General features: G+C 63.1%; 42 protein-coding genes and 2 pseudogenes. 26 read left to right on the top strand and 18 right to left on the bottom strand.

All coding sequences use genetic code 11. From position 1 onward, the window contains the following. Positions 1 to 838 (bottom strand): annotated as a pseudogene (locus R6U53_RS10200) (hypothetical protein); the annotation flags it as partial. A gap of 2 nt (positions 839 to 840) precedes the next feature. Further along, positions 841 to 1,212 (bottom strand): response regulator transcription factor, encoded by a 372-nt coding sequence (locus R6U53_RS10195; protein ID WP_410322254.1) that lies wholly within the window; start codon positions 1,210 to 1,212, stop codon positions 841 to 843. A 259-nt stretch (positions 1,213 to 1,471) separates the two neighbouring features. On the opposite strand from R6U53_RS10195, the gene R6U53_RS10190 reads away from it, so the two are divergent. The 8 genes from R6U53_RS10190 to R6U53_RS10155 all read left to right on the top strand — a co-directional run bounded on the left by R6U53_RS10190 (position 1,472) and on the right by R6U53_RS10155 (position 9,613). Continuing rightward, complete coding sequence (locus R6U53_RS10190; RefSeq protein WP_410322256.1) at positions 1,472 to 2,650, top strand: LeuA family protein; 1,179 nt, start codon at positions 1,472 to 1,474, stop codon at positions 2,648 to 2,650. Positions 2,651 to 2,960: 310 nt separating this feature from the next. Then, entirely contained in the window at positions 2,961 to 4,697 is a 1,737-nt protein-coding gene (ilvB, locus tag R6U53_RS10185) for a biosynthetic-type acetolactate synthase large subunit (RefSeq protein WP_410322253.1), read from the top strand. Beyond that, positions 4,694 to 5,326, top strand: coding sequence for an acetolactate synthase small subunit (gene ilvN, locus R6U53_RS10180; protein ID WP_410322252.1), 633 nt, complete (start codon positions 4,694 to 4,696; stop codon positions 5,324 to 5,326). Before ilvB ends, ilvN begins: the two co-directional genes overlap by 4 nt. A gap of 6 nt (positions 5,327 to 5,332) precedes the next feature. Beyond that, positions 5,333 to 6,331: a ketol-acid reductoisomerase gene (gene ilvC / locus R6U53_RS10175; protein ID WP_410322251.1), complete on the top strand. Its 999-nt coding sequence runs from the start codon at positions 5,333 to 5,335 to the stop codon at positions 6,329 to 6,331. Between the two features lie 7 nt (positions 6,332 to 6,338). After that, positions 6,339 to 6,563, top strand: a complete 225-nt coding sequence (locus R6U53_RS10170; RefSeq protein ID WP_410322250.1) for a hypothetical protein — start codon at positions 6,339 to 6,341, stop codon at positions 6,561 to 6,563. Beyond that, the gene (leuC, locus tag R6U53_RS10165; RefSeq protein ID WP_410322249.1) at positions 6,560 to 7,984 is read left to right on the top strand and encodes a 3-isopropylmalate dehydratase large subunit; all 1,425 of its coding nucleotides are present in this window, start codon (positions 6,560 to 6,562) and stop codon (positions 7,982 to 7,984) included. The genes R6U53_RS10170 and leuC overlap by 4 nt, the downstream gene beginning before the upstream one ends. After that, positions 7,981 to 8,640: a 3-isopropylmalate dehydratase small subunit gene (gene leuD / locus R6U53_RS10160; RefSeq protein WP_410322248.1), complete on the top strand. Its 660-nt coding sequence runs from the start codon at positions 7,981 to 7,983 to the stop codon at positions 8,638 to 8,640. The genes leuC and leuD overlap by 4 nt, the downstream gene beginning before the upstream one ends. Next, entirely contained in the window at positions 8,633 to 9,613 is a 981-nt protein-coding gene (locus R6U53_RS10155; protein ID WP_410322247.1) for an isocitrate/isopropylmalate family dehydrogenase, read from the top strand. The genes leuD and R6U53_RS10155 overlap by 8 nt, the downstream gene beginning before the upstream one ends. A 29-nt stretch (positions 9,614 to 9,642) precedes the next feature. On the opposite strand, the gene R6U53_RS10150 is transcribed toward R6U53_RS10155, so the two are convergent. The 3 genes from R6U53_RS10150 to R6U53_RS10140 all read right to left on the bottom strand — a co-directional run bounded on the left by R6U53_RS10150 (position 9,643) and on the right by R6U53_RS10140 (position 11,538). Then, entirely contained in the window at positions 9,643 to 10,095 is a 453-nt protein-coding gene (locus tag R6U53_RS10150; protein ID WP_410322246.1) for a DUF5799 family protein, read from the bottom strand. 223 nt (positions 10,096 to 10,318) lie between these two features. Next, positions 10,319 to 10,717: an OsmC family protein gene (locus R6U53_RS10145; protein ID WP_410322245.1), complete on the bottom strand. Its 399-nt coding sequence runs from the start codon at positions 10,715 to 10,717 to the stop codon at positions 10,319 to 10,321. 95 nt (positions 10,718 to 10,812) lie between these two features. Next, positions 10,813 to 11,538, bottom strand: a complete 726-nt coding sequence (locus tag R6U53_RS10140) for a metal-dependent hydrolase (protein WP_410322244.1) — start codon at positions 11,536 to 11,538, stop codon at positions 10,813 to 10,815. A 104-nt stretch (positions 11,539 to 11,642) separates the two neighbouring features. On the opposite strand from R6U53_RS10140, the gene R6U53_RS10135 reads away from it, so the two are divergent. Then, positions 11,643 to 12,083, top strand: coding sequence for a GNAT family N-acetyltransferase (locus tag R6U53_RS10135; RefSeq protein WP_410322243.1), 441 nt, complete (start codon positions 11,643 to 11,645; stop codon positions 12,081 to 12,083). Between the two features lie 52 nt (positions 12,084 to 12,135). Beyond that, on the top strand, positions 12,136 to 12,900 hold the full coding sequence (locus R6U53_RS10130) for a fumarylacetoacetate hydrolase family protein (protein WP_410322242.1): 765 nt from the start codon (positions 12,136 to 12,138) through the stop codon (positions 12,898 to 12,900). Positions 12,901 to 12,911: 11 nt separating this feature from the next. Here the strand turns inward: R6U53_RS10130 and R6U53_RS10125 are convergent, their stop codons facing one another. Then, positions 12,912 to 13,370, bottom strand: a complete 459-nt coding sequence (locus R6U53_RS10125) for a transporter (protein WP_410322241.1) — start codon at positions 13,368 to 13,370, stop codon at positions 12,912 to 12,914. Positions 13,371 to 13,457: 87 nt separating this feature from the next. On the opposite strand from R6U53_RS10125, the gene yqeC reads away from it, so the two are divergent. Further along, positions 13,458 to 14,186 carry a selenium cofactor biosynthesis protein YqeC gene (yqeC, locus tag R6U53_RS10120; RefSeq protein WP_410322240.1) on the top strand — a complete coding sequence of 243 codons (729 nt, stop codon included), beginning with the start codon at positions 13,458 to 13,460 and terminating at the stop codon, positions 14,184 to 14,186. 8 nt (positions 14,187 to 14,194) lie between these two features. Here the strand turns inward: yqeC and R6U53_RS10115 are convergent, their stop codons facing one another. From R6U53_RS10115 to R6U53_RS10105, 3 genes are read right to left on the bottom strand one after another with little or no spacing between them, the layout of a single operon-like run. Next, complete coding sequence (locus R6U53_RS10115; protein WP_410322239.1) at positions 14,195 to 14,809, bottom strand: molybdenum cofactor guanylyltransferase; 615 nt, start codon at positions 14,807 to 14,809, stop codon at positions 14,195 to 14,197. Continuing rightward, positions 14,810 to 18,004, bottom strand: coding sequence for a formate dehydrogenase subunit alpha (fdhF, locus tag R6U53_RS10110; RefSeq protein WP_410322238.1), 3,195 nt, complete (start codon positions 18,002 to 18,004; stop codon positions 14,810 to 14,812). Continuing rightward, positions 18,001 to 19,458 carry an NADH-ubiquinone oxidoreductase-F iron-sulfur binding region domain-containing protein gene (locus tag R6U53_RS10105; RefSeq protein WP_410322237.1) on the bottom strand — a complete coding sequence of 486 codons (1,458 nt, stop codon included), beginning with the start codon at positions 19,456 to 19,458 and terminating at the stop codon, positions 18,001 to 18,003. Before R6U53_RS10105 ends, fdhF begins: the two co-directional genes overlap by 4 nt. Before the next feature lie 101 nt (positions 19,459 to 19,559). Between R6U53_RS10105 and hisC the strand changes: the two genes are divergently transcribed. Genes hisC through R6U53_RS10085 form a run of 4 tightly spaced genes read left to right on the top strand, consistent with a single transcriptional unit; the run spans position 19,560 to position 22,362 of the window. Then, positions 19,560 to 20,627: a histidinol-phosphate transaminase gene (gene hisC / locus R6U53_RS10100; protein WP_410322236.1), complete on the top strand. Its 1,068-nt coding sequence runs from the start codon at positions 19,560 to 19,562 to the stop codon at positions 20,625 to 20,627. After that, positions 20,624 to 21,130 (top strand): adenylate kinase family protein, encoded by a 507-nt coding sequence (locus R6U53_RS10095; protein ID WP_410322235.1) that lies wholly within the window; start codon positions 20,624 to 20,626, stop codon positions 21,128 to 21,130. The genes hisC and R6U53_RS10095 overlap by 4 nt, the downstream gene beginning before the upstream one ends. Then, on the top strand, positions 21,127 to 21,756 hold the full coding sequence (locus R6U53_RS10090; RefSeq protein WP_410322234.1) for a CDP-alcohol phosphatidyltransferase family protein: 630 nt from the start codon (positions 21,127 to 21,129) through the stop codon (positions 21,754 to 21,756). The genes R6U53_RS10095 and R6U53_RS10090 overlap by 4 nt, the downstream gene beginning before the upstream one ends. 60 nt (positions 21,757 to 21,816) lie before the next feature. After that, positions 21,817 to 22,362 carry a multiprotein bridging factor aMBF1 gene (locus tag R6U53_RS10085; RefSeq protein ID WP_410322233.1) on the top strand — a complete coding sequence of 182 codons (546 nt, stop codon included), beginning with the start codon at positions 21,817 to 21,819 and terminating at the stop codon, positions 22,360 to 22,362. Positions 22,363 to 22,373: 11 nt separating this feature from the next. Here the strand turns inward: R6U53_RS10085 and R6U53_RS10080 are convergent, their stop codons facing one another. Next, positions 22,374 to 22,559: a hypothetical protein gene (locus R6U53_RS10080; RefSeq protein ID WP_410322232.1), complete on the bottom strand. Its 186-nt coding sequence runs from the start codon at positions 22,557 to 22,559 to the stop codon at positions 22,374 to 22,376. Positions 22,560 to 22,693: 134 nt separating this feature from the next. Here R6U53_RS10080 and R6U53_RS10075 point away from each other — a divergent pair, with 134 nt between their 5' ends. From R6U53_RS10075 to R6U53_RS10040, 8 genes are all read left to right on the top strand, one after another. Further along, entirely contained in the window at positions 22,694 to 23,548 is an 855-nt protein-coding gene (locus R6U53_RS10075) for a hypothetical protein (RefSeq protein WP_410322231.1), read from the top strand. A gap of 441 nt (positions 23,549 to 23,989) precedes the next feature. Beyond that, entirely contained in the window at positions 23,990 to 25,297 is a 1,308-nt protein-coding gene (locus tag R6U53_RS10070) for a FlaD/FlaE family flagellar protein (protein WP_410322230.1), read from the top strand. Between the two features lie 9 nt (positions 25,298 to 25,306). Then, positions 25,307 to 26,062 (top strand): ATPase domain-containing protein, encoded by a 756-nt coding sequence (locus R6U53_RS10065; RefSeq protein ID WP_410322229.1) that lies wholly within the window; start codon positions 25,307 to 25,309, stop codon positions 26,060 to 26,062. Positions 26,063 to 26,064: 2 nt separating this feature from the next. Beyond that, positions 26,065 to 27,738, top strand: a complete 1,674-nt coding sequence (locus R6U53_RS10060; RefSeq protein WP_410322228.1) for a type II/IV secretion system ATPase subunit — start codon at positions 26,065 to 26,067, stop codon at positions 27,736 to 27,738. Between the two features lie 3 nt (positions 27,739 to 27,741). Continuing rightward, positions 27,742 to 29,472, top strand: coding sequence for an archaellar assembly protein FlaJ (gene flaJ / locus R6U53_RS10055; protein WP_410322227.1), 1,731 nt, complete (start codon positions 27,742 to 27,744; stop codon positions 29,470 to 29,472). Positions 29,473 to 29,793: 321 nt separating this feature from the next. Beyond that, positions 29,794 to 31,251 (top strand): RtcB family protein, encoded by a 1,458-nt coding sequence (locus tag R6U53_RS10050; protein WP_410322226.1) that lies wholly within the window; start codon positions 29,794 to 29,796, stop codon positions 31,249 to 31,251. A 12-nt stretch (positions 31,252 to 31,263) separates the two neighbouring features. Next, complete coding sequence (locus tag R6U53_RS10045) at positions 31,264 to 32,481, top strand: lactate racemase domain-containing protein (protein ID WP_410322255.1); 1,218 nt, start codon at positions 31,264 to 31,266, stop codon at positions 32,479 to 32,481. Continuing rightward, on the top strand, positions 32,481 to 32,681 hold the full coding sequence (locus tag R6U53_RS10040) for a hypothetical protein (RefSeq protein WP_410322225.1): 201 nt from the start codon (positions 32,481 to 32,483) through the stop codon (positions 32,679 to 32,681). Before R6U53_RS10045 ends, R6U53_RS10040 begins: the two co-directional genes overlap by 1 nt. Before the next feature lie 4 nt (positions 32,682 to 32,685). Here the strand turns inward: R6U53_RS10040 and R6U53_RS10035 are convergent, their stop codons facing one another. Further along, on the bottom strand, positions 32,686 to 35,502 hold the full coding sequence (locus tag R6U53_RS10035; protein WP_410322224.1) for an ATP-dependent helicase: 2,817 nt from the start codon (positions 35,500 to 35,502) through the stop codon (positions 32,686 to 32,688). 98 nt (positions 35,503 to 35,600) lie between these two features. Between R6U53_RS10035 and R6U53_RS10030 the strand changes: the two genes are divergently transcribed. Further along, complete coding sequence (locus R6U53_RS10030) at positions 35,601 to 36,362, top strand: MBL fold metallo-hydrolase (RefSeq protein ID WP_410322223.1); 762 nt, start codon at positions 35,601 to 35,603, stop codon at positions 36,360 to 36,362. Between the two features lie 26 nt (positions 36,363 to 36,388). Here R6U53_RS10030 and R6U53_RS10025 read toward each other — a convergent pair whose 3' ends face one another. Beyond that, a complete protein-coding gene (locus R6U53_RS10025; protein WP_410322222.1) occupies positions 36,389 to 36,622 on the bottom strand; it encodes a hypothetical protein in 234 nt (77 codons plus the stop codon). Between R6U53_RS10025 and R6U53_RS10020 the strand changes: the two genes are divergently transcribed. Beyond that, positions 36,611 to 36,877 (top strand): hypothetical protein, encoded by a 267-nt coding sequence (locus R6U53_RS10020; protein ID WP_410322221.1) that lies wholly within the window; start codon positions 36,611 to 36,613, stop codon positions 36,875 to 36,877. The genes R6U53_RS10025 and R6U53_RS10020 overlap by 12 nt on opposite strands. 9 nt (positions 36,878 to 36,886) lie before the next feature. On the opposite strand, the gene R6U53_RS10015 is transcribed toward R6U53_RS10020, so the two are convergent. Further along, positions 36,887 to 37,954: an mRNA surveillance protein pelota gene (locus R6U53_RS10015; protein ID WP_410322220.1), complete on the bottom strand. Its 1,068-nt coding sequence runs from the start codon at positions 37,952 to 37,954 to the stop codon at positions 36,887 to 36,889. A 106-nt stretch (positions 37,955 to 38,060) separates the two neighbouring features. Here R6U53_RS10015 and R6U53_RS10010 point away from each other — a divergent pair, with 106 nt between their 5' ends. Then, a complete protein-coding gene (locus R6U53_RS10010) occupies positions 38,061 to 39,122 on the top strand; it encodes a zinc-dependent alcohol dehydrogenase family protein (RefSeq protein WP_410322219.1) in 1,062 nt (353 codons plus the stop codon). 15 nt (positions 39,123 to 39,137) lie between these two features. On the opposite strand, the gene R6U53_RS10005 is transcribed toward R6U53_RS10010, so the two are convergent. The 5 genes and pseudogenes from R6U53_RS10005 to R6U53_RS09985 form a co-directional block, all read right to left on the bottom strand. Beyond that, entirely contained in the window at positions 39,138 to 40,049 is a 912-nt protein-coding gene (locus tag R6U53_RS10005; protein WP_410322218.1) for a DUF4013 domain-containing protein, read from the bottom strand. Positions 40,050 to 40,136: 87 nt separating this feature from the next. Next, positions 40,137 to 42,245 carry a ribosome rescue protein RqcH gene (gene rqcH, locus R6U53_RS10000; protein ID WP_410322217.1) on the bottom strand — a complete coding sequence of 703 codons (2,109 nt, stop codon included), beginning with the start codon at positions 42,243 to 42,245 and terminating at the stop codon, positions 40,137 to 40,139. A 54-nt stretch (positions 42,246 to 42,299) separates the two neighbouring features. Next, positions 42,300 to 43,679 (bottom strand): zinc ribbon domain-containing protein, encoded by a 1,380-nt coding sequence (locus tag R6U53_RS09995; RefSeq protein ID WP_410322216.1) that lies wholly within the window; start codon positions 43,677 to 43,679, stop codon positions 42,300 to 42,302. Continuing rightward, positions 43,676 to 44,857: a thiolase domain-containing protein gene (locus tag R6U53_RS09990; protein ID WP_410322215.1), complete on the bottom strand. Its 1,182-nt coding sequence runs from the start codon at positions 44,855 to 44,857 to the stop codon at positions 43,676 to 43,678. The genes R6U53_RS09995 and R6U53_RS09990 overlap by 4 nt, the downstream gene beginning before the upstream one ends. Positions 44,858 to 44,969: 112 nt before the next feature. After that, positions 44,970 to 45,278: pseudogene (locus R6U53_RS09985) on the bottom strand (helix-turn-helix domain-containing protein); the annotation flags it as partial.

Here is a 45,278-nt window from a genome sequence, read left to right as displayed (position 1 = left end):
GATCGATCGGGGCTGCGCTTCGGACGTCATCGTGGTGGCCGTACTGGGAGAGCGCGGCGGCAGCAGCCGTCCGGACTTCTCGGTACGGACTCTCGACGAGTTCGTAGATCCACGAGAGGGAGACGCCGCTGTGAGCGGGAGTCACGTGTCTGATGACGGTCAACACTTGGATCACGAAAGCGGGGCGCCACCCGTCGTGTCGGCGCCCGGCTTGCCTGACGAGCCGCGTCCCGTCGCCCTGGTGGAGTCGATACAGCGTATCCTCCCCGAACACCGTGAGGGTCTGGTCCGCATCGCTGAACAGCAGTTCCGTGCCCTCGCGCTTGGCGTCGGGGTGTCCGCACGCGTACAGAAGTCGAGCCCCGCCCGCGAGTGCGTCGTCGCTGCGACAGTGCCGATGGAGCACCGTCGGCGGAAGCGACTCTTCGAGCAACACCAACCATCCGAGCGCTTGGCGCTTCTCGCGCGGCGATCCCTTCCGGAGGCGTTTTCGAGCCTCTTCGTTGATGTCGAGCGCCTGCGCAGCAGCCTGTAGTTCCCGTCGCTCCCTGCCACGAAGTGTCCGCAACAGTGAGTCGAGGACCTCCCGAATCACCGGTCCGTCGCGCTTCGAAAGCGAATCGACGAACTCGTCCCACTTCGGGTCCGGCTGCACCGATCGCGTGTAGGCATCGATGTATAGCTCCGGATACCGGCGGCGTTCGTAGCGGCGCGGACGAACGGCGGCGACGGATCGGCCGATGGTAAGCGTCGCGACGGCCGCGAGGAGTATGAGCAACCCCACCCCGAAATAAACGAGGGCAGCTTCGGCCAGTCCCGTCGCAGTTTCTACGGGCACGGTCACAAGAGGCGGGCGACGCGGGCTCGAAGTACACCCGGGCTAAACGGTTTCGTGATGTAATCGTCGACATCGGCTTCGAAGCCCGCGACGATGTCGGACTCCCGCCCGCGTCCGCTGAGGAAGACGACCGGGAGCCCCTCGAGTCTCGCGTTGTCGCGGATCTCCTCTAACACATCGATGCCGTCCATGCCCGGCATCATGATGTCGAGCATGACGAGGTCGGGCAATGAACCGGTCTGGAGCCGTTCCAAGCACTCGTCGCCGGCTCCGAAGGCTTCGACGACGTACCCCGCGGACTCGAGTGTGTAGACGAGGAGGTTCCTGAGGTCGGAGTCGTCTTCGGCGATTACGATGGTCGGTTCCGCTCCCATTTCTCGACTCGTCGGCCCGCAAGGTATAGTAAGCTTTGCCTACTTCATTTATTGTCAAAGCGTTTCTTTCGAGCCGCCGATTCGAGAGGCGGGTACGGCCGCATATGGTGGGTATGGTCGGCTTACACTCTCCAACCGTCCGAAACTGGGATCCGGATCCGTCGGGTATCGAACACTCGACAGGCAAGTTTAAATAGCTCGAAGACGCTTGGACGAATTGCAATGACACAGCACGAGGGTTCGTCGGCTTCGCCGGCGGATCGAGTTCTTCCAGGGCACGCTAGATAGTACCTCAGAGATCAGTGAGGCCCGACTTTTCGACACGACGTTGCGCGACGGCGAACAATCCCCCCGGACCTCGTTCTCCTACGAGGACAAAAGGGAGATCGCGTCCATCCTCGATGACATGGGTACCCACGTCATCGAGGCCGGCTTCCCGGTGAACTCCGACGCGGAGTTCGAAGCCGTCCGAGACATCGCCGACGCGACGTCCACCACGGTCTGCGGGCTCGCCCGCGTCGTGGACAAAGACATCGACGCCGCCCTCGATTCAGGCGTCGAGATGGTGCACGTGTTCGCTTCCACCAGCGACGTACAGCTAGAGGATTCGATGCACGCTACCCGCCAGGAGGCGCTCGAACGGTCGGTCGCGGCCGTCGAGCGCGTCGAGGAGGCCGGTGCGACCTGCATGTACTCGCCGATGGACGTCACGCGTACCGAGGAATCGTTTGTAATCGAGGTTATTGAGGCCGTCTCCGAGGCCGGAGCGGACTGGATCAACCTACCGGACACCGTCGGTGTCGCGACGCCGAGGCGGTTCTACGACATGGTCGAGAACGTCGTCGCCCACACCGATGCCCGGGTCGACGTCCACACCCACGACGACTTCGGGCTGGCGTCCGCGAACGCCCTCTCGGGGTACGAAGCGGGGGCATCGCAGGCGCAGGTGTCGGTCAACGGGATCGGCGAACGCGCCGGTAACGCGGCCTACGAAGAGGTCGTGATGGCGCTCGAATCGCTGTACGACGTCGACACCGGGATCGACACCAGACGCATCACCGAACTGTCCAGAGTCGTCGAGGAGAAAAGCGACATGCCCATCCCGGCGAACAAGCCGATCGTTGGGTCCAACGCGTTCTCACACGAATCCGGCATTCACGCCGCGGGCGTGATCGAAAACTCGGACACGTTCGAGCCGGGCGTCATGACGCCCGAGATGGTGGGTGCGACCCGCCAACTGGTACTCGGCAAACACACCGGCACCCACTCGGTTCGAGAACGGCTCGAAGACGCTGGATTCGAACCGACTGACGCGGAGGTTCGCGAGGTGACGCGACTGGTCAAAGACCACGGTGCTCAAAAGGAGCAAGTCACCTTCGAACGACTCAAGGAGTTCGCCCGAGAGGTCGGCGTCCGACGCGAGGAGGTTCGGATCTAAGGATGCCCACCTCGGCCGCTCGCACTCGCCCACAGCCACCGGTGGTCGAAAGCGTTGCGACGGCCGGCGCAACCGCGACGCGGAACGTTTATAAATATCCGCGACACAACGGTCATAGTGATGACGGGCGCGACGGTACGAACGGCCACACTCACGGACGCCGTCAGCCTCGCGACCATTATTGTAGGGGCCGCCTAGCCCCTACACCACACTTCTCACGATCGCAGTTCGCATCGGATATAGACTACTCCACAGCCGGAACAATGTACACACGAGACACCAATCGACGGTATCGAACGAGGACGCAACGATGAGCGGAGAACAGGCACAATCACCCCCGAACACGGAGGCGAACTCCAAGGAGATCGAGACGGGCGCGGACGCGGTCGTTCGATCGCTCGAAAACGCCGGCGTTGAACACGTTTTCGGCGTCCAAGGGGGGGCGATCATGCCCGTCTACGACGCCTTGTACCACTCGGATATGGCGCACATCACGATGGCGCACGAACAGGGCGCAGTCCACGCCGCGGACGCGTACGGCACGGTCACCGGTAATCCGGGTGTCTGTATGGCGACTTCGGGTCCCGGCGCGACGAACCTCGTGACTGGGATCGCCGACGCCAACATGGACTCGGACCCGCTGGTCGCGTTGACCGGACAGGTCCCGACGGAGTTCGTCGGGAACGACGCCTTTCAGGAGACCGATACGATCGGCGTCACGAGTCCGGTGACGAAGGCGAACTTCTTCGCCGACGATGCGGGCACGGTCGGGACGGATGTCGGGACGGCGTTCGCGCTGGCAAAGCGCGGGCGGCAGGGACCGACCCTCGTCGACCTCCCGAAGGACGTGACCAACGGTGCAACGACCGAAGACCCCGGCACTCCGGAGCTACCGGACACGTACGTTCCGCCGGAGAAGGCCGATCCCGATGCGGTTTTCGAGGCGGCTGGCGCGCTCGCGCGCTCGGAGAAACCGGTCATCCTCGCGGGCGGCGGCGTGATCAAAGCCGAAGCCACGGACGAACTGCGCGCTTTCGCCATGGAGCACGAGATCCCGGTCATCACGACGATGCCAGGAACTGGTGCCTTCCCTGAGGACCACGAACTCTCGCTCGAAATCGCCGGGATGCACGGGACCGGATACGCCAACATGGCCATCACGGTGACCGACTGCATGCTCGCCGTCGGAACGCGGTTCGACGACCGACTCACGGGCGGCGTCGAGACGTTCGCCCCCGACGCCGAGGTGATTCACATCGACATCGATCCGGCCGAGATCTCGAAGAACATCGAAGCCGATCATCCGCTCATCGGCGACGCGAAGGTCGTGTTGGATCAACTGGCCGATTCAATGGTCAGTTCGCCCGCGACGGAGTCGTGGGTCGAGCAGTGTCTGACGTGGAAATCGGAGTACCCGATGGACTATGCGGCTCCCGACGACGAACCGGTCAAACCGCAGTACATCGTCGAACGGTTCGACGAGATGACGGACGACGATACGATCGTCACGACCGGCGTCGGCCAACACCAGATGTGGGCCTGGCAGTACTGGACGTGGACGACCCCCCGAACGTGGGTCACGTCTCACGGTCTCGGGACCATGGGCTACGGACTGCCCGCGGCGATCGGCGCGAAGCTCGCGGCTCCCGAGCGGGACGTCGTCTGTTTCGACGGAGACGGCTCGTTCCTCATGACGTGTCAGGAGCTGTCGGTCGCGGTTCGGGAGAACCTCGACATCACGGTTGTCGTGCTCAACAACAGCGCAATCGGGATGGTTCGCCAGTGGCAGGACGCCTTCTTCGGCGAGCGCCACATGGCCTCGGAGTACCCGTGGATCCCAGACTTCGACACGCTGGCCGAGGCGTTCGGCGCGCGCGGCTTCCGGATCGACACTTACGACGAGGCGGAGGAAGTCATGCAGACGGCCCTCGATTACGACGGACCGAGCGTCATCGACGTTCACATCGATCCGGAGGAGAACGTGTACCCGATGGTCCCGAGCGGCGGGGACAACGGGCTGTTCGCTCTGACGGAGGGGCAACTATGAGCCGCCGACAGGACGTCCAACGAACCGGACTCGAGGGGCCGCCACCCGAGGAGCGGATCCGGCCCGTCGGTCGACGGAACTCACAGGGGATTCGAATCGATCCCGAGATCCAAGCTGAACACGAACCGCGTCGCACGACGATCTCAGCGTACGTGAAAAACGAGCCTGGCGTGCTCGCGAGAGTGTCCGGGCTGTTCCATCGCCGACAGTTCAACATCGAATCGTTGACCGTGGGTCCGACGCAAAACGAGGGGTACTCACGGATCACGCTCGTGGTCGAAGAGCCAGATCCAGGGATCGACCAGATCAAAAAGCAGTTGAGCAAGATCATCCCCGTCGTTCACGTCCGGGAACTGGACTCGAATCCGGTCGCGTCGGAACTGGTGTTGCTCAAAGTCGACGGCGACGAACCGGATAAGGTTCAAGCCATCACCGAGATGTACGACGGCCAAACGCTCGACGCCGGGCCCAGAACGATCACCGTTCAGATCACCGGCGAGGAGAGTAAGATCGACGACGCGATCGACGCGTACAAACAGTTCGGCATCCGCGAGATCGCGCGAACCGGACAGGCCGCGTTGGCGCGCGGCGAAGAGGAAACGGCGAGAGTCGAGGAAAGACACACATAACACACGATGACAGACGACACACAGATTTATTACGACGACGACGCGGATAGCACAGTACTCGACGACAGAACGGTCGCGATCCTCGGCTACGGGAGTCAGGGTCACGCCCACGCACAGAACCTCGACGACTCCGGCGTCGACGTGGTCGTCGGTCTTCGGGAGGACTCTTCGTCCAGAGCGGCCGCCGAATCGGACGGCCTCGAGGTGACGACGCCGCGAAATGCCGCCGAACAGGCAGATATCGTGAGCGTCCTGGTCCCCGATACCGTCCAGCCGGCGCTCTACGAGGAGATCCGAGATGTGGTCACCGAGGGAGACACTCTGCAGTTCGCCCACGGGTTCAACATCCACTACGGCCAGATCGACCCCGACGAGGGGATCAACGTCACGATGGTCGCACCCAAATCGCCCGGACACCTCGTCCGGCGGAACTACGAGAATGACGAGGGGACGCCCGGCCTGCTCGCGATCTACCGCGACGCCACGGGCGACGCCCACGGCATCGGATTGGCCTACTCGAAAGCGATCGGCTGTACACGCGCGGGCGTCATCGAGACGACGTTCCGCGAGGAGACCGAATCCGACCTCTTCGGCGAGCAGGCGGTGCTGTGCGGCGGCGTCACTTCGCTCGTCAAGACGGGCTACGAGACGCTGGTCGACGCCGGGTACAGCCGCGAGATGGCGTACTTCGAGTGTCTCAACGAGCTCAAACTGATCGTCGATTTGATGTACGAGGGCGGTAACATAGGGATGTGGAATTCGGTCTCCGACACAGCCGAGTACGGCGGATTGACCCGCGGCGACCGCGTCGTCGACGATCACGCCCGGGAGAAGATGGAGGAGATCCTCGAGGAGGTCCAGAACGGAACCTTCGCGCGCGAGTGGATCACCGAGAATCAGGCCGGCCGGCCGAGCTACAAACAGCTCCGAGAGGCCGAGAAGAACCACGACATCGAGGATGTCGGCGAAGACCTGCGCGAGCTGTTCGCGTGGGGCGGAAAGTAACCAAGCGATGACAGACGATTCACACACACTGGGAGAGATCAGCCACACCAACCCCTATACGGGACAGGTGTTCGGCTCGACGCAGACGTACGGACGCGGCAAAGTCGTCGCCGCTGACGGCGGCGAAGCCGAAGCAACGGACGACGAAAACACGCTGGCCGACGTATCGCACACGACGACGGACGACACCGACGGCGTACAGCGCACGTTCGATCGTGGTGAGACCGAATGAGTGAGGGAACGCTGTACGACAAGGTCTGGGAGAACCACAGGGTCACGACGCTCCCGAACGGGCAGGATCAATTGTTCGTCGGCTTGCACCTCATCCACGAGGTGACGAGTCCGCAGGCGTTCGGCATGCTTCGCGAACGCGACATCGAAGTTGCCCGACCCGATCTGACGCACGCGACGGTCGATCACATCGTACCGACGAGCGATCAAGACCGGCCGTTCGAGAACGATGCGGCCGAAGAGATGATGGCCGAACTCGAGGAGAACGTCCGCGCTGCGGGCATCGAGTTCGACGACCCCACGACCGGCAATCAGGGGATCGTTCACGTTATCGGCCCGGAGCAGGGGATCACCCAGCCTGGTATGACGATCGTCTGTGGTGACAGCCACACCGCGACGCACGGTGCCTTCGGCGCACTGGCCTTCGGGATCGGGACCTCCCAGATCCGGGACGTGTTGGCGACCCAAACCATCGCGATGGACAAAAAGAAGGTCAGAAAGATCGAGGTCACGGGTGAACTCGGCGACTGTGTCACCGCCAAAGACGTCGTCCTGACTATCATCCGCCGTCTCGGCACGGACGGCGGTGTCGGCTACGTCTACGAGTACACCGGCGAAGCTATCGAGACCCTCGACATGGAGGGTCGGATGTCGATCTGTAACATGTCGATCGAAGGCGGCGCTCGCGCGGGATACGTCAACCCCGACGAGACGACCTACGAGTGGCTCGCGGAGACCGACGAGTTCGACGACGACCCCGAACGGTTCGAGGAGTTGAAAACCTACTGGGAGTCCGTCGCCTCGGACGACGACGCCGAGTACGACGACGTGGTCACGATCGACGGCTCGGAGATCGAACCCATGGTCACGTGGGGAACGACGCCCGGACAGGGAATCGGGATCTCCGAACCGATCCCCGAACCCGAATCCCTGTCGGCCGATAAACAGGAGACTGCACGCCGTGCACAAGAGCACATGCGGGTCGAACCCGGCGACACGATGAACGGATACGACATCGACGTTGCGTTCCTCGGCTCGTGTACGAACGCTCGATTGCCCGACCTCAGAGCGGCCGCGGAGATCCTCGAGGGACGGCAGGTCCACGAGTCGGTTCGGGCGATGGTCGTTCCGGGCAGCCAGCGCGTCAAAGCGGCTGCCGAACGGGAGGGCCTCGACGACGTGTTCACCGAGGCCGGATTCGATTGGCGCGGTGCTGGCTGTTCGATGTGTCTCGGGATGAACGACGATCAACTGGTCGGCGACGAGGCCTCCGCGTCCTCTTCAAACCGGAACTTCGTCGGACGGCAGGGCTCGAAGGACGGCCGAACCGTCCTGATGAGCCCCGTTATGGTCGCCGCCGCGGCGATCGAGGGTGAGGTCACGGACGTTCGCGAACTGCCGAAGGCGGAGATAAAAGCATGACAGACGAAGCGAACCGCGAGGCCGAGGAGATCCCCAGCGTCGAGTACGTCGAGGGAAGCGGGATTCCCATCCGCGGAAACGACATCGATACCGACCAGATCATCCCCGCGCGGTTCATGAAGGTCGTTACGTTCGACGGCCTCGGGGAGTTCACCTTCTTCGATCAGCGGTTCGACGACGAGGACAACCAGAAGGATCATCCGTTTAACGAGGAACGGTATCAGGACGCGAACGTCTTGATCGTCAACGCCAACTTCGGCTGCGGCTCCTCGCGCGAGCACGCTCCACAAGCGCTCGTCCGGTGGGGTATCGACGCCATCATCGGCGAATCGTTCGCAGAGATATTTGCTGGTAACTGCCTCGCGCTCGGCGTTCCGACGGTAACGGCCGATGAAGCGACCGTCGAAGCGCTCCAGGAGTGGGTCGAGGCGAATCCGGACGGAAACATCGAGATCGATGTTGCGGACGAGACTGTCACCTACGGCGGAAAGACGATCGACGTGACCGTCAACGAGGCACAGCGGAAAGCGCTCGTCGACGGAATCTGGGATACGACCGCGTTGATGAAATCCAACACGGAGGCGATCGAAAAGACCGCGGCCTCGCTCCCGTACATCGACGATCCCGAAGCTCGGACGGGGTCTGCCGATGACTGAGCGAATAGCAGTGATTCCCGGCGATGGGATCGGTCAGGAGGTCATCCCGGCCGCTGTCGAGGTGCTCGAAGCGACCGACGTCGAGTTCGAGTTCCTCGAGGGCGACGCCGGCGACGAGGTGCTCGAAGCCCGCGACGAGGCGCTTCCAGAGGAGACCTACGAACTCGCGGCGAACGCCGATGCGACGCTGTTCGGCGCGGCGGGCGAGACTGCGGCGGACGTCATTTTGCCGCTTCGCGAGGCGGTCGATTCCTTCGCGAACGTCCGGCCGGCCCGGGCGTATCCGGGCGTCGATTCGCTTCGTCCGGAGACGGATCTCGTCTTCGTTCGAGAGAACACCGAAGGCGTCTACAGCGGCATCGAAAGCGAGATCGCAGAGGGTGTGACGACGCTGACCCGCGTCATCACCGATGACGCGTCCCGCAAGATTGCAGAGTTCGGGTTCGAATACGCCGAATCGAACGGGTTCGAGGACGTGACGGTCGCACACAAAGCCAACGTGATGCGGACGACGGATGGGCAGTTCCTCAAGAGCGCGGTGGCCGTCGCCGAAGAGAACGGATACGAGTACGACGACGCGCTCATGGACGCGCTCGCGATGCACCTCCTCCTCCGACCGGAGGAGTACGGGGTCGTGATCTGTCCCAACCTCGCCGGTGACGTGCTTTCGGATCTCGCGGCGGGGCTCGTCGGCGGGCTCGGCTTGCTGCCGAGCGCGAACGTCGGCGAGGAGAACGCGCTTTTCGAGCCGGTTCACGGCTCGGCGCCGGATATCGTCGGACAGGGGGTCGCGAACCCCGCCGCTACGGTGCTCTCGGCGGCGATGATGCTCGAGCACCTCGGATACGGCGATGAGGCCGACCGGGTCAGCGACGCGATCGAGGGCGTCCTATCCGACGGGCCTCGAACGCCGGACCTCGGTGGCGACGCGTCGACGACCGAGGTAACGGCAGCGATCGTCGATCGTCTGTAATCGCCGTTCGGCCGCCGTCGGTTCTACGTTTACTCGTCGTTTTCAGCCGCTGCGGCCCTAATCTCGTCCCAACGCCCCTGTGATTCGAGGTGTGCTTGCAACGCTTCGGCGTACTCGGAGACGAGTCGCTTTGCGGCCCCTAACCTGTCCTCGTCGACCCCGTCGGGGCCGCCGCTGTCGCCGAGTCCCAGTATGTCACGGATCGAGCCGAATATGCCACCCGAATCGGACTCCGATTGGGGCGTCCCCATCGGTGTCATGTCCGAAACCTTCTCGATTTCGGGCATCATCCCGCGGAGTTGGTCGGTTCGGGCGACGATCTTCGCGGCCTCTTCATCTGTCGGATTCTCGATTTCGAACGTCGTTGCGGTCATGATGAGTCCCCACTCCTGTCGAGTGAACGGTGAACTCTCGACTCTCGATGCGAACTCGCCGTCGACGGTCATCCGGTCGCCGACGACCATGTCCTGCCAATCGGTCATACGCCGGCATAGTTCCCCCGTGGTCTTATAGTCGGGCGCTCTCCGATGCGGGCCGGTTCGAATGTCGGGCAAACGGGTGGCGCTGGTACTGTCCGACGGCCACGCTATTTTCGAAGTCGGACAGCAGTTCAGTCGGGCATATCGGCTCTAGTCGCGTTTTGGTATCAAAACGATCGCTCGCAGGGGATGCGAGCAGCGTGGTTCGACCGCGGCCACCCGAGGATCAGAACGCGTTCGGCGTGATCTCGATGTCCGCATAGAGTGACTCCTTCATCGCGGCGTGAACGTGGCAGATCTCCTCGCCCAGTTGGATCAGGTCGCTGACCTCCTCGTCGGTGAGGTCGGCCTCGACGTAGAGATGAAACCGAATCCCGGTGAGGTCGTCGCTGTCGTCGAGATCTGCCTCCGCAGTCGTCTCGACTTTTCCGAGGTCGATCTCGAGTCGACGGCTCGCTCCCGCCCGACACGCGAAACTGAAACAGGAGGCGTAGTCGGCGACGAGAACCTCGTTCGGGGTCGGCCCATCCGTGCCGGTGGCGTCGATACTGAGTTCGAAGTCACCCGATCGGCTCAGTGCGTGATACTTTTCTTCGTTAACCGTAGTCGTCTCGATATCGGCCATGACACGAAGATATGGGCAGCGTACACATAAAAAGATACGGCGGAATAACGTGCGGTAGTCGAACACTCACCGCTCGTCGAATCGTGTCTGGTGGGTCACTCGAGCGTGAACGATTCGTCGCCGTCTAGGATTACCGACTCCGCCTTGGCACCGGTGGCCTTCAGTTCGCGCTCGAAATCGTCGGTGTCTATCTCGATGGGTGGAAAGGTGTCGTAGTGCATCGGAGCGGCGTAGTCGGCGCCGATCCAGTCGGCGGCGATCGCGGCCTGGGTCGGGCCCATGGTGAAGTGATCCCCGGCGGGAAGCGCGGCGAAGTCGGGCTCGAGGAACGGAGCGATGACTTCGCGCATCTCGACCATGAGACTGGTGTCGCCCGCGTGATAGAACGCCGTGCTATCGGGGTCGGACTCCTGCGTCGGTTTTGTATCCGAGATGACGAACCCGGCGGGCATCCCCGCGGAGCTCCGGTAGTCCGTGTCGATTCCGTTCGAGTGGTCGGCTCGGACCATCGTGACCCAGGCGTCGCCACACTCGACGGTTCCACCGAGGTTCATCCCCATGCCCCCGACGGCGTCCTCGAAGCCGAAGTTGTCCGTCGCGTAGCTCACGAGTTCCGGCGTGGCGACGAGCGTCGCGTCGTTGAACGCGTCGGCGTCGGCGATATGGTCCGCGTGGCCGTGCGTCAAGAGCACGTAATCGGGCTCGTCTACGTCGTCCGGATCCAACTCAGTCTTCGGGTTCTGGAAGAACGGATCGATGAGCAGATCGGTACCGTCAACGCTGACGTGCCACGTGGAGTGGCCGTGCCAAGTGAGTTCCATTACGGACCGAACTACTCCACACGTCGTATTAATAGTAGGTGCCGGACTGCTCGATCGAGAGCGCGACCGTCGGAATTACGAACGGCGACGACGAGGGAACACGTATGGAGATACGATGGGCCGAGGACGACGAGACGCTCGACGACGCGCTCTCGGTGCGTCGGGACGTGTTTATAAGAGAACAGGGGGTTCCCGAACACAGAGAACTCGACGGGGAGGACGCGAACGCGACGCACTTCGTAGCGTACGACGACGGCGAACCGATCGGCACCGCCCGTCTTCGTCGGCACGGGGGTACCGATCGGGGTGACACCGGTAAGATCGAACGAGTCGCCGTCGTCGAGGAGCGACGGGGCGAGGGGCTCGGACGCGAGATCATGGACGCCGTCGAGCGTGCAGCACGCGAGACCGGATACGGCTCGGTCGTGTTGCACGCGCAGGTTCCGGTCGTCCCCTTTTATGCAGACCTCGGGTACGAACCGATCGGTGAGGAGTTCGAGGACGCCGGTATCTCACACCGGAAGATGAGGAAATCACTTCGCTGAGTCGAGCCGATCGTCCGGGGGTCTTTATATGTCGCCACTCGTGCGAGGGGACATGCGACAGATCCGATTCAGCACTTCGAACGGCGACGTTCGATTCGGCGAATTATCCGACGACGACACGATCCGCGCCGACCCAAACCGGACGGGTCGCGTTACCGACACGAATGATACGTTCGATATCGATTCGGTCGACGTCCTCCCCCCGTGTGATCCCTCCAAGATCGTCTGCGTCGGGCGAAACTACGCAGATCACGCCGAGGAGATGGGGAGCGAAGTTCCAGATCGGCCGCTGTTGTTCCTCAAAGCCCCGAACACGGTGGCGAGCCACGGATCGGAGATCGAACTCCTCTCGGGGATCGAGACTATCGATCACGAAGCCGAACTCGGCGTCGTCATCGCCGAACGCTGTCGTAACGTCTCGGCCGACGACGCCGACGAGATCATCGCCGGGTTTACGTGTGTCAACGACATCTCGAATCGAGACGATCAGCGGGTCGAGACGAACTGGGTTCGGGGAAAGTCGTTCGACAACTCGGCTCCGATCGGCCCGGTCATAGCCTCTTCAGCGGACGTGCCGGCCGATGCGGCGGTCCGTTGTCGCGTCAACGGCGAACTCCGACAGGACGGCTCGAGGGATCAGTTCATATTCTCGATCCCGGAACTGATAGAGGAGATCACGGCGTATATGACCCTCGAAGCGGGCGATGTCATCTCGACGGGGACGCCCGAGGGCGTCGGCCCGCTCGCGGACGGCGATACGGTCGAAATCGTGGTCGAGGGCGTCGGGACGCTCGAAAATCAGGTTCGAATCCCCTGACAGCCTGGGCGTTAAAAGAGCGGAACGGGACTGCCGAGCAGCCCTGCCACGACGAGGAGTCCAACGGCAAAGAGGACGGCGAGGCGGTAGAAGGGCCGGGCGTTTCGTGCCGGCTCGCGTATTTTCTTTGCGGAAACGCCGCGATTCGCCTTTGCGCTCCCGATCTCTACGAATGCGGCGAGACCGAGCCAAAGCGCCAACATCGCCAACACGAGATACCCGCTCGGTGTACCGGTCAGCGATCCGACCGTGTAGAGGGTACCGGCGAGGTGACCGCCAGTCACGAACAACAGTACCGCACTGATCCGTGTCACCCACTGGAGGTTCGAGACGACGCTCCCGAACGCCTCGGGAGAGAGTTCCCCCTCCCTCGCCAGCGGGAGCACCGCTAGAGCAACGAACAGAACCGATCCGGCCCACAGCGCAGCGAAGGCGGTGTGGACGGTGTACATCGCAGTATCTATGACCATACGACGTTAGCGTTCGGAGCCATCTTATAAGCCGTCGTCTCGGAACCGCCCCGCGGCGTTTTTATCCCACGGTTCGCATCGTTCGGTATGGATCTCCGGGATGCGTTCGACCCACGCGGCGTGGTCTCGATCGTCGGAGCGGGCGGAAAGAAGTCGACGCTCTACGCGCTCGCCTCGGCGCTCGAATTCGCGATCGTGACCGCCACGGTCCGGATTCCGTTCTTCGACGATCGGGTGGAACGATTGGAGGTGACGACGGAGCCGGGCCGACTGATCCGGACGAACGAGCGGTGGCCCCTCGGAGTCGTCCCCGACCGCGATGGCGACCGCGAGCGGTATCTCGGATACGACCCCGAGACGATCGACGCGCTCGCCTCGAAGACCGACGTGCCCGTCCTGATAAAGGCCGACGGAGCGCGGACGCGATGGCTCAAAGCGCCGAAGGGCGCCGAACCGCAGATTCCGTCGGGGACGGATCTCGTGATCCCCGTCGCGAGCGTCCGAGCAGTCGGAAGAGCGCTCGGTGCGGAGTGCGTCCACCGCCCCGAGAGGGTGGCGGCGATCACCGGAAGATCGATGGGTGAACCAGTTCGACCCGAGGACGTCATTACGGTCCTCACCCACGAGTGTGGCGGCTTGAAAGGTGTGCCGGAGGACGCACGTGTCATCCCGTTGATAAATATGGTCGACGACAGCGTGCTGGCGGCGACCGCCCGAGAGATAGCAACGGGGGCGCTCACACAGCCGCGAATCGAGCGGGTCGTGCTTGGTCGGATGGATCGAGGACGGATCGTCGACGTGGTCGAGTCGGAGTGAGCGACGGGTTAGGACAGTTGCTCTCTCGCCCACGCGAGATCGTCCAGTGTGTCGATACTTTCGAAACTGTCCAGCGAGCCGTGTTCGAGCAGTTCCTCACGGGAGACGACGACCCGGTCGAGCGTCGAGATCGGTTCGATGGGCTGTGGGTTCTCGTGCTGTAGCGCCCGTTTGCACGCTTCGACGGTCGGTTCGGTTTTATAAACGGCGTGGAGCGGCTCGAACCACTCGCCCGGCCGCGGGATGGCCACCTCGTGCCCGACGGCCCGTTCGGTGAGATACGCGAGGAGACCGGGATCCAAAAACGGCATGTCGGCGGCGACGACGACGGCGTACTCGGTTGCCGCCGCCTCCAATCCCGTCAAAATCCCTGCGACTGGACCGCGATCCGGGACCGGATCGAGCGCGAACCGCGTCTCTACGTCGAGTGCGTCGAACGCCTCGGCGATCGCTTCGCGCTGCTCGTCGCGACAGTTGACGACTACCACGTCAGTCGCCACGGCCAGTCGATCCGCGACGCGCCGGATCAGCGGCGTTCCGGCGACGTCGACGACGGTCTTTTCGCGTTCACCCATCCGGATCGATCGCCCGCCGGCGACGATCACGCCGCTCGTTTCGGTCATCTACCGTTCGCTATCGCTTCCGCGGTCTTCAATCGAGGTGATCCGAACGCTCGCGATCTTGTATTCGGGGATTCCGCTCGTCGGATCGAACCGCTCACCGGTCAGCGTGTTGACGGCGCCGTCGGTAAAGTGCATCGGGACGAAGACGACGCCCTTCCCGGGACGGTCCGTGACCGTCGCCCGCACGTCGATGTGGCCGCGTTCGGATTCGACGCGGACCGTTTGACCGTCTTCGACGCCAAGCGATTCGGCCGTTCCGGGGTGTATCTCGACGAAACTCTCCGGGACGTGGTCCACGATCTCTTCTACGCGGCGAGTGAGCGTCCCGGTGTGGAAGTGATACAGGAGACGCCCGGTCGTCAACGTAAGCGGGTATTCCTCGTTGGGTAGTTCTCCAGGTTCGCCCATGTCGGCTGGGACGAACCGCGCCTTCCCATCGGGGAAGTTGAATCCGTCCTCGTAGAGGAACCGCGTTCCGGGATGATCGGCCTCGGGGCAGGGCCACTGAATCCCGCCTTCGCGTTCGATCCGTTCGTGGGTCATCCCCCGGTAGATCGGCGTGAGTTCGGTCAGTTCGTCGAAGATATCCGTGGGATTCCGGTAGTCCCAGCGATCACCGCCGTGATCGATCCGGTTGGCGAGCGATTGGAGGATCTCCCAGTCCTGTCTGGCCTCCCCCGGCGGATCGAGCGCCTTTCCGACCCGCTGGACTCGTCGTTCTGTGTTGGTGAACGTGCCCGATTTCTCGGCGAAGGCAGCGGCCGGCAGGACGACGTCGGCGTGTTCAGCCGTCTCGGTCATGAACAGGTCCTGAACGACGAGGAAGTCCGTCTTTTCGAGCGCTTTGCGTGCATGGGTTATATCCGGTTCCGAAAGCGCCGGATTCTCGCCCATCACGTAGAGGGCGTTGACGTCTCCGGCGTGGATCGACTCGAATACTTCGGTTACCTTCAGGCCGACTTCGTCCGGCGGTCGAACGCCCCACGCGTCCTCGAAGCGATCAAGCGCCGCCTCGTCGGTCACGTCCCGATAGCCCGGCAGTTTGTTGGGCAACGTTCCCATGTCGCCGCCACCGCCCTGCACGTTGTTGTGGCCGCGGAACGGCGAGAGGCCGGCGTTCGGCTTGCCGACGTTACCCGTGAGCAACGCGAGGTTCGCCATCGCTCGAACGTTGTTCGTCCCGTGGGAGTGTTGGGTGAGCCCCATCGCCCATCCGAAAACGACGGAGTCGGCCGTCGCGATTCGCTCGGCGGCCTCGGTCAGTTCCGCAGCGGGGATTTCGGTCAATTCCTCGACCGCATCGGGGGTGAAAGGCTCGACTTTCCGTTTTAATGCGTCGAAGTCGTGGACGTTCGCCTCGATGAACGCCTCGTCGTGAAGGCCCACCTCGATGATGTGGCGGGCCATCCCGTTCATCCAGGCGATGTCGTATCCGGGCTTCGATCGGAGATACTGATCCGCGTGCTCGGCGATTCCGACTTTCCGCGGATCCACGACGACGAGTCCGGCGCCGTCTCGGACGTTCCGTTTCACCTTCGTCGCCAACACGGGGTGCGATTCCGTCGTATTCGTCCCCGAAAACAGATAACAGTCGGCGTTCGCGACGTCTTCGATGCTGTTGGACATCGCGCCGTAGCCGACGGTGCCGAGGAGCGCCGCCACCGTAGAGGAGTGACACAGTCGCGCGCAGTTGTCGATGTTCTTCGTCCCGAGCACCGAACGGGCGAATTTCTGCATCAGGTAGTCCTCCTCGTTCGTGCACTTCGAGGACGCAAAGCAGGCGATCGAATCGGGACCGTAGTCGTCTCGCACCCCTTCGAGCTCCGACGCCACCTTCGCGAGCGCCTCCTCCCACGACGCCTCGCGAAAGCCGTCTCCGTCGCGTATCAGAGGCGTGTCGAGCCGATCGTCCCGTTCGATGAAGCCGTAGCCGAACTTCCCCTTCACGCAGGTCGAAAAGTCGTTGGCTGGCGCAGCGTCCGGATCGGTCGCTCGCACCCCCAACACGCGATCGTTGTCGCTGTAGAGTTCGAACCGACAGCCGACCGCACAGTAGCCGCAGGTCGTCTCGGTCCGATCGAGTCGGTTCAATCGGGCGTCACCGACCCGCTTTGCGATGCCGAAGAGGATTCCCTCCGAGAAGACCCCCGCAGCGACGTTCTCTGCGGCGTGTTCGCCCGTTTTCACGACGCGATTACCGGCGGTTCGGGCGAGCGATCCGGCCGTTCGCTTCGCTCGTTGCATGAATCCCGCGACGCCGGGAATCGGTGGGTCGGCGTCCCCGGGTTCCCGCTTTCGATCGCGCTCGGATCGCAGTTCGGTACCGACCGAGTTTCGCTGTGTGAAGCCGGGGAGCGGGAGCGTCGCCGCGTCGACAAGTCCTCCCTCGACGAGGCTGCCGGTCGGGCAGACAGTCGCACAGTGGCCACAGGAGACACACGTGGAATCCGCCATCGTCTCGGCGTCGCTCTGAAAGCCGATCCGGGTATCCCCGCCGGAGCCCTCGAGGCGGAGGACGCCCTCGACCTGCACGTCGTTGCAGGCGTCGACGCAACGATTACAGAGGATACACTTGTTGCGGTCGATGTGGATCGCCGCCGTCGGATCGAGCGGTTCGTAGGCGTCGCGGTCGTCGAAGACGCCGTATCTGGGATGCGTAACGCCCGCATCGATCGCCGTGTCCTGCAACTCACACCGGCCGTTCTTTCCGCAGGTCGTACAGCGGAGGTTGTGGTCCGAGAGAACCAAATCGAGGTTGACTGACCGCGCTTCTGCGGCCGCCGCGGCATCGGTTTCGACGGCCGCGCCGTCCGTCGCCGGGGTCGAACAGGCGGGGACGATACCCTCACCATCGAGATCGACGACGCAGGTTCGGCAGGTCGACCGAGGACCGATCCCCTCGGCGGCCTCGGTTCCCCGGTCGTAGTGACAGAGTGCCGGTACGTCACGGCCGGCCGTCTCGACGGCGTCGAGAAGCGTTGCGTTCGCCGGGACGACCACCGTCTCGCCGTCGACGGTCAGCGTGATGGGCTCGTCGGACTCGCCCCGTCCATCGTCCCGGCGCCCGGGGCGGGGCGGATCGGAGGCCGTTCCCGTCCGGAACGTCTCGGTCAACGGCGTCGAGGGGCGGAGATCCTCGATATTCGGGACGCCCGGTTTCGGCGCGTCCTCACGGGCCGGATCGTCAGCGCTCATTCTAACCCCTCACAGACACCCGCCGGACAGCGTCCCTCGGCGTGGGCTCGAAACTCGGGCTCGAACGCGTCCAGGGCCGTCCGTACGGGCCGGGCGGCCGCCTCGCCGAACGCACAGAGGCTCGTCGTGCGCATGACGCGGGCGAGCGTTCGCAACCCGTCCCCGTCGAAGTCGCCGTCGTAAACTCCACGCAGTGCGATGTGGAGCTGTTTGGAACCCTCCCGGCAGGGGACGCACCGGCCACAGTTCTCCTCGCGGGCGAACGCGGCGCGCTCGCCGGCCGTCGCGACGACGCAGTCGCCGGGGCCGAGGACTTCGAGAACGCCCTCGGTTCCGAGGTTCGCGGCTTCGAGCGCCGGTGGGCTCGCCGGCACGCCGAGCGTCTCCGTCAGGCCGCCGAAGCGGCCGCCGACGACGTACCGGTCCCCGTCCGTCTCGACAGCTTCGAGCGCCACCGAGAGCGGTTGGTCCTCGCGAAGTTCGACCGTCGCCGGGCTGGAAACGGCTCCCCGGACAGTCAGCAATCGGGTCCCCGTAGCGCCACCCGAATCGTCCGCCAACAGCGCACGGATCTGTAGCAACGTTCGAGGCGTGTGGATGACCGTCGGCCGGCCGTAGAGTCCCCAGGTTTCGGGTCCCGGCGGTCTGCGTCTCGCCTCGATCCGGTCGTTCCCTTCCAGCGCTTCGAGAGCCATCGTCGGCTCGCCGACGCGGAAGGTCTCGGGTGCGGTATGAATCGTCACGTCCGATTCGACGGCACCGAGCACCTCACTCGCGCCTTCGCTCGCAAAAGCGACGACGTCCGTCGCGCCGACGGCGTCGGCCACGATCGACGCGGCATCCAAGACGTGTCCCGCCGCGCCCCGACACAGCAGTTCGTCCGCGGGCGCGTCGGTATCCGCTGCGTGAACGATGAGGATCGAGTCACCTTCTGCGTCCCGGGCGCGCCCCCAAAGGTCCGCAATCGACACATCGCGGGCTCCGTCCGCGCGTCCACGACCACGAACGTCTACTGCCGCGACTCGCGATCGGATCGCCGTCGGATCGACGGTCCCCGTGGCTGGGGTTGGCTTTTCAGTCGGGTCGACCCAACCACACGGACCGAGAACCCGTCGTCTGCCGACCGAAAGCGGCCCCGAGTCGGGCACTGGAAGCGCTTCGGTTGCCGGGTCGTGATCGACGACGGCGTCGGCATTCTCGGTCGGCACGTCACCATCCGCGAGCGATGCCGCGAGATCGGCGGCACGCTCCGGCGTCGGACCCGTGTGGAACGCGGTCGTTCCGTCGATCGTACACAGACACAGCGGCTCCGGCGACCCGGTCGGACCGACCGGAAGAACTGCTATCGCATCGTCCGTAGCCACCCGCTCGACCGCTTCGAAGGCGGCATGGCGGTCGGCCGTATCGGACGACACCCGTATCGTCGGGCCGAATTTAGCCCCCGTTACAGACATACAGGACGGTCGGCTGGACGAATGATAAGCGTTGGCACCGAGTCGCCGACCCCGCCTCTTGTTGAGCACGTTTTAAGACCTGTGGACCGCTTGATCCATCCATGCAACCACGGGACCTGTCTGATCACGTCGCCTACGAGGCCGGTCGTGGGATCGAGGAAGTGGCCCGGGAGTTGGGCCTCGATCCCGCCGACCTCGTGAAACTCTCCTCGAACGAGAACGCGTTCGGTCCCGCCCCGAAGGCGGTCGACGCGATCAAAGCGCGCGCACCGTCAGTGCACAGCTATCCGAAATCCTCGGCCGCTGATCTCAGAGAACGACTCGCCGAGCGTCACGACGTCGTCCCCGGACAGATATGGCTCGCCGCGGGGGGGGACGGTGCCATCGATTGTCTCTCTCGAGCGATGTTACGTCCCGGCGAGGAAGTCCTCATCCCGGATCCCGGGTTCGCCTACTACGGGATGAGTTCGCGATATCACCACGGCTCGGTGCGTACGTATCCGATACGGAAGGCGGACGACTTCGAACAGTCGGCCGAAACCGTCTTGCACCACTACGACGGGGAGCGGATCGTCTATCTCACGAGTCCACACAATCCCACCGGCAGCGAGGTCTCCATCTCGGACATCGGGACCATCGCGTCCGAGACCGAGAAAGAGACGCTCGTCGTCGTCGACGAGGCGTACGTGGAGTACTCCGATTCGCCGTCGGCGATCGAACTCATCGACGGTCGCGACGACGTCGCTGTCATTCGGACCTTCTCGAAGGCCTACGGATTGGCCGGACTCCGACTTGGGTTCGCGGTCGTCCCCGAAGCGTGGGCCGCCGCGTACGCACGTGTGAACACCCCCTTCGCGGCGTCCGAAATCGCCTGTCGGGCTGGATTGGCAGCGCTCGACGACGACGGCCATATCGAGCAGACCGTCGAGACGGCCGCGTGGACCAGAGAGTACATCTACGAGACGTTCGAGGGACCGACCTGGGAGAGCGCCGGGAACTTCGTGCTCTGTGAGGTCGGAGACGGCAGAGAGATTACCGAAGCGGCCCAGCGCGACGGCATCATCGTCCGCGATACCACGTCGTTCGGCCTCCCCGAGTGTATCCGAATCACCTGCGGGACCCGTGAGGAGACGAAGCGGGCAGTGGAGGTGCTCAACGACCTCTTATGAGGGTCGCAGTGACCGGTACGCCGGGCGTCGGAAAGACGTCTGCGACTGCGCTCGTCGATACTCACCTCGAAGTCGTGAATCTCAACGACCTCGTCCGTGAGGAGGGATTGACGAGTGGGACGGACGAGGAACGCGACAGCCTCATCGTCGACCTCGATGGGGTCGCCGACAGACTCGCCGACCGTGATGACCTACTCATCGAATCACACCTCGCTCACCACCTGGACGCTGACCGAGCGATCGTGTTGCGTTGTCGGCCAGCCGTCCTCGAATCTCGGTTGCTCGAACGCGGTGAATCTGCCGAAAAGGCGGCCGAAAACGCCGAGGCGGAGGCGCTCGACGTGATCCTCTCGGAGGCCGTCGATCGACACGGCGTGGAATCGGTCTACGAGATAGACACCACGAATCGAGCGCCGGAGTCAGTCGCCGCCGATATCGAAGCGGTTCTCAGGGGCGAGCGCTCTCCGTCGGCCGGAACGGTCGACTTCACGGAGTACCTATGACGCTCGACGGACTCCGTCCCATGGCGGAACGGTTCCTCGAGCCGTTCGTTACGGGCGCGGATCGGATCGGCCTCACCCCCGACGGAATCAGCACCATCGCGTTCGGATTCGCCGTTTTCGCGGGGGCATGCTATGCAGTTGCCGGAACACAACTCTCGGGATACGGCCCGGCACCGATGCTCTACGTCGTCGGGGCGCTTCTCGTCTTCCTGAACGGCTGGCTGGACCTCCTCGACGGTGCCCTGGCACGCCGGCAGGGGACGGACTCGATGTCCGGTGATCTGTTGGACCACGTTCTCGACCGATACGCCGATATCGTCATCATCGCCGGTCTCGCCGCAGGGGTCGAATCGTTCCTCATCGGCTTTCTCGCGATCACGGGCGTCCTGATGACGTCGTACCTCGGAACCCAGGCACAGGCAGTCGGCCTCGACCGGGTCTATGGTGGCCTCGTCGGTCGCGCGGACCGGCTCGCGATCATCGGCGTTGTGACCGCCGTGTCCGCTGTCGTCACCACTACGTTCGCCGGTCTGCCCCTCGTCGGGTGGCTCCTCGTCTTCTTGGCTGCGGTGGGGCATTTGACCGCAGTCCAGCGATTTTACGGGTCGATGAACGCGCTCGATTGAGAGGACGATTGCGACGGCGCAGGCGGAAAACCCTTCTGTGCCGACGCGGTACGTCCCGGTATGGTCCAGTGTGAGATGTGCGGCACCGAAACGGGGTCGCCGAAGACGGTCAAGATCGAGGGTGCCGAACTCGAGGTGTGCGACGATTGCGCCGACTTTGGGACGGAGATCCGGACGGAGCAGACGTCCTCGACGTCGACGAAGTACTCGACGTCGTCCTCGTCGGGATCGGGGTCGTCGTCATCCTCACGCGGATCGTCCGGGACGTCCGGCGGCGGTGGCGGTGGCGGTGGTGGCGGCAGCCGCCGCGACATGTTCGACGAGATGGACGAGGTCGTCCAAGACTACGACGAGCGAATCCGGAGCGCCCGTGAGTCGGAGGAACTGACGCAAGAGGAGCTCGCAAAACAGCTCAACGAGAAGGCGAGTCTCATCCGTAAGTTGGAGCGCGGCGACGTCCTCCCGAGCGATAGCATCCAGCGAAAGTTGGAGCGAGCATTGGGCATCGATCTCACGATGGGCGGATCCGAAGACGACCCAGAGTGGTCCGGCAGTTCCTCGACCGGCGGAACCACCCTCGGCGACGTCGTTAAGCGGAAAGACTGAGGCCCCGATCGCTATTCGTCCTCGAAGAGCACGTCGTCCACGTCGGGATTGACGCCGACCGATTCCGTTCCGTCGACCGGTTCGTCCAGTTCGACCGCCAAGAGCGGCGCGCCGGTTCGGACCGTGTACGTGTGTCGCGTGACCGTCCCGAGGCGTGGCGTACCGTCGAGCGAAACCCACACGCGGCGTCCGTTCATACACGCACTTTTGATCCCACGTCCGTGTAGCCATCGATCGTGATTCACGTGTCGACGACTGGTCGTTCGAACGCCGTCGTTTCCGCGGCTGAAACGACCCGAACCCCTTTGAGCCGGCGTTCGATAGTACGGGCATGGCGACGGGATCGGCAACCGATGGAACAACAGGGTACTTCGGGCGGGTACCGTCGGTTCGGAGAGGCGGGCGGGCGGTACTCTCGGCGCTCGTAGCGGCGCCGGGGCGGAGCACGGCGACGGTTCTCGTTGCAGTCCCGTACCTGTGGTTGGGGTATTACATCGTCGGCACCGCGAGCGGCCGTCTCGACGACGTCATCGTCGGTGGCGACTGGCTGACGCTCATGTTTACGACGTACGCGCTGTTTTCGTCGCTGGCGCTCGCACACCGTATCCTCCGGATCGGACTGAGCGAGCTCACCGTCGAATATCTCATCGATACGGTCGTTTTGACGTGGCTCACCGCCTTTTATTTCGTCTGGATGCTCGCGAGAGAGCCGGTCTCGACGACGACGTCGATCACGGAACTCTACGCACCAATTCTCGGCAGTGAACCGACGGCCGTCCTCTGGGCCGGTACCGTCGGGACCGTCGCGATCGTCGCGGCAGGCATCGTCCTGTTTCCCCGTGAGGAGAGTCGCCCGTTCAGAAACCAGTTCAGGACGGCGCTCGTGACGTATCCGGTCGCTATCACCGCACTGGTATTGCTGTTCCGCCCCGGGGGCGGGTCGCTGCTTTGGCCCCTCATCGTCGGGATCTTTCTCGGGACGCTCGTTGGGGGTCTCGGACGGATTCACGTGATCGCGAGCGCGATCGCGAAGGGGGGTTTCGCGGCGCTTTCGCTCCTCGTGTGGGCCATCGGTGCACTCGGCTGGGTGATCGTCTATCGCCGTCGGCCACCGACGGATCACGTCATCCTCGCGCACGCCGGATGGGGCAGTGAGAACCGATCGGAGAACCGCGGGAGGAACTAGAGATGACCGCGTTCGATGTCCGGCGTCGAGTGCCCCGCCTGTGGCTCCCGGTTCGCGCGAGTGTTCTCAACCGACGGCGGTCCGTCTCCTTCCCGGAAAACGACGGCTCACGATACTGTTTCGTCCTGGACGACGGCGCCGTTCACCTGTTCCGTCACTGACGGATGTGGCGGTGACTTACTTATATAGGTGGTCTGGGGGGATCCCGACGGCCGGTTTCGTCGGTGGCGCCGAAAAACACACATACAGCGATCGGATCTACGTTCGATTCTTTCGGCGACACGGGGATTGAAACGCCCCAAACTTAATTAGTGAATATGGTCGTAGCCGGTAGCAACATGGCTGCGGGCGAACTTCCGCTTTCGGGCGAGCCGAAACGGGTGTCGGCGCGGGGTATCGGCGCGTAACCGACACCGGCCCGGACTATACGAGGAACTCACAATGATCGATAACCTACTTGGCGGCGGCGATGACGAGGGCGATTCCGAGGAGAGTGACGTGGATGACATGGACGGGGGGCTCTTCGCCGACGGCGATGACGACCTGATGGGTGGCGGTGACGACCTGATGGGTGGCGACACGGACTTCGACGAGATGGACGGCAACGACGGTGCGACCTCCGCCGAGGTTGATAACCGGATCGACGAACTCGAAAACGAGGTCGCATCGCTCTCCTCGACGGTCAACACGGTCAAAAGCGAGAACGACCAGATAAGTGAATCCGTCGGAAACGTCGAAGAGAACGTCCGAAAGCTCCTCGAAGTGTACGAGATGGTGACGCGAGGGGTGAACCCGTTCGTCGACGAAAGCGACATCGGTGACGAGCTCGATAGTTCGGTCGCCGACGCGAGCGCCGACGAGTTCTTCGACGAGGATTTTGAGGGCGAGGAGGGTGAAGACGACGCCGAAGAGTTCGACGACGGTAAGACGGACGAGGAGTTCGACGACGATGGGGAAAGCGGGGGCGGCGGAAAGTCCTTCGAGGAACTGAAAGCGGAATACGATTCCGGGGAAACGGAGTGGGACGACAACGAAGAAGCGGTCACGGACGCTGACGGATTGGCGACCGCCGAAACTGACGATCCGGGTATCCGTGACGTCGATTCGGATTTCGATACATCTGCTCCCGATCCGAACCTCGATGACCGTGACGAAGCGGACTCGTCGACGGTCGGTACCGGTTCGCCGACCGACGGCGGAAAGCCCTACCTCGAAGCGCTGCCGTCGGGGTACGCCGCCGACATCGTCGTCATGGACTGGCTCGAATTCCTCGTCGGAGAGGGTGGCGTCGACGGGGCGGCTCGTACGATCGCGTACTACGAGACGATCGAGTGGCTGGATGCTGCGGCCGCCGACGCGCTCCAGACGTTCTTGAACGGCTTCGGCTGCGGAGTCGAGGACGATCCGGACCCTCAGTCCTCGTTGACTGTAGACCATCACAACACGAGCCTCCGATACATCAGCCGAATCGCGAATCCGGACATGGGGATGGTCGCATTCGACGGGCGAAACGATCGATGGGGGCTGAAGGCGAGAAGCGGTATGGGGCAAAGCGAACGCTATTCCGAACGATCGTTCGATTCGAACGGGCCAGAGTCGGTGAACCCAGATGTCGTCGAATCCGACGGCGGGCGTGAGCTCAACGGATCGGATGAACGCCGAACTCCGCGAAACCGTCCACCGGATCGCCCCGAGCAGCAAAAACGGATCGACGAGCGATTCGACTGGCGCGAAGACCACGTAGAGTGACGTGACATCATGCAACACATACGAAACATACGATCGCTCGGACTCGATGATCACGACCGACTGAACAAAGAACTCGGTGGGGGGATTCCACGCGGAAGCATCGTCCTCATCGAGGGTGATTACGGTGCCGGCAAGAGCGCGGTCTCTCAGCGGCTGGCCTATGGATTCTGCCAGGAGGAAACGACTGTGAGCATTCTCTCGACGGAACTGACCATCGGCGGCTTCCTCGATCAGATGCACTCGCTTTCGTACGACGTCGTCGACCACGTCCTCAACGAACGGCTGTTGTTCCTGCACGCCAACCTCGAAACCGGAGGCGTCCTCTCAAATGGTGGCGCCGAGAGTCGAATGGATCTCCTCACCAGACTGATGGAGGCAAAGACGATGTGGATGGCCGACGTGATCGTTATCGACACGTTCGATGCAATCCTTCGAAACGACCCGACGTTCGAGGCGTTGATCCGCAAAAACGAGGAGCGACAAGCCGCACTGGAGATAATCTCCTTTTTCCGCGACGTGATCTCGGAGGGGAAGATCATCGTCCTGACTGTCGATCCGTCGACGGTCGACGGTGACGCGATCGGGCCGTTCAGGGCGATCGCGGACGTCTTTCTGGAACTCGAAATGATCGAAGTCGGTAACGACGTCCGACGGCAGATCTCTGTCAAGCGGTTCGCGGGCATGGGCGAACAGGTCGGGGACACGATCGGATACTCCGTCCGATCGGGGACCGGGATCGTCATCGAAAGCCGAAGTGTCGCCTGATAATGACCGAACATGGAACGGTCAAACCGTCCGGGGAACTCAGACAGGCCGCGGCAAACAGACCGCACCTCCGGGAGCATTTGAAGAAATTCAAACAGATAACCGGCGAGTTCCCCATGTTCATAGAGGGGGCCGACGGCGAGTACGAGACCAATCGACCGAACGTCCTCTACCCCGTCGGCGGACCGATCTACTGTCACATCTACGGTGACGTCGGCCGCGATATGAAGTACTACGCGATCGAGCCGACCCTCTCGGGGGACGAAATGCGGATTTTCGAAGGGGTAAAAGACGAACTACTTCGACGGAGCGTTACGAAGAAGGCTCCGACGCAGGAGTCCGAATACGGCGACCGAATCGAGGAACTGCTCGCGGAATCGACACGGGTGGAAGGGAGGAAGCCAACCGACCTCCTCGAACGGATCCGGTTCAAGATCGACCCGAACATCAGGGAGGTCTCGCGGGCGACGTTCGAGAACATTCGATATCGGCTCAATCGCGATATCGTCGGATTGGGACCGCTCGAACCGGTCATGCGCGATCCGGCCAACGAGGACATCCACGTCATCGGCCCGAGCGAGTGCTACGTCGACCACGAGGTCTACGGCATGTTGAAAACGACGGTCGATTTCGGGACGGAAGCCGAGTTCGATAGCTGGCTCAAGAACATGGGCGAACGAATCGGCGATCCGCTGAGCGACTCCGATCCGATCGTCGACTCGACGCTCCCGGACGGCTCACGATTGAACGTCATCTACAGCGACGACGTGAGTTTGAAGGGTCCGAGCCTCACCATTCGACAGGGGAGCGAGGTGCCGCTGTCGGTCAATCAGATCACGAATTGGGGGACGCTGTCGCCCGAACTCGCGGCGTATCTGTGGCTCTGTCTCGAGAACGAACAGACGGTCTTCGTCGTCGGCGAGACGGCCTCGGGGAAGACGACGACGCTAAACAGTATTATGTCGTTCATTCCCCGAGACTCGAAGATCTACTCCGCGGAGGACACCGCGGAGGTAATGCCGCCGCACGATACCTGGCAGCAACTGCTCACCCGCGAAGGCGGCGGCGATGATTCACAGGACGTGGACATGTTCAACCTCGTCGAGGCTGCGCTTCGATCCCGCCCCGAATACATCATCGTGGGCGAGGTTCGTGGTGAAGAGGGGCGGATGGCGTTTCAGGCCGCGCAGACCGGCCACCCAGTAATGTTGACTTTCCACGCGTCGGACATCGTCTCGATGATTCAGCGTTTCACCGGTGAACCGATCAACGTCCCGGAGACGTTCATGGACAACGCCGACGTGGCGCTGTTCCAGAATCGGGTCAAGCAGGGTGACGACGTGCTTCGGCGAGTGACGAGCGTGCAGGAGATCGAAGGCTACTCCAAGGAGATGGAGGGCGTCGTCACTCGGCAGGTGTTCTACTGGGACCCCGTCGAGGACGAGATTGTCTTCCAGGGGATGAACAACTCTTACGTGTTGGAAGATCAGATCGCCGAACTACTCGGGTACCCGGACACGCGGAAGATCTACGACGATCTCCAGTACCGCGCGGACATCATCGAGCGGATGATCGAAGAGGATATTCTCGGATACCACGAAGTCAACCAGGCGATCGAAGCGTTCCAGCGCGACGGCATCGAGGGCCTTCCGTTCACAATTCCACGGAGGAACTGAGGGATGGGAACCGCCGGACGAACGGTTCAGCTGGCTGAACTCGCAAGCTCGGTTCTCGACGGGTACGATCGGATGGAGATGGAGGCGAAAAAGTATCTTCTCGCCGTTCTCCTTCCTGCGACGGTGATTTTCATCGGAACCGTCGCTCTCGCGATCGTCTGGCAGACGCTGTTTCTCGTCCGGGTGTTGTTACCCGTTCTCGGAGCGGTTTTTCTCCTCACCGGCGTGGCGTATCCGAAGCTTGCAGTCGATCGGCGGCGGATCGAGATGGAGAACCGGTTCCATCTGATGGTCACACACATGACCGTCCTCTCGACGACGAACATCGACCGCATGGAGGTGTTCCGCAAACTCGCGAACGAGGAGGAGTACGGCGAGTTGACCGCCGAGAACAGACGCGTCGTCCAACTCGTCGATACGTGGAATCAGAGCCTCGACGACGCCTTACGACGGCGTGCGAAGGAGGTTCCAAGCGATTCGTTGACCGACCTGTTCGACCGTCTCGCATACACTCTGGGGGCCGGCCAGGAGATGTCGGACTTCCTCTTCGAAGAACAGAGTGTCATCATCGAGAATTACTCCACGATCTACGAGCAGTCCCTGGAAAATCTCGACGTCATGAAGGATCTCTATCTGTCGATGGTCCTCTCGATGACGTTCGCGTTGGTCTTCGCCGTCGTGCTCCCGATTTTGACCGGAACGAACCCGACGTGGACGGTCGCGGCGGTCATCGCCATGTTCGTGTTCGTCCAGATCGGGTTCTTTCTCGTCATCCGCGCGATCGTTCCTCACGATCCGCTCTGGTACGTTGAGGAGGGATACAGAACGCGGTCAAAGCAACTGCTCGTCGGGAGTTCGGCAGTCGCGGTGGCCGGGTTTTTACTCATCGTGCTCTCGATGCTCGCGAGCACGTTCGGCGTCGCGCCGTTTACCACGTTGGTGCCGATGGAATCGATCCCGACACCGCTGTATCTGGCGATTCCGACGCTCCCGTTTTTGTTCCCGGCGTTCGTCTTTCGCCGAGAAGAAAACGCCATCGTCGATCGAGACGCCGAGTTTCCGAGTTTCATCCGGGCGCTCGGAGCCAGCGAGAGTGCGAAACAGTCGACGACTTCGGTGGTGTTGCGCACCCTTCGAAGGAAGGACTTCGGCGCGTTGACCGAGAATCTCAACGACCTGTATCGGCGGCTGAACATGCGCATCGACACGGAGCGAGCCTGGCGATATTTCGCCGAGGATACGAATTCGTACATCATCCAGAAGTTCAGCGAAATGTACCTCATCGGTCGTGAGATGGGTGGTAACCCGAAGGTACTCGGCGAGTTGATCAGCCAGAATATGAACCAGATCGCTCAGTTGAGAGAGCGACGGCGGCAGGTGACGGTGACACTCATCGGTCTATTGTACGGCATCAGCGCGGCATCAGCGTTCGCGTTTTTTACCGGACTCGAGGTCGCAGTGATCATGTCCGGATTCGACCTCGACGTCGGGGGTGGCGCCGCCAGCTTCGGGCAACTCTTGCACACGGATATGTACAACGTGCCGTTTCTCAGATATCTGTTGCTCCTCATTTTGCTTTTTAACGGCGTTATCTCCTCGCTGACGATCCGAACCGCCGACGGCGGCCACTACGGAAACGCGTTCCTTCACTTTGTCGCGCTGATATGGGTCGGCTGCCTCACGGCCGTCGCGACCGAATCGCTGATTAGCGTGCTCCTAGATGTGGACCTATGAGCGGGGACGAACGCGCCGTCGTCGATGTCGTCGGGGCCCATACCGAGGAATTCTGGGGCTTCGAACGACGAGACACCCGAATACAGCGCCATCGACACCTCGGTTTCAGCCGCGTTCGGATCGATCGATGAGGCGTTTCGATCGGCACTACGCCGGAGCACCGACTCCAGCATCGAGCAGAGTTTGTATCTCCGGAGAGGCACGCCTCGACGCTCGTTTCGTCCTCCGTGTGTTCGAGCTTGAGGACCGGTCGTTCCTCCGATCGAAGCGGCTCGTCAACCGCGGCGTAAGCTATTGAACCGCGGGCGACGAACGGCCCGTATGACCACGTTCGAGGCAGGCGATATCACGCTACGGAAGCTTCGCGAACACGTCTGGGAAATCCCGAAAGAAGGTGACATGCGCGTTCCGGCGAGGGTGTTCGCGAGCGAGCGCCTCCTCGAGGAGATCGCAGAGGACAAGACGCTCCAGCAGTTGCGCAACGCGACCCATCTGCCGGGGATCAAAAAGTACGCTATCTGCATGCCGGACGGCCATCAGGGGTACGGGTTTCCAGTCGGCGGCGTGGCTGGAATCGACGCCGAGGAGGGCTGTATCTCGCCCGGAGCGATCGGCTACGACATCAACTGCGGTGTCAGGATGTTGAAAACTAACCTCACGCACGACGACCTCCGCGGGCGCGAAGAGAAACTCGTCGACGCGCTCTTCGGGGCGATCCCGTCGGGACTCGGCGGCGGTGGTGTCATCGACGGGGACCACGGCGAACTCGATGCCGCGCTCGAACACGGCGTCGAGTGGTGCCTCGAGGAGGGGTACGCCGTCGACTCCGACCTGGAACACTGCGAGGACAACGGGGTCCGCGACGACGCGATACCCGACGCGGTGCCACAAAAAGCGAAGGACCGCGGCCAAAACCAGATGGGATCACTCGGCTCCGGAAACCACTTTCTCGAAGTTCAGCGCGTCACCGACGCCTTCGACGAGTCGACCGCCGCCGCGTACGGCCTCGAAGCGGATCAAGTGGTCGTCTTGATTCACTGCGGCTCGCGGGGGCTCGGCCACCAACTCTGTACGGAGTACCTTCGCGAGATCGAAAAGGCCCACAGCGGACTACTCGCACAGCTACCGGACCGAGAACTCGCGGCGGCACCCGCGGGTTCTCAGCTCGCGGAGGACTACTACGGGGCGATGTGTGCGGCGATCAACTTCGCGTGGGTCAATCGACAGCTCATCACCCACCGGACTCGGACGGTGTTCGCAGACGTGTTCGGAGGGCCGTGGGAGGATCTGGGGATGGAACTGCTCTACGACGTGGCGCACAACATCGCGAAAAAGGAGGTTCACGATGTCGACGGGGAGCCGACGGAACTGTACGTCCATCGGAAGGGCGCGACGCGGGCCTTCCCCGCCGGACGGCCGGAGGTTCCGGCGGTCTACCGCGACGTCGGCCAGCCGGTCATCATCCCCGGGAGCATGGGTGCCGGCTCGTACGTCCTCTGTGGCGGTGAGAACTCACTCGACGTCTCCTTCGGCTCGACGGCGCACGGGGCCGGGCGGTCGATGAGTCGAACGCAGGCGAAACGCGAGTTCTGGGGCGAGGACGTACGGGACGAACTGCGACAACGGAGGGTGTACGTGAAAGCACAAAGCGGCGCGACGATCGCCGAGGAGGCTCCCGGTGTTTATAAAGACGTGGACGAGGTCGTACGCGTCTCCGACGAACTCGGGATCGGCAGTACGGTCGTGCGCGTCGAGCCGATCTGCAACATAAAGGGGTAGTCGATGAACGAAATCCGATTACCGTTCGGCGACGGGTCAATCGATGTCGAGTTGCCGGCGTGTTCGGCGACCGTCGCGGAGCCGCGGGGTGGCGAACCGATCGACGTGCGAACCGCCGCCGAGGCGGCTATCGCGGATTCCGACGGCCCGGCGCTTTCGGAGCTAGCCACGGCCAGCGACACGGTTGCGATCGTCGTCACGGACGTCACGCGGGCGACGCCAGACGGCGAACTCGTGGATCTCTTGCTATCCGCGCTTGGGTCGGAGGGTATCACTCGCGATCAGGTGACTGTCGTCGTCGGTTTGGGCCTCCACCGACCGATGACCGACGCCGAGTTGGAGTCCATGCTGGGCGAGCACGCGGCTCTCGCGGTCAACCACGACCCGGCCGAGACGATCGCCGCCGGCGAGGTGGACGGCGTGGAGATCGAGTGTAACCGCCGGGTCGCGGCGGCCGATCTAGTCCTCGCGACGGGCATGGTCGAACCGCACCAGTACGCCGGCTTTTCGGGCGGCGGCAAGACCGTCGCGATCGGCGCGGGCGGAGAATCGCTTATACGGTATACCCACGGGCCGGACATGCTCTCTCAGTCCGGCGTCAGGCTCGGCCGGATCGACGACAACCCCTTCCGACAGGTGGTAGATACCGCTGGTGAGTTGTGTGGACTCGAGTTCTGTATCAACGCCACCCACGGGCCAGCGGGAATCCTCGACGTGGCGGCGGGAGAGCCACGGAACGTCGTTCGAACGCTGGTCGACAGCGCGCGTGACGCACTCTCGGTCGAGGTCGACGGCGAGTACGACGCCGTGATCGCCGGCGTCGGCGCGCCGAAGGACGCGAACCTCTATCAGACGACCCGCGCGGCGACCTACGTCGCCTTGGGGGCGAAGAACCCGCTCCGGGAGGGCGGGCGGATCGTGATCCCGGCCGAACTCTCGGAAGGTGCCGGTGAGGGCACCGGCGAACAGCGGTTCCATACGTGGCTCTCGGAGGCCGAAAGCGCCGAGAGCCTGTACAATCGGATGCGAACCGGCTACGCCCCGGGCGCACAGCGAGCGTTCGTCGTCGCACGCACCCTCAGAGAACACGACGTGTATATCACGAACAGCGAGGCCCCGGACGTGGTCGACGACTGCTTGATGTACGCTCGCGAACGCGTCGAGGACGCGGTCGATCCCGGAAGCGATGTGCTCGTCGTCCCCGACGCGTTAAATACTCTTCTCGTCTGATGTTGGACCGATCGAGCAGAGTCGCCTTCGTCGCGATCGGGATGGGATTCATCGCGTTGAGCGCGTTTCTCGCCGTGCGACTCGGGCCAGCGGCCGCGGAATCCGAAGGCCCCGTCGGCGGCGCGGCCATCGCCATCGTCGTGTCGGCCGGATTCGGCCTCTTTTTTCTGGTCAGCGGTATAAAAGGAACCGTCGAGTAGGTGGTTACTCCTCCGCACTGACGCCCGCGTCTTCCTCCCCTATCTCGGCCATCACGCGATCGTGGAACTCCTGAAGCACGGCGGATTCGTCCTCGGCGAGGACTACGTCGCTAGCCATGAGCGTCGCGAGTCCGAACGCACGCGGTGACGGTGAATCAACTCGTGTGACGTAACTATCCATCTCTCCGGCTTCGAGCGCCGAAAGAGCGGCCTCTACCGCGTCGACGTTCAGTTTGTCGTCCAGTATCTCCCGATAGGTCTCTTCTATGACGGCGAATTCATTCTTCTCGTCGGCGAACCCGAGCAACATCTCGCTCGACACCTGCTGTTGGCTCGCCGACTTCTCGTAGCCCTTGTAGCGCTTGAGGATCATCAGTGCCCGCGTCGCGTTGATCCTGAAGTACCGCTTGAGGAGGTCGGTCCCCGAGAGCGCCGCCCGAAGGTCCGAACGCACGTCACCGGGACGAATATCGCGAACGATTCGTTCGAGATCGACCTTTCGGTTCAGCGGCATCGATAGTGTAAACCCGTTGTCTGCGACCGCGACTTTGACGTTCGCGTTGGCCTGCTGGGCGCACCGGTAGGCCAGCAGCCGCGAGAACCCGTCGTTGAATCGCCGGCCGTAATTCGAGTGGACGTAGTAGTTTCGCCGATAGTCGTCGCGGTCGAGTTCGACCTCGATCGGCAGCCGTCTGTCGGTCGAAACGCTTTCGCTCCCCGCGTATCGCTTTTGCGCGTCGAACATCCGCGTCACGGCGCGGACGGTGTTCTCGTCGAGCGGGAAGCCTCTGAGCCACCGCCGGACCTCGGGCGGTCCATCGGCGTCGAGACGATCGAGCAGTTCCCGCTGAAACTGCAGGATCTCACGACCGAGATCGTAGCTCAACGGCAACCGTTCGGAGAACCACGAGGGGACCGTCGGACGGGCGTTCGTCGAGTCGACGTACACTTTCGATCCCCGGCGATACCGATACTCGTAGCGCGTGCCGCCGAGGACGAACACGTCTCCGGTTTCGAGCGTGTCGAGATACGACTCGTCCAGTTGGCCGATCCACTCGTCGCCCGCCCGGGTGAACACGTCGCAGCTAAACGAGTCCGGGATAGTTCCGATGTTGGTCATGTAGATGACCCGCGCCAATCGCCCGCGCTTGCCGATGAGGGGAGTCCCAGGCTCGAAGTCTTCGTAGTGGTGCTCTCCACCGGGCGGATCGTTCCCGTCGCGCCAGACTTTCGCGTAGACGTTTTTATCCTCCATTCCGGCGTAGTCGGCCGTCAAGTACCGGAACAGCGACTCGTACTGGTCGTCGGTGTATCCTCGGTACGGGTAGGCGCTTTCGAGAACCTCACGGACCTCCGCTTCGGGGAGAGGGCCGTTGATCGCCATCCCGTAGACCTGCTGAGCAGCGACGTCCTGGGCGTTCTCGGGAATGAACACGCGATCGACGAATCCCTCCTCCGCCTTTTTCAACATCACCGCACACTCGACGAGTTCGTCGCGATCCAGCGCGATGACTCGTCCCTTCACCGTCCGGCCGAGTCGGTGTCCAGCCCGGCCGACGCGCTGTAAGAGCGCGGCGACGCTTTTCGGCGAGCCGACCTGTACGACGAGATCGACGTGCGGCATATCGATGCCGAGTTCGAGCGATGTGGAGGTCGTCACGACGTCCAAGGAGCCGCTTTTGAGCCCCTCCTCGATTTCGGTCCTGCGCTCTTTCGAGAGCGACCCGTGGTGGCACCCGGAGTTCGACTCGTCGTAGTCGCCTCGCTCTCGGAGGTTGTGTAACACGCGCTCCGCGCCGGATCTCGTGTTCGTAAAAACGAGCGTGTTGGTGTGTTCGGCGACGAGATCGTCGAGTTGAGCGTAAAACCGATCCGTGATAACGTCTCGCGGGGTGTGTATCAGATCGGCGGTCGGACAGCTCAACTCGATGTCGAACTCCCGGACGAATCGGGCGTCGACGATCTCGAAGTCGCGTGGGCGCCAGCCATCGACGGCGGCCCGATCGCCGTCTTCGCCGGTCTCGGGCGTCCCCCCGACCAGAAACTCCCCGACGGCCTCGAGCGGTTCGACCGTTGCCGAACACCCGATCCGCGTCGGCGAGCGCTCACACAGCCGTTCGAGCCGTTCGAGCGACACCGACAGGTGCGTTCCGCGTTTGTTCTCCGCGAGCGAGTGTATCTCGTCGACGACGACGTACTCGACGGTTTCGAGTTTCTTTTTGAACTTCGGGCTGTTGAGAAGGATCGCGAGGGTTTCGGGCGTCGTATTGAGGATGTGCGGGGTCTCGTCTAACATCCGCTGGCGATCCGCGTCGCTCGTGTCGCCGTGTCTGATCGCGTGTCTGATCTCGACGGATTCACCCCGCGCACCCATCCGTTCGGTGATCCCCTCCAGCGGTTCAGTCAGATTTCGGTGAATATCGTTGGCGAGCGATTTCAGCGGCGACACGTACAGACAGTAAACGCTGTTTTCGAGACCGTCGTCGTTTTGCTCGGCGCGCTCGAATAGATCGTCGATGATGGCGGTGAACGACGAGAGCGTCTTGCCGCTCCCCGTCGGCGCACAGACGAGCGTGTTCGTCCCCTCGTCGATCAGCGGAATCGCCTCCTTTTGCGGCGGCGTGAACAGTCCGCCGTTCTCGGGGACGTACTCGCCGAACTGATCGATCCACCACGCCTGTACGTCACGGCCCAGTCGACAGAACATCTCCGCGTCGTCGAGCGCGATCGTTTGGGCGTCGTAGTCGAAGTCGTAGTCCGAGAGCAGTTCGCGAACGAACGCGTCGGGCGAGCTCTCGACCGCCGACGATCTCTCTCCCATCCACGGGTAGTTACGACCCGGAAGGGCAAGTGGGTTTGGCCTCCGGCCACACCGAATCGATATCAATATACTTCCCCGAGGCTCGTGACGTATCCGATATGCGCGTGACCTTCCTCGGCACCGGATCGGCGATGCCAACGGGCGAACGGTTTCAGACCGGCCTCCTGATCGAGGACCCCGAGGGCGACGCCGACCCGTTGCTCGTCGACTGCGGCAGCGGCGTCCTCCATGGCCTCGCGGCGACGAACGTCGGTTACGAGGGGATCTCGACGGTCCTCTTGACCCATCACCATCTCGATCACGTCTCCGACCTGATGGCGCTTTTGAAGGCCAGGTGGCTCGCTGGCGAGACTGAGTTGACGGTCGTCGGCCCCGCGGGCACCGAATCGCTTCTCGATGGTCTCTTCGACGTCCACGAGTACATTCAGGGACGGATCGACCTCACGGTTCGAGAGATCGGACCGGGGGCGACTGGCGTCGCGGGCTACGACGTCCGTGCCGTCGAGACGGTCCACTCGATGTACTGTCTCGCGTACCGATTCGAGAGCAAGGACGCGGTATTCACGTTCTCGGGCGATACCGAAGCGATCGATGCCGTTGCGGACCTCGCGGACGGATCGGCCGTCCTCGCTCACGACTGCTCGTTTCCGGACGAGATCGACGTCGAGAACCACCCGACTCCAAGCCGATTGGGTTCCGTGTTATCCGGACACGAGATCGGCCGAGTGTACCTGACGCATCTGTATCCCCACACGAACGGCCACCACGAGGAGATGACCGAAGCGGTCGAAGAACGGTTCGACGGCGACGTACGGATCGCGAGCGACGGGCTGACGGTCGATCTGCGGCGGACGAACTGATAACCGACGACGGTTGCGAGCGACGATCACTCCGCCCAGGGACGGGGCCTCGACTCGAGCTCCTTGATTTCGCCGGTTCGCTGTACGCGCGAGTACTGTCGTCGCCACGTCTCCTCCGGAAACAGGTCGTTTTTATCGAACAGTTCCCGAGCGTCGTCCGTCAGTCGATAGAACTTGTACCGATAACCGCGGACTCGCTCCCCCGGTTCGACGACGAGTTCCTCGACGACGCCGACGTCCTCCCGGCGATGCCCTCGCATATCGTCGGTGTCCTCGAAGAGTACGATGGCGGGCACGTCTGGGAACTCGGATTTCTGTGTCGCCAGGAAACGACCGTTCGAGATCGTCTCTGGATTCTCGAGCGGGTCCACGACGACGCGACGTTACATCGCGAGCGGTACGACAACGGGATGGCCGCCTCGCATCTGACGATGCTGGAAAACGCCGTTAGCGAACGCGTCCTCACGTGGCGAGATGCCGGCGAGCTGTTCGAAGCGGTCGAGTCGCTCCCCTGAACGACTGGCTCAGTTCAGCCGATACCGAAGCACGGCGGCGATCCCCCCGAGATTCGCGAGCTGTTGTCCCGGATCGAACTCGTGTGAGAACACCGTCACTTCGCCGCCCTGCCGTTCGACGTTTTCGATGACGTCGTTGACGTCGATTGCCCACCCGCCCTCACCGGCTCGCTCCTCGCGGAGCCGTTCGTCGAGAACGAGCAGCGTCTCGATGGCTCCGAATTCGGCGGCTTCGGCTACTTCGTCGATCCCGTAGGCGGCCTTGGCTCCCTCGGCGATCTGTTCCATCAACTCGTCGATGAGTTCGGCCTCCTTCGAGATCCGCGTCTCCGTCTGGATTCGATCGACGGCTCCGCGTTTCAACACCTCGTGAACGCCGCGGTCGCCAACGCTCGCGGTATCGACCATCCGGATCTTCTCGGCAGCTTCGGGGGCGACGTCCTCGATGTGGCTGAGCGCGTCCTGTTTCGTGAAGCCGGGCCCCGCGAGGATGATCGCCTCTACGTCGAGCCGTCGGACGATCGACGCCAGTTCGTCGAACAGTTCGTCGCGGCCACGGGCATACTCGCCTTTCCCGGTCGTCCCGGTGATCGTCGCCCGTTCCTCAACGCCGTACTGGGCGACGGTGTGGACGTGCGCCTCACCCTCCTCGACGGTGACTATAGCGACGTCGGGCTGTTCGGCCGTTTCGACGGCTTCCTGCAGCCGTTCGAGCTGATCGACCTGCCAGACCTTCTCGATCGTCAGTTCGTCGTACTCCTCCACGTTGAACGTGTGATGAAAGCCGAGTTGATCCTCTCGGGAGCAATCGACAATCTCGCCACCGACGCGAAGGCGGTTCGCGAACTTCGCGAACTCGACGTCGGTCACCTCGAGTTGGATCCACATCGGCTCGCGTTGTCCGCCCGTATCGCGGGTGAGGTCGTCGTCGCGCTGGATCCGTCGAGTGGTGTCTGCCGCGACGGCGTCGCCCGGTTCGAGAATGTAGGTGAGATGCCACAGATCGTCGAGGCTCTCGGGGACGACGGTGATCCGTTCGCGTCCCCCCTCGACGGTCTTGCGATCGGCAATGCGCATACGGACGCTACCGTCGGGCAGCCGTAAGTGCCCTCCTATCTGGGAGGGCTTACCGGCTAGACTATCAGATTGATTTATTATCATTGATGACGATAGACAATGCGTAATGCGAGCAGCTGTCCTAAAAGAGCACGGTGAGCCGCTCTCCATCGAGGACGTACCAACACCCGACCCCGAGCCTCATGGCGCGGTCGTCGAACTCGAAGCCTGCGGAATATGTCGAAGCGACTGGCACGGTTGGATGGGCGATTGGGAATGGCTCGACATCAAACCGCAAGAGGGGCAGATCCTCGGCCACGAGCCAGCCGGTCGCGTCGTTGCGGTCGGTGAAGACGTGACTTCGATCAGCGAGGGGGATCACGTCGCCGTCCCGTTCAACATCGGTGACGGGAGTTGCAAGCAGTGTCGAACCGGCCACGGGAACAACTGCGAGAACGGGATGCCGCTCGGCTTCCTCGAGGAAGTGCCGGGCGCGTTCGCCGAACAGCTCCACGTGCCCTTCGCCGACCACAACGCGGTCGAACTCCCGAGCGGGGTTTCGTCGGTCGATATGGCGGGATTGGGCTGTCGGTTCATGACCTCGTTTCACGCGCTGGCGCACAGAGCCGACGTCGAAGCCGGTGATTGGGTCGCCGTCCACGGATGCGGTGGTGTCGGGCTCTCAGCCGTCCACATCGCGGATGCGTTGGGTGCGAACGTTATCGCGGTCGATCTTCAGGAAGAAAAGTTGGAGAAGGCGAGCGATCTCGGGGCAACCGAAACGGTCAACGCCGACGAAGCGAAGGACGTGCCGGGGGCCGTCGAAGCGATTACCGACGGCGGTGCTCACGTCTCGGTCGACGCACTCGGTATCGCGACCACGTGTCAGAACTCGGTTTTGAGCGTCGATAAGCGCGGCCAGCACGTCCAGATCGGACTCTCGACGCAGGACGAGCAGGGTATGATCCCATTACCGACCGACGCGATGGTGATGAACGAGGTGGAGTTCATCGGATCGCTCGGCATGCCGCCGAGCAGATACGACGAGATCTTCCGGATGGTCGCGACCGGAAAGCTCGATCCGAAAGCGGTCGTTTCGGAGACGGTGGCGCTCGACGACGTCAACGAGAAGCTCTCGGCGATGACCGACTTCGGAACGGTCGGCATTCCGGTGATCGACGACTTCTGAGGAGGCGACCGGCAACTACCTGTTAGACCACTCAATCCACGAGTCGCCGTCGATCCGAGTGATCGCCGGTTCTGGGCGTTCGTCCCGGTCACCGGTACGCTCGATCACGCGTTCGTCGGAATTCGAACTACCAACCTTCGTAACCGCGGGCCGGAGGTTCCAACCCTTTGGATCGCTCCGTTCGTGCGACGCCGGCACCGGGCCCAATCCGAGCGCTGCGCCCACGCCCTGTCCGTAACAGTATCGGACGCCCGACGCGACGAGAAACTGCAGGAAGAACCCGAGGAGAAAGATCCGAAAGACGAACGCGATCGGCAACAACAGCGCCTGCAGGACGAACGAAACGCCCCACGCGATGGCGTAGTCCTCCGTGGCCGCGCCCGAGATGACAGTACGGAACTCGAACGCTGCCCAGATGTCTTCGGTGTGGGCGAATCGAGCGACAGCGACCGGGAGGACGTACAGCGCACCGATGAGCGTCATGAGCGCTCCGATTGCGATGACACCCACGACCGAGACGACGGCAACGGAGAGCGTTTCCGAGACCGATTGATCGGACAGAAACGTTGCGATGTCGGTTCCGAACACTTGAAGTGCGATCAGCGGCCCGAGAACCACGAGTCCGGGAAGCAGGTAGACGGCCGCGATGAACGCCGCCGACGCGCCGTCCTTCAGCAGCCGGCGAGCGTCATCGAACCTGGGTGGCGTCGGCCGATCGCGGCCGATGGTCGTCCGGACGATTCGAACGTAGTAGCCGCGAACGAGCAGCCACGGGAGGACGCCGAGGGCCGCGAGATACGCGTATGGTCTTCCGAGCCCCGTGAGCGAAACGAAAGCGGCGACGACGATCAGCGTCAGCCCGCCGAGGATGACCGACCGGCCGCCTTCTGTCGGTCGTGTCGGATAGCCGAGCGCCTCTCGGAACATACCATAGCCGACACGCCCGTTCGGTTTATATCTCCTGAAGCCGGCGATGCGACCCACCACGATCGGCCAGACGATCGCTCGTGCGCCTCACTCGTCGATCATCCGACTACCACCGGGCGGGCAGAACTCCTGAATCCTGTCGGCGCTCGCGATCTTTCGAACGAAGCTCGTATCGGTAAATCGCTCACGGAAGGTTCGATAGAGCCGTTTCGCGATGTCGTTTTGGGCGTACTGCCCCGGTTCGAGGCGGATCGACGTTTCGGCGTCGGATTCGATCGCCAACGGCGGGCCGCCGATGACGCGTGTGTCGGGTTCGCACTTGATTCCCACCGCGACTCCGACTGCCACGTCGCGGTAGTACTCGCGGTCGCCGCGGATGACGAAGCTCCCTTTCTCGATGTACTCGCCGCTTTCGGGCGTCTTTGACACCTGGTCGGCGCCGACCTCGTAGACGTCGCCCTCGAACTTGCCGTCCTTCCACACTGAGGAGTACGAAACCGCGAACTGGGCGGCCTCGCGTTTGCTTCGATCCGGGATATCGACGTCGCGAGCCGGCTCGTCCGGTTCCGTCGCTTTCAGTATCGCGACCGGCGCGCCGTGAGCCTGCGCGTGGAAGAACCGATCCGATGGATCCATATACTTCTTTACGAGCTCCTCGTTTTGATCGGCGTTTCGTCCCCCTAACACGAGGAAATCGTCGCTCGTTCGGAACCACCGGAACCGTTCGAACCACTTTTCGTCGTATCTCACCGGCACCGACGACATGGTCGTGTAATCGGTCTCGAACTCGTCGTCGGTGTCGTCGCTTTCGTCCGTCTCGTCTCCGCGCTCCCACTCCTCGCGCCGTCGTTTGACGTCCGCGAGGTCCTCGCGCGTGTCCTCGATCGCGGCCTGTGCGCCCTCTTTTTTCTCCCGGACGCGCTTGGCTTCGGTGTAGAGTCGATCCGCGTTCTTTTCGACGCCGACGAACGGATCGAGTTCGATATGTCCGTCCCCGAGATCGATCGTCACCGTTCCCTCGGCTGCGTCGATCGAGACGACGGCTTGGGCCGCTTCGATCCCCTGTTCAGCACCGGTTTCGAACTTCGCTTCGATGTCCTCCCAAGGGACACCCTCCCCGCGAGCCGACTCGATCGTCGAGCATATCTCGTCGACGAGGTCGTAGTTGCCGTAGAGCGATTCGGCCTTCCGTTGCTCCTCGTCGGCCTGTTCGTCGTAAGCGCCGATCGCCCCCTCCTGCTGTTCGATGATCCGCTCGTACTTTTCGATCTCCGATTGGAAGTCCGGGCCGTCGCTTCCGGTCGCGTTGGGTTCGTCCGACTCGGCTTCGAGCCGGTAAAAGTACTCGTCAATAGCGCCGTTGAAACTCTCGAATCCCGTCGCGACGTAGCCCGCCGCTTCGTGCTCTTCGAGGGGAAGCGGCGTCGCGTCGACGACCCGCTCGTCGTCGTCCTCGTAGAGCCGAGGCTCAGTCCGCCCTTCGAGGATCGGTTCCCGGAGTCGTTCGAGCGCCCCGAACAGCGCCTCGTGGTGGTCTTCGGTCGCATTCTCGATATCGACCGTCTTCTCGACCCCCGCCCGAGTGCACAGTTCCTCGGCGTAGAGGCCGCCGAAGTTGAGTTGCGTCGCCAGCGTCCGGACGAGATCGGTGTCCGATCCGGCCATCTTCGCGGCGAAGGCCTCGTAGTCACAGTCGAGGGGGCTGAATCGCTCGTCGGGATAGTCGTACTGTGACCCCGGCGCGACGGTACGCGAGGTCAATCGAACCGTGTCGAGACAGTCGAACACCTCGCGATCCTCGTTCATCACCGCGACGTTGCCGTCGCCGAACAGCTCCGCGACGATGAGCGTCGTCGCGTCCTCTCGCTCGAACCGAAACGTGAGGATGCGATCGAAGCCGTACTGTTCGACGCCCTCGAAGTTCGCGCCCGCAATGCGGTTTCTGAGCATCATCGCGAAGTTCGGCGGGCGGCCGGGAGCGTCGGGAACGTGTCCGGGAACGGCGACGTGGGCACGTTTCGGATCCCCCGTCTCGATGACGAGTTCGATCCGACCGCGATCGTAATCGCGCATCTTCAACCGGACGAAGTCGTCGTCATAGAGATACGCCTTGTCGACGACCGCGCCGGTGTACTCGCGAAACTCGCCGACGAGGGCGGCGAGGTCGACGCTCGTCATCGCCCGTTTTCTGTCCATACAGATGGTTCCAATCGGCCCGAAGAAATGCCTACCGTCTCGTCACCGCCGCGTTCACTGCGGCAACGCTTTCAGTCCGTATCGCGGCACGTCCTCCTCGACGTAAATCCGCCGTGGAACGGCACGAACCGCCTGACCGACCGACGCTCCGCCGATGACCTGTATCGGGAGCGACACCTCACCGCCCCCGGCCGGGAACCGAACGATCGCGACGCCGAAGGCGCCCTGTCTGGCCTGCTGTTCGGCGAACTCCGGCGGCGCGCCACCCTGTCCGATCGTCGTCGCCGCGTCGACGATTCCGGTCGATTCGGGCGTTACGGGCTCGAAATCGACCAGTTCGAGACACTCGGGACAGGCCCCCTCGGGCGGGAACACGACCGCACCGCACGCCGAGCACTGCCCCGATTCGTGGCGGTGTCGTTGTGCCGCCGCGCGACGCCACGTCGGTACGGGTACGTGTGCCGCGCCACCATCGGGCTTCTCGCCGACGATGTCGCCACGTCGGCGCAGATAGGCCGGATAATCGAGTTCCGAGTCGCCGTCGAGCGAGGATTCGACCGGGGCGGCCCCTTCGACGACGAACGCCGTAGCGCCCGCACCGGATCCCCACCCGACCGCCAGCGTCCGATCCTGTCCGGCCTCGAACGCAGTGACGAGCGACAGCGGGACGCTGGCCGCTGCGGTGTCTCCGAGCGAGGAGACCGTCTCGACGGCCGCGATCGCGCCGCTGTCGAGCGCCGTTCGGTACGGGAGCTTTCCGTTCGGGGCCTGCAGGGCGATCGCGTCGAATTCGTCGGCGTCAGCACCGAGCGCGTCGACGGCGGCTGAAACCGGTTCGGTGAACGACGCGCGATCGTAGGTGCCGCTGTCGATTCCGCTGACGTCAGCGTCTCCGCGTCCTCTGAACCGCGTTCCGGGGCGGACGTCCGTGTGAGACGCGCGATCGACGATCGTCGCCGGGGCGTCGTCACCGACGAGGAAGGCGGCGGCACCTGCCCCGGCACCGTGTTCTCGGCTGTCGTCCGGTTCCCCTTCGGGGCAGTCGGAGACGATCACGAGCGTGTCCCTCTCGACGTCGAGGGCGTCGAGTAGCGCGTCGATACCAGCTCGGGTGCTTCCAGTGTACGTCCGCCGATCGGCAGCTGTCGGAACGTCGAGATACGAGCCGATCCTGGCGGTCAGGTCCTCTTCCGCCAGCGGCGGTGTCGTGGTCGCAAACGAGATTCTTTGAATCTCTGAGGCGGCTCGACCGGCCACCGAGATCGCCCGATAGCCGGCCTCGACGCCCATCGTCAGCGCGTCCTCGTCCGCGTCGGGGACCGCCTTCGTCTCGACGCCCGGGGCATCGAAGCGGCCCCACGCGTCCTCGAACGCCTCGGCAGTGACGCGGTTCTCGGGCGAGTACGCGCCGGCGGAAACGATACCGCGACTCATGCGTCGATCACCTCGTCGTCCCGCTCGAAGATGTGAACGACGGCGGCCCCGCCCGATCCGCCGACGTTGTGCGTTAGGCCGATGCTCGGATCATCGAGCTGCCGATCGCCGGCTCTCCCGGTCAGCTGATCGAACGCCTCGACGACCTGTCCCGCGCCGGTTGCGCCGATCGGGTGGCCCTTCGATTTCAGGCCGCCGGAGGTGTTAACGGGCAGTTCCCCGTCGGGACGGGTGGCGCCCGATTCGATGTACGGGCCGGCCTTCCCGGCGGGACAGAAGCCGAGATCCTCGTAGGCCATCAGCTCCGCGATCGCGAAGCAGTCGTGGACTTCGGCGAAGTCGAGATCGGCCGGCGTGATTCCGGCCTCTTCGTAGGCGGATTCGCCGGCCGATTTCGCTGCTGGAACCGAGTTGTAGGTCTCGCGCTGGAACAGTCCGACGCGATCGGAGGCGGCACCGACGCCCGAAACGCGGACCGGCGTGTCGGTGTACTGCTCGACGACGTCCTCGCTGACGATGAGCGCCGCGGCTGCACCGTCCGTCGTGGGACAGCAGTGGTAGAGGTTGAGTGGATCGGCGACGGATGGTGCGTTCATCGCATCTTCGAGCGTACAGCTGAATCCGAGGTGGGCCTTCGGGTTCTTCGCGCCGTTGGCGTGGTTCTTGACAGCGACGTGGGAGAGCTGTTCGGTCGTCGTCCCGAACTCCCGCATATGCGCGGAGGCCATCTGCGCGTAGACGCCGGCGAAGGTCGTTCCGCTCATCCGCTCCCACTCGGTTTCGCCAGAGACACCGAGCCAGTAGCGAACGGCGTCGCCCGACAGATCGGTCATCACCTCGACGCCGCTGGCGAGCGCGACGTCCGCCATTCCGGCCCGGACGGCCATGACGGCCTGCCTGACCGCGTATCCCGACGCGGCACAGGCGTTCTCAACGCGGGTCACCGGAACGCCCGCGATCCCGACGTGTTCTGTGACTGCCGGACCGGAGAGTCCGAGCTGTCGTCCCCCGACGCCGAGGGTCCCGACGTAGGCCTCGTCGATCTCCGAGGTTTCGATCCCGTTGTCCACGCTCGATACCGTGTTCTCGACGGCCGTCTGGAACAACGACCGATAACTCTCGTCGGGGAAGGAACCGTACTTCGATTGGCCCGCACCGACGACGTACGCGTCACGCATACCGAGGGCTTAGACGGGGATGGTATAAACGCAGCGACACTGATGGACCTCGTTCTCACGATCGAACGTACCGCGCGGTCCCGGAAAGGAAACGTTCGTGGTTTGGACCGCCGGGTGGATTCAGATACAACCCGATTACGTCCCAGAACTTGCGATCGAAGTCCTTGTCGGTCGATACCTTGAACGTCCGGCGCAGATGGGGTTTCAGATCATTCTCTCGCCAGATGCGGTGCACGCTGTCCGGAGAGATTCCCACATTGGCAGCCATGCTGCGCACCGACCATCGGCTCTTCGGTTTCACCGGTCGCGTCGCTTCCGTGATCACTCGCTCTACGATCTCCACGGGTATCTCGTTGGGCCGCCCACTTCGCCTTCGGTCATTCAGTCCTTCGATGCCCTCCCGCTCGAACCGCTGGGACCA

The organism is Natronomonas sp., from assembly GCF_046483325.1.
Classification (GTDB): domain Archaea; phylum Halobacteriota; class Halobacteria; order Halobacteriales; family Haloarculaceae; genus Natronomonas.
Note: the sequence above shows the minus strand (reverse complement) of the source record. Positions and strands in the feature narration are given on the sequence as shown.

Coding starts and splice junctions, on each gene's coding strand:
- ilvB (WP_410322253.1), top strand. CDS start 2,961: ATGAGCGGAGAACAGGCACAATCACCCCCGAACACGGAGGCGAACTCC.
- fdhF (WP_410322238.1), bottom strand. CDS start 18,004: ATGAGCGCTGACGATCCGGCCCGTGAGGACGCGCCGAAACCGGGCGTC.
- R6U53_RS10145 (WP_410322245.1), bottom strand. CDS start 10,717: ATGGCCGATATCGAGACGACTACGGTTAACGAAGAAAAGTATCACGCA.
- R6U53_RS10060 (WP_410322228.1), top strand. CDS start 26,065: ATGACCGAACATGGAACGGTCAAACCGTCCGGGGAACTCAGACAGGCC.
- R6U53_RS09995 (WP_410322216.1), bottom strand. CDS start 43,679: ATGAGTCGCGGTATCGTTTCCGCCGGCGCGTACTCGCCCGAGAACCGC.
- R6U53_RS10050 (WP_410322226.1), top strand. CDS start 29,794: ATGACCACGTTCGAGGCAGGCGATATCACGCTACGGAAGCTTCGCGAA.
- R6U53_RS10070 (WP_410322230.1), top strand. CDS start 23,990: ATGATCGATAACCTACTTGGCGGCGGCGATGACGAGGGCGATTCCGAG.
- R6U53_RS10020 (WP_410322221.1), top strand. CDS start 36,611: ATGCCCTCGCATATCGTCGGTGTCCTCGAAGAGTACGATGGCGGGCAC.
- rqcH (WP_410322217.1), bottom strand. CDS start 42,245: ATGGACAGAAAACGGGCGATGACGAGCGTCGACCTCGCCGCCCTCGTC.
- hisC (WP_410322236.1), top strand. CDS start 19,560: ATGCAACCACGGGACCTGTCTGATCACGTCGCCTACGAGGCCGGTCGT.
- yqeC (WP_410322240.1), top strand. CDS start 13,458: ATGGATCTCCGGGATGCGTTCGACCCACGCGGCGTGGTCTCGATCGTC.
- R6U53_RS10130 (WP_410322242.1), top strand. CDS start 12,136: ATGCGACAGATCCGATTCAGCACTTCGAACGGCGACGTTCGATTCGGC.
- flaJ (WP_410322227.1), top strand. CDS start 27,742: ATGGGAACCGCCGGACGAACGGTTCAGCTGGCTGAACTCGCAAGCTCG.
- R6U53_RS10065 (WP_410322229.1), top strand. CDS start 25,307: ATGCAACACATACGAAACATACGATCGCTCGGACTCGATGATCACGAC.
- R6U53_RS10040 (WP_410322225.1), top strand. CDS start 32,481: ATGTTGGACCGATCGAGCAGAGTCGCCTTCGTCGCGATCGGGATGGGA.
- R6U53_RS10155 (WP_410322247.1), top strand. CDS start 8,633: ATGACTGAGCGAATAGCAGTGATTCCCGGCGATGGGATCGGTCAGGAG.
- R6U53_RS09990 (WP_410322215.1), bottom strand. CDS start 44,857: ATGCGTGACGCGTACGTCGTCGGTGCGGGCCAATCGAAGTACGGTTCC.
- R6U53_RS10125 (WP_410322241.1), bottom strand. CDS start 13,370: ATGGTCATAGATACTGCGATGTACACCGTCCACACCGCCTTCGCTGCG.
- R6U53_RS10135 (WP_410322243.1), top strand. CDS start 11,643: ATGGAGATACGATGGGCCGAGGACGACGAGACGCTCGACGACGCGCTC.
- R6U53_RS10035 (WP_410322224.1), bottom strand. CDS start 35,502: ATGGGAGAGAGATCGTCGGCGGTCGAGAGCTCGCCCGACGCGTTCGTT.
- R6U53_RS10025 (WP_410322222.1), bottom strand. CDS start 36,622: ATGCGAGGGCATCGCCGGGAGGACGTCGGCGTCGTCGAGGAACTCGTC.
- R6U53_RS10030 (WP_410322223.1), top strand. CDS start 35,601: ATGCGCGTGACCTTCCTCGGCACCGGATCGGCGATGCCAACGGGCGAA.
- R6U53_RS10115 (WP_410322239.1), bottom strand. CDS start 14,809: ATGACCGAAACGAGCGGCGTGATCGTCGCCGGCGGGCGATCGATCCGG.
- R6U53_RS10195 (WP_410322254.1), bottom strand. CDS start 1,212: ATGGGAGCGGAACCGACCATCGTAATCGCCGAAGACGACTCCGACCTC.
- R6U53_RS10095 (WP_410322235.1), top strand. CDS start 20,624: ATGAGGGTCGCAGTGACCGGTACGCCGGGCGTCGGAAAGACGTCTGCG.
- R6U53_RS10090 (WP_410322234.1), top strand. CDS start 21,127: ATGACGCTCGACGGACTCCGTCCCATGGCGGAACGGTTCCTCGAGCCG.
- ilvN (WP_410322252.1), top strand. CDS start 4,694: ATGAGCCGCCGACAGGACGTCCAACGAACCGGACTCGAGGGGCCGCCA.
- R6U53_RS10075 (WP_410322231.1), top strand. CDS start 22,694: ATGGCGACGGGATCGGCAACCGATGGAACAACAGGGTACTTCGGGCGG.
- leuC (WP_410322249.1), top strand. CDS start 6,560: ATGAGTGAGGGAACGCTGTACGACAAGGTCTGGGAGAACCACAGGGTC.
- R6U53_RS10080 (WP_410322232.1), bottom strand. CDS start 22,559: ATGAACGGACGCCGCGTGTGGGTTTCGCTCGACGGTACGCCACGCCTC.
- R6U53_RS10150 (WP_410322246.1), bottom strand. CDS start 10,095: ATGACCGATTGGCAGGACATGGTCGTCGGCGACCGGATGACCGTCGAC.
- R6U53_RS10170 (WP_410322250.1), top strand. CDS start 6,339: ATGACAGACGATTCACACACACTGGGAGAGATCAGCCACACCAACCCC.
- R6U53_RS10085 (WP_410322233.1), top strand. CDS start 21,817: ATGGTCCAGTGTGAGATGTGCGGCACCGAAACGGGGTCGCCGAAGACG.
- R6U53_RS10010 (WP_410322219.1), top strand. CDS start 38,061: ATGCGAGCAGCTGTCCTAAAAGAGCACGGTGAGCCGCTCTCCATCGAG.
- R6U53_RS10105 (WP_410322237.1), bottom strand. CDS start 19,458: ATGTCTGTAACGGGGGCTAAATTCGGCCCGACGATACGGGTGTCGTCC.
- leuD (WP_410322248.1), top strand. CDS start 7,981: ATGACAGACGAAGCGAACCGCGAGGCCGAGGAGATCCCCAGCGTCGAG.
- R6U53_RS10015 (WP_410322220.1), bottom strand. CDS start 37,954: ATGCGCATTGCCGATCGCAAGACCGTCGAGGGGGGACGCGAACGGATC.
- R6U53_RS10140 (WP_410322244.1), bottom strand. CDS start 11,538: ATGGAACTCACTTGGCACGGCCACTCCACGTGGCACGTCAGCGTTGAC.
- R6U53_RS10005 (WP_410322218.1), bottom strand. CDS start 40,049: ATGTTCCGAGAGGCGCTCGGCTATCCGACACGACCGACAGAAGGCGGC.
- ilvC (WP_410322251.1), top strand. CDS start 5,333: ATGACAGACGACACACAGATTTATTACGACGACGACGCGGATAGCACA.